The following is a 42,844-nucleotide window of genomic DNA, read 5'->3' on the forward strand; positions in this document are numbered from 1 at the left end:
CCAGGTAGCCGGAGGAGAAAACGGCGCCCGGTCGACGCCGAGCCAGTCGGCCAGGTCGTCCTCCAGCGCGTGGTGGGCGTCGGTGGAGCCGCCACCAGGCGTGACCCGGTGGCGCCCAGCCCGTACGCGGACAGGGCCTCCGCGGCGGCGGCGGTGACCTGCGGGTGGGTGGCCAGGCCGAGGTAGTCGTTGCCGGCCAGGTCGACCACCGCGTCGTCGGCGGCCCGGGGACGCAGCGTACGGGTGAGTCCCGCCCGGGCCCGCAGCTCGGCGCGGCGGTCCAGGGCCGCCAGCCAGTCCGCCACCGTGCCGTCCCCTCCCGCCGACCACCGCCCCGCCGGGCGCTTCCGCGGGGCGAAGTTACCACCCGTCCCGAGGGCTCCGGCGTGGCGCGGTCCCGGCTCGCCGGGGCTGCTGGCGGCGGTTTCCCGGCCCCTCGGTGGCCTGTTAGGTTACGAGCCATGCCAGAGATCCTCGACCAGGCCCGGGAGCGGGTGCTGGGCAACGGTGTCGGCCTCGACGAGGCCGGTGTCCTCGCGGTGCTGAACCTTCCCGACGAACACCTGCCCGCCGCCCTCCAGCTCGCGCACGAGGTCCGGATGCGCTGGTGCGGTCCGGAGGTCGAGGTCGAGGGCATCGTCTCGCTGAAGACCGGCGGCTGCCCGGAGGACTGCCACTTCTGCTCGCAGTCCGGCCTGTTCACCTCGCCGGTCCGGTCGGTCTGGCTGGACATCCCGGCGCTGGTCGAGGCCGCGAAGCAGACCGCCGCGACCGGGGCGACCGAGTTCTGCATCGTGGCCGCCGTGCGCGGTCCGGACGCCCGGCTGATGAAGCAGATGCGTGAGGGCGTCGCGGCCATCCGCGCCGCTGTCGACATCCAGGTCGCCGCGTCGCTCGGCATGCTCACCCAGGAGCAGGTCGACGAGCTGGTCGAGATGGGCGTGCACCGCTACAACCACAACCTGGAGACCTGCCGCTCCTACTTCCCGAACGTGGTCACCACGCACTCGTGGGAGGAGCGCTGGGAGACGCTGCGGATGGTCCGCGAGTCGGGCATGGAGGTCTGCTGCGGCGGCATCCTCGGCCTCGGCGAGACGGTCGAGCAGCGGGCCGAGTTCGCCGCGCAGCTCGCCGAGCTGGACCCGCACGAGGTGCCGCTGAACTTCCTCAACCCGCGGCCGGGCACGCCGCTCGGTGACCGTCCGGTGGTGGAGGGCAAGGACGCGCTGCGCGCATCGCCGCGTTCCGGCTGGTCATGCCGCGCACCATCCTGCGGTACGCGGGGCGGCCGCGAGCTGACCCTCGGTGACCTGGGCACCCGCGACGGTCTGCTGGGCGGCATCAACGCGGTGATCGTCGGCAACTACCTGACCACGCTGGGTCGCCCGGCCAACGCCGACCTGAAGCTGCTGGAAGACCTGAAGATGCCGGTGAAGGCGCTCTCGGCGACCCTGTGAGGCAGCGGTGACCGATCTTTCCCCCGCCCCGGCCGCGCCCGCGGCGCTGTGGTGCGACAGGTGCGGCGAGTCGGTGGCGGCCGGGCGGCATCCGGCGTGCGAGGCGGCCCGGGCGTGGGAGCCGCCGCGCTGGTGCGCGTCCTGCCGTCGGCGGATGAAGGTGCAGGTCGTACCGGCCGGGTGGTCGGCGGTCTGCGTCGAGCACGGCGAGCGGCGGGGCTGAGGCGTGCTGCGCGGGCGGGCGGTGACGTTGCGGCCGGTGACCGACGCCGACGTGCCCGCGCTGGCCGCGATCCGGGCCACCCCTGAGGTGCGCCGCTGGTGGCGCGGCGGGGACGACCTGGCCGAGTCGGTCCGGGCCGACCTGGCCGACGACGCGGTGACGATCTACGCGGTCGAGCACGACGGCCGGCTGGTCGGGGCGATCCAGTGGTACGCCGAGACCGACCCGGACTACCGCCACGCCAGCCTGGATGTCTTCCTCGACCCGGCGGTACGCGGCTCCGGGCTGGGCGGCGACGCGATCCGCACGCTGGTCCGGCACCTGATCGACGAGTACGGCCACCACCGGTTCACGATCGACCCGGCGGCGGCGAACACGGCGGCGATCCGCGCGTACGCGAAGGTGGGGTTCCGTCCGGTGGGCATCATGCGCCGCTACGAGCGCGGGGCGGACGGGCGCTGGCACGACGCGCTGCTGATGGATCTGCTCGCCGAGGATCTGGCGGGCTGAGTCAGCCGGCCCAGAGCAGGTGCCCGCCGGGCAGGCGGCGGGCGCCCTCGGCGGGCCGGTGCGGGCTGAGCCTGCCGTCCGGCATGAGGTGCGACACCGGCACGCCGCGGCCGAGCACGGCGACGTCGGCGATCAGCCGCCGGTGGCAGCGCCACCAGACGCTCTCGCTGCACATCACCGCGGTTCTGCGCAGCGCGGCGTCGGCCAGCACCTCGTCCATCGCGGCGTCGAAGTCGGGCGTGCGGGTGTACGCGGCGTACGCCCGGAAGGCCGCGACCGTCCACCAGGTGTCCGGTTCCGGCTCGCCGGCGCGGACGTGCCGGCGGCCGCCGAGGCGCGGCTCCCAGCGGTAGCCGATGCCCCGTTCGGGCAGCCAGCGTTCCATGGCCTCGCGGCGGACGTCGGGGTTGGTCCGGCTGGCCGGGTAGCGGCGCACGTCCACGACCAGGGTGACCTCCGCGCCGGCCAGCAGGTCTGCGAGCTGGTCGCGGCGGGCGGCCCCGTGTCCGACGGTCAGCAGCTCGCGCTCCACCGCCCCAGCTTGCCCCGGGTCGCCGTCGTCCGCCCGCCGGCCGGGCCGGCCCACCGGAACGGGCGTGCCCGGCACCACGCGGGTGCCGGGCACGTCTTCCGGTGACTGTGTGACGGTCAGCGCTGGAGGGTCAGCACTCCCGGCCGCCACGGCAGCAGGTTGTAGTCGCCTCCCGCACTGGGGTTCTTGCCCTGGTACAGGAACTGCAGGTTGCAGGGGTCGATGGTCTTGGTCTGGTCGGGGTTGTTGCGGACCAGGTCACCGTGGCTGATGTCGTTGGTCCACGTCGCGCCGCTGTTGGCCTTGCCGGCGAACGGGTTGCTCTCGGTGGCGGCCTGCGGGGTCCACGAGCCGCTCAGGCTGTTGGACGTGAACGACCGGAAGTAGCGTCCCTGGCTTCCGATCGCCTCGACGATCATCAGGTACTGGTTCTGGCCCGCCACCTTGTAGACCTCGACGCCCTCGAACAGGTTGTTCGTCGAGTCCGACATGATCGTCGTGTAGCTCGAGCCGAAGCTGCCCGGGAAGTTCCCGAGCGGCATGCTCGACCGGTAGATCTTGCCGTTGTCCCCGGCGAAGAACAGGTACATGTTCTGGTCGTCACCGATCAGGGTCTGGTCGATGACGCCGTACGGGGCGTCCGGCAGGGTGGCGGTGGACAGCGTCTGCGCCGAGGACCAGCCGTTGGCGTTGGTCGGGTCGCTCGACGTCTTGTAGCTGAACGAGGTCGGTCCCCACTGGTACGCCAGCACCCAGATGTTCTTCGGCGCGAAGTACAGCAGCGTGGGCGCCACGGTGCCCTGGCTCATCCCGTTCTGGCCGGCCGAGGCCATGTCGGACCAGTTGGTGAACGGGGTGAAGTTCATCGAGCTGTACTGGCCGCTGCTGTTGACGTACGACCCGTAGACCAGGTGCTTGCCGTTGTGGACGACGTTCGTGAAGTCCTTGAGCGAGACCCAGCCGTTCTGCGGGTTCGCCAGCGCGCCGGTCGACGACCACCGGTAGGTCGACGGGAGCGAGCAGCCGCCCGGCGGGGGCGTCGTGGTCGGCGGCGTCGTGGTCGGGGACGGCGAGGTGCCGCCACCGAAGTCGGTCCGCCACTGCTGGTTGGTCTGTCCGTGGCAGTCGTACAGCTGGATCTGCTGGCCGTTGCCGGTGCCCCAGACGTCCAGGCAGCGACCGGACTGCACGCCGCTGATGGTGCCGTTGGAGTTGATGTTCCACTGCTGGTTGGACTGGCCGTTGCAGTCCCAGATGATGATTCCGGTGCCGTTGGCGGTGGCTGCGCCGTTCGCGTCGAGGCACTTGGTGCCGTAGACCATCAGCTGCTTGCTGGAGGTGTACGTCCACTGCTGGTTCGACTGACCGTTGCAGTCGTAGAGCTGGACCCGGGTGCCGTTCGTCTGGGTGGCGTTCGGCACGTCGATGCACCGGCCCGACTGCACGCCGACGATCCGGCCGGCGCCGCCGCTCGGCGGCGGTGCCGTGGTCGGGGTCGTGGTCGGGGTCGTGGTCGGCCCGGAGGTCGGGGCGGCCGCGTTGAGCGCGTTGAGGACCGAGTTGTACGCGGCCTTCTTGTTGCCTCCGCCGTCGAACAGCAGCGGGCTCTCGTTCGAGCGCCACGAGTCGCTGTCACGCACGCCCCACACGGTGATGCCGATGCAGCGCGGCACGTTGATGCACGCCTGCGTCAGACCGGCGTACTGGCTGGTCGAGGAGTTGGTGACGTCGACCTCGGTCAGCGCCACGTCCACACCCAGCGCGGCGAAGTTCTGCAGCGTGGTCTGGAAGTTGCCCGGCAGCGAGCTGCCGCCGGTGAAGTGGGTCTGCAGACCGACGCAGTCGATCGGCACACCCCGGGACTTGAAGTCCCGGATCATGTTGTAGACGCCCTGCGTCTTGCCGTACGACCAGTTCTCGATGTTGTAGTCGTTGTAGCACAGCTTCGTCGACGGGTCGGCCGCGCGAGCGGTGCGGAACGCGACCTCGATCCAGTCGTTGCCGGTGCCCTGGAGGTTGGAGCTGCGGCGGCTGCCGTCCTCGTTGAACGCCTCGTTCACCACGTCCCACGCGGCCAGCTTGCCCTTGTAGTGGGCCATCACGCCGTTGATGTGGTCGATCATCGCCTGACGCAGGTTGCTGCCGTTCAGGCTCTGCATCCAGCCCGGCTGCTGCGCGTGCCACGCCAGCGTGTGGCCACGGACCTTCAGGCCCCGCTGGGTCGCCCAGTTGTAGATCTGGTCGCCCGAGTTGAAGTTGAACTGGCCGCGCTGGGGCTGCGTCGCGTCCGGCTTCATCTCGTTCTCGGCCGTGATCATGTTGAACTCACGCGCCGCGATCGTGCTGTACGTCGAGTCGCCGAGCCGGCCCGCCGCGATGGCGGTGCCGAAGTAGCGGCCCGACTGCGCGGCGGCCGCGCCCAGCGTGCTCGCGGCGGCGTTCGCCGCCGGCATCATCACCGCGACGGCGGCCACCGTCACGGCGCTGACCGCGCCGGCGAGCAGCGCTCGGACGGCTGGTGATCGCCGTCGCCGACTCCCGCCGCGATGAGCGGATGGGCTCATTGCCATCTTGGCCTCCTTACTGGCCAACACCCAGGCCGTCGGGGCGGGACGACTGGACGTTTCGGTTGGGGTATCGAGCTTTGTCGATGCTTCCACCACGCATCGGTGGGGACAATGGTGTTTCGGAAAAGTTTCGGAACGTTTTTGGCCGCGCGGGGCCGGGTGCGGCGTGGCCGGTCACGCGGGGTGCGGCACCGGCCACGCCACGTCGACGGTCAGGCGACCGTGCAGGCGGTCCCGTTGAGCGTGAAGGTCGCCGGCCTCGGGTTCGAGCCGGTGTGGGTGCCGTTGAAACCGAAGCTCGTCGACGCCCCGGGCGCCAGCGTCCCGTTGTACGACAGGTTCGTCGCGGTCACCGCCGCGCCCGTCTGGGTCACGTTCGCCGACCAGGCCTGCCCGACCTTCTGCCCGGCGTTGCCGAACGTGAACGCCAGCGTCCAGCCGTTGATCGCCGTGGTGCCGGTGTTGGCGACGGTGATGTTCGCGGTGAACCCGGTGTCCCAGGAGTTCGCCGTCCAGGTCACCGCGCAGGTGCCGCCGGCCGGCGGCGCGGTGGTGGTCACCGTGACGCCGGGCGAGGCCGGTGAGACGTTCCCGGCCGCGTCCACCGCCACCACCGTGAAGGTGTACGTGGTGGAGGCGGTCAGCCCGGTCACCGCCAGCGTGGTGCCGGTGGACGAGCCGACCAGGACGTTCCCGCCCCGGTAGACGCGGTAACCGGTGACGCCCACCGCGTCGGTGGACGGACCCCAGGTCAGGGTCAGTCCGGTCGGGCCGATCGCGGAGGCGGTGGGGGTGCCCGGCGCGGTCGGCGCTGTGGTGTCGGGCGCCGGGCCGGCCGGCGTGGTGACGCTGACCGCAGCCGACGACGCGGATCGGTTGCCGGCGCCGTCGAGCGCCCGCACGGTGAACTGGTACGTCCGCTCGGGTGCCAACCCGGTCACGGTGAGGGTGGTGCCGGTCGAGGCGGTGACGACCGGGTCGGCGCCGGCCGAGGTACGGGTCACCTCGTACCCGGCCAGCCCGCTGCCACCGGTGTCGGTGGACGCGGCCCAGGTCAGCGTGAGCCCGCTCGACGTGACGGCGGACGCGACAGGGGTGCCGGGCACTGTGGGCGCGGTGGTGTCCGGGGTGACCGGGCCGGGCTCCTCGCCCCAGACCCGTACGCCGCCGGAGTAGAGCGGCACCTTGCGGTTGGGCCCGGCGGTGGCCTGGTACGACGGGTCGTTGGTCGGGTCCCAGGTGCCGCCCTCCGGCACGCCGATCTTGAACTGCACCTCCATCCGGTGCTGGGACTGCCCGGCGGGCGCGATGGTGTAGCCGGTGCAGTCGACCTCGACGTACCAGATGTCGCCGGAGAACTGCTTCGCCGTCGACGGCGACGGGCAGCCCTGGGTGTAGCCGGGGGTGACGGTGACCGGTCCGGTGCCGTCGGGCCGGAAGAAGTACCGGAACTTTCCGGTGGTCAGCGCCCGGGCCGGGAACGCCGACTTGTTGTAGATGATCGCCTTCAGTCCGGTGGCGCGCGGCTCGGCCTGCATGACTGTGGTCTCCACGGTCATCTCGTCCATGTCGGGCGTCTCGGCGGACGGGAACCCGGCGCGCGGGCTGCCGCCGTACTCGTTGGCGAGCCGGGCCAGCGCGGAGGTGAAGCCGGCGTTGTAGTCGGTGGCCACCTCGTTCATCACGTAGTCGGACCGGCTGTCGGTGTACGCGTCGTTTGCCGATGACGGGCCGCCGACCAGCGCGCCGTAGAGCACGTGCCGGGTCTCGGTGGGCACGGTCTGGCTGTCCCACCAGGAGCCGTGCGCGGTGCGGTGGTGCGGGTTGCGCGGCGAGTTCGTGCCGAAGCCGATCTGGTAGCTGGAGTTGCGCGGGTTGTCGCCGAGCGCGTAGTTGATCTGCCGGACCGCGAAGTCGTGGTAGCGCGCCTTGCGCGTGGTGTCGGTGGTCTTGTCGCTGTAGACCAGCGCGGCGAACGCGGTGTTCGAGGCGTACCGCAGCGCGCCCCAGGAGTCGAGCACCGCCATCCCGCCGGGCGAGTACGGCACCCGCTGCCCGTTGACGCCCACCGTCCAGTAGTCCAGCCACCGGTTGGCGTCGTCGGCGTACTTCTGCTTGCCGGTCAGGTTGGCCAGCAGCACGTACGCGCCGAACTGCTTGTTGTCCCAGGCGATGGTCCACTTGTAGGAGCGGGTGGTGGACTGCGGCTCGGTGCCGAGCTTGTCGTACTCGCTCTCGGCCTTGGCCAGGTAGGTGGCGTCGCCGGTGGCCCGGTACAGCCAGATCGCGCCCCAGACCAGCTCGTCCTGGTAGCCGCTCCACGACTTGTAGAAGCTCGTCGCGTCGGTGATGCACTCGTGGTAGCTCTTCCGCACCGTGTCGGCGAACGTGTAGAGCTGCTTGGCGTGGCCGAGCAGCTTGTCCGCGTAGGTCGCGTCGGTGGGGCGGAACACCATGGACGAGGCGGCCATCGCGGCCGCCGTCTCCCCCGCCAGGTCCGCGCCGCCGCAGCTCGCGTCGATCTTGTACGCGGGCCGCGCCATCGGCATCACCTCGGCCGGGCCCCACCACTTGTGGTCGTCGTCGCCCTTGCCGACCTGTCCGTACAGGACGTTCGGCGCGGGGTGCGCCTTGACGAAGTAGTCGTTGACGAAGCGCAGGTTGTTCAGCAGGTGGGTGAGCTGCCCGGAGGCGACGTAGCCGTCGCGGTACTCGACCGCGCCCCAGGCCAGCATGGTGGCGCTGAACGCCATCGGGAAGCCGAACTTCACGTGGTCACCGGCGTCGTACCAGCCGCCGGTGAGGTCGACGCCGACGTCGGCGCCGTCGGTGAGCGCCGAGTCGCCGCGCCAGGAGACGCGGTTCCACGAGGGCTTGGGGCCGGACTGCTGCGCCTCGTAGAAGAACAGCGACTTCTGCAACGCCTCGGCGTAGTTGAACGTGGCCGCGGCCTGCGCGGCGGGCACCTCGACGGCCGACGCGGGCGGCGCGGCGGCGACGGCCGTGGCCAGGCCGACGGCCAGCGCGGCGCCGGCGGCGAGCAACCGGCGCAGCCGCGACCGGCCTCCGGGCGGCGGTATCGGACGGGGCATGGCGAGCTCCTGTGGCTGGCGCCGCGCGGCAGCCGGAGCGGGGACGGCACTCGGGGCTCCGGCTGCCGCGAGGCAGTGGTGGTGGGGTGACCGCAGGAGCCTCGGGAGCGCTCCCATGGATAAGCGACAATGTAATGCGCGGGCAACATGTTGGGAAGGCCACCGTCGGCGGGGCCCGCTCGCCGTACCGACGGGTAACAAACGGGAGCTGAATCACACCATCGATGCAGCTCGATATCGAGCCGACTCGTTCCCAGCTCAGCGGCATCGCGGTGACGACGAACGCGCCGCGGACGACCCCGTCCGGGCCGCCGCCGTCCTGGCATACGAGCGTACGGTTGCCCGCCCGCTCGGCACCGCGCGACAGTACGCCTCACCTGCGGTGCCATCGACGCCGCCGCTCCCCGGACGACACTGAGGAGATCGCGATGGCTCTACGACTCGCCGAGGGCACCTCCTGGTCCGACACGCTCGCCCGGGCGGTGGCCGCCACCCCCGAGGCCTTCGACACCACCTCCGACGGCGTGCCCACGCTCCACAATCTCGTCCAGGGGCAGTGGCGCGCGCTCGGCACACCGGCGCCGGTCCGTACCCCTGTCGACAACACCGTCCTCATCCACCTGGCCCGGCTCGACGCCGAGGCCGCGCGCGGCGCGGTCGCCCACGCCGCGGCGGCGCACCGGGAGTGGGCGCAGACCCCGCTGGCCGAGCGCGTCGCCCGCGTCACCGACGCGCTGGACGCGCTCACCGGGCACCGCGACCTGCTCGCCCTGCTGCTGGTCTGGGAGATCGGCAAGCCGTGGCGGCTGGCCTGCGCCGACGTGGACCGGGCGCTCGACGGCGTGCGCTGGTACGTGGACGAGATCGAGCGGATGCTCGCCGACGGCCGGGAGCCGCTGCCCGGCCCGGTCAGCAACATCGCCTCCTGGAACTACCCGATGAGCGTGCTGGTGCACGCCGAGCTGGTGCAGTTGCTGGCCGGCAACGCGGTGATCGCCAAGACGCCGTCCCAGGGCGGCGCGGTCTGCCTCACCGTCGCCCACGCGCTGATGCGCCGCGCCGGACTGCCCGCCACCCTGCTGTCCGGCAGCGGCGAGGAACTGTCCGAGGTGCTCGTCCGCGCGCCGGAGATCGGCGCGGTGGCGTTCGTCGGCGGGCGCTCCAACGGCGGCAAGGTCGCCGCCGCGCTGCTCGACTGCGACAAGCGGCACTTCATCGAGCAGGAGGGCCTCAACGCCTGGGGCATCTGGAACTTCTCCCAGTGGGACTCGCTCGCCGCGCACCTGCGCAAGGGCTTCGAGTACGGCAAGCAGCGCTGCACCGCGTACCCCCGGTTCGTGGTCCAGCGCGACCTCGTCGACGAGTTCCTCGACATGTACCTGCCCGTGGTCCGCTCGATCCGCTTCGGCCACCCGCTCGCGGTCGACGAGACGTGGCGGGCCGGCGACCCGCTGCCGGAGCTGGACTTCGGTCCGCTGATCAGCGCCGCCAAGGCCGAGGAGCTGCGCCGCAAGGTCGAGGAGGCGGTACGCGGCGGCGCCGTACCGCTGCACCGGGGCAAGCTCGACGGCGCACCGTTCCTCGACGGGCAGGACACGTCCGCGTACGTCGCGCCCGCCGTGCTGCTGGCCCCGCCCGGCCGGTCCCGGCTGATGCACGCCGAGCCGTTCGGCCCGGTGGACACCATCGTGGTGGTGGACACCACCGACGAGCTGCTGGCCGCGATGAACGCCTCCAACGGCGCGCTCGTGGCGTCGCTGGCCTGCGACGACGAGGAGCTGGCCGGCAAGCTGGCGGTGGACCTGCAGGCGTTCAAGGTGGGCATCAACAAGCCCCGCTCCCGGGGCGACCGGGACGAGCCCTTCGGCGGCCGGGGCGCCTCCTGGAAGGGCGCGTTCGTCGGCGGCGACCTGCTGGTGCAGGCGGTGACGGTGGGCGGAGACGGCCGGCTCTACGGCAACTTCCCCGACTACAGCAGCTACCCCGCCACCTGATCCCCGCGAACACGGACGGGGCCCCCGCATCGGGGGCCCCGCCGTGTCACCGTCCCCCGCATCGGAGGTCGGTCCGGGTGGCGCGCGAACGCGCCGGTTGCGGCCCTCCGGCCGGACCCCTCGGGCGTGCCGCGCCGTTGCGGCTCACCTCCGGGGTCCGGCCGGACGGCCGTCAGCTCATCCCGGCCGCTGCGCCGGCACGACCGCGCCGGCCCGCGCGCCGCTACCGGCCACCGCCGGTGCGCCGGTCACCGCGTCACCGCCGGACGCCGGCTCGCCCGTCGACGGCGCGGGAACCAGCGGAAGCGTCGCGGTCAGCACCGCGCCGTCGCGTTCCAACGCCACCGGCCGGTCCAGGCGGCGCAGCGTCCGCAGCATCGGGGTGTTCTCGGCCTGCACGTGCAGCAGCACCGCGGCGTAACCGGCCCGGTCGGCGTGGCCGAGCAGGCGGCGCAGCAGCGCCGAGCCCAGGCCCCGGCGCTGCCAGTCGTCGCGCACCAACAGCGCCGCCTCGGCCTCGTCGCCCTCACCGAGCAGGTTCGCCATCGCCACGACCGGCTCCGCCGCCCCGCCGGAGCCCGCCGTCGCGAGCAGGGTCACACCCCGGACCGGCTCCAGCAGCCGGCGCAGCCGCGCCGGCGCCGGGTCGGCCGCCCGCTCAGGTAACGCCGCTGCCGGCTGCGCGGCGAGCAGGCCGCGTGCAGCTCGCGTACGCCGGGCACGTCCTCGGCCGTCGCCGCGCGCACCGACACCTCCCCGCCGTCGGGCAGCACCAGCGTGACCCGTTCGGTGTCCCGGCGGGCCAGCATCGCCGCCAGCTCGACCACTGCCTGCGCCCGGGCGTACTCGGCCGGGGTGAAGCTCGGCTCCCGGCGGCACAGCTCGTACGCCCCGCCGGCCGGGTCCGCGAGCGCCATGGTCGTGCCGCCCACCCCGCCCGGCGCGGTGGCCGGCGTCGGACGCCAGGTCACGGTGTCGGCGCCGAGCAGCGTGCGCAGCGCCGCGCCGGTCGCCTCCGGGTCACGGGCCAGCCGTCCGGCGAGCCCGAGCACCCGGGTCGGCTCGTCGGCCAGCCCGCGCGCCTCGCTGCGCGCGACCCAGCAGTCCCGGCCCCGGCCGCGCTCCACGGCGGCCCGCAGCTCCGCCTCGGTGACCTGCTCGGGCGCGTCGACCAGGAAAGTCGTCGACCGCGCCGGCCTCGGTGGTGTGCACCTGCACGCTGAGGATGTTTACCCCGCGCAACGCGAGGCTCGCCGTGAGCACCGACAGGTAACCCGGCCGGTCGTCCACGGTGGCTCGGATCCGCCACAGCGCCATGGTTGTCTCCCTTCCTCGGCACCGACCATGCCGTGCCCCTGTTGCGGGCCCGTTGCCCCGGGGTGACGCGGCCCGTCCGGTCAGGTGACGGTGATCACGGGTGGCGTGCCGACCAGGTCCAGCCGGTCGCCGAGGATCACCGCGCCGGCGCGGACGATCTGGGCGAGCCGGTCCACCTCGGTGGAGTGGAACCCGGCCGCGGCCAGTGGCTCGCTGTGGTCGCGGGCGACCACCAGCACCAGGCCGGCCCGGCCGAACGGCGCGACCGCGTAGTGGTGCCCCTCCGGGCTGGTCATGGCCCGCGCCCGCAGCGGGGTCACCTCCGGCAGCCGGGGCGGCGCCGGGGCCCGCCAGCTCGCGTGCCCGATCGCGGCGACGCCCGCCTCGCCGCTGCGCGAGGCCCAGTCCAGGGGTACGACGGCGGCCACCGCCCAGTCGGCGGCGAGCAGCCCGGGTGCCGCGTCGACGAGCGTGGCCACCCCGTCGGCCGGGTTGGCGGCCACCTGGGCGAGCAGTTCCGCGTCCTGCCCGGTGGTGGTGGGCGCGCCGATCGCCCGCCACACGCCGTCCACCCGCACGCCGGGGATCGCGGCCAGCCCGGCGAGCATCCGCTCCACCCGCGCCGCGCCCGGCCACACCACAGTGAAGTCGTCCACCGCCCGGCCGCCGAGCCGTTCCAGGACCACCACCTGCACGATGTCGGCGCCGGAGACGCCGAGTGTCCGGGCCACCTGGCCGAGCGTGCCCGGACGGTCCGGCAGGGTCACCCGAACTCTCAGCAGCATGTCTGATCCCCTCCGCTCGGCGGGCCGGCCGAGCGGCCGGCAGGCTGGGGCCCAGCCTGCCGGTTGACCATTTCGCCCCTGTTGCAGCGGCATGTCCCGCCGGGAAAACCCCGACCTTGACAACAAAGCTGAGCTGCCATCAACTAATCGGATGACCGATCCGGCCGCCGCTGCCCGGCTCTCGGCCGGCTCGGCACCCCGCGGGCTCGACCTCGACCGGCTCGCCACCTACCTGGCCGCGCACCGGCCGGACCTGACCGGCCCCCTGTCGGCGCGGCTGATCGCCGGCGGCAAGTCCAACCTCACCTACCTGCTGCGCGCCGGTGACCGCGAGGTGGTGCTGCGCCGGCCACCGCTGGGGCACGTGCTGGCCACCGCGCACGACATGGCCCGGGAGCACCGGGTGATCTCGGCGCTCGCGCCGACCGGCGTACCGGTGCCGGAGGCGCTGGCGCTCTGCGCCGACGAGAGCGTCATCGGCGCGCCGTTCTACCTGATGGCGAAGGTCGACGGCGAGGTCTACCGGCGGCGCGAGCAGACCGACACGCTCACCGCCGCCCAGCGACGCGACCTCGCCATGGCGATGATGGACGCGCTCGCCACGCTGCACCGGGTCGAGCCGGCCGAGGTCGGGCTGGCCGACTTCGGCCGTCCGGAGGGCTACCTGGCCCGGCAGGTACGCCGCTGGGCCGGCCAGCTCGACCGGTCCCGCAGCCGGCCGCTGCCCGGCATCGACGAGCTGCGCGACGCGCTGGCCGCCAGCGTGCCCGAGGGCGCGAACGCGGGCCGGATCGTGCACGGCGACTACCGGCTGGACAATCTGCTCGCCACCGTCGACCCGCCGGCGGTGCGGGCGGTGCTCGACTGGGAGATGGCCACGCTCGGCGACCCGCTGGCCGACCTCGGGCTGCTGCTGACGTACTGGGACGTGCTCGGCGACAGCGACCACGGCGAGGGCAACCCGGTGGCCGACGGCATCGGGCCGCGCGCCGGGTTCCCCACCGGGGCCGAGCTGATCGAGCGGTACGCCGGGCGCAGCGACGTCGACGTCGGCCCGCTGCACTGGCACGTGGCACTCGGCTGTTTCAAGCTCGCGGTGATCTGCGAGGGCATCCACTACCGGCACACGCTCGGCCAGACCCTGGGCGAGGGCTTCGACCGGATCGGCGACATGGTGGCGCCGCTCGTGGCACACGGGCTGCACGCGGTGAGGGAGAGCTAGATGGAGTTCGCGTACGACGACCGGACGGTCGAGCTGCGGCAACGGCTGGAGGCGTTCCTCACCGAGTGCGTGTACCCGGCCGAGCCGGTGCACCACGAGCAGGTGCTCGCGGCCGGCGACCCGTGGGCCCGCCCGCCGGTGATGGCGGAACTGAAGGCGCAGGCGCGCGAGCGCGGGCTGTGGAACCTGTTCCTGCCCGACGCCCGCTACGGCGCCGGCCTGACCAACCTGCAGTACGCGCCCCTGGCCGAGCTGACCGGCCACAGCCCGCACCTGGCCCCGGAGGCGCTCAACTGCGCCGCGCCGGACACCGGCAACATGGAGCTGCTCGCCGAGTTCGGCTCCGAGGAGCAGCGCAAGCAGTGGCTCATGCCGCTGCTCGCCGGGGAGATCCGGTCCGCGTTCTGCATGACCGAGCCGGAGGTGGCCTCCTCCGACGCGACGAACATCGGCACCCGGATCACCCGCGACGGCGACCACTACGTGATCAACGGCCGCAAGTGGTGGTCGTCCGGGGCGATGGACCCGCGCTGCGAGATCTTCATCGTGATGGGCAAGACCGACCCGGACGCCGACCGGCACCGCCAGCAGAGCATGATCCTGGTGCCCCGGGACACCCCCGGCGTGACGGTACGCCGCGGCATGCGCGTCTTCGGCTACAGCGACGCCCCGCACGGCGGGCACGCCGAGATCGACTTCTCCGACGTACGGGTGCCGGCGGAAAACCTCGTCGGCGAGGAGGGCACCGGGTTCGCCATCGCCCAGGCCCGGCTCGGCCCCGGCCGGATCCACCACTGCATGCGCCTGATCGGCATGGCCGAGCGGGCCCTGGAGCTGCTCTGCCGGCGCGTGCTCGACCGGGTCGCGTTCGGCCGCCCGCTCGCCGAACAGGGCGTGGTACGCGAGTGGATCGCCGAGTCGCGGGTCCGGATCGAGCAGGCCCGCCTGCTGGTGCTCAAGACCGCGTGGCTGATGGACACCGTCGGCAACAAGGGCGCGCACACCGAGATCCAGGCCATCAAGATCGCCACGCCGCTGATGGCCGAGTGGGTGATCGACAAGGCGATCCAGGCGCACGGCGGAGCCGGGGTCAGCCAGGACACCCCACTGGCCGAGCTGTGGGCGGCGGCCCGCACGCTGCGCCTGGCCGACGGCCCCGACGAGGTGCACCGCGCCTCGCTGGCCCGCCGGGAGCTGCGCCGCTATTCCTGACCGGCTCCCGCCGGGCGTGGTCAGGCGGAGGCGCGGTGGATCAGCTCGGTGTCCAGCAGCACGTGCGGCGAGGGAACCTCCTCGCCGCGGATGCGGGAGACCAGCAGCCGGGCCATCTGCCGGCCCATCTCCTCCACCGGCTGGAACACGGTGGTCAGCGGCGGCTCGGCCTGACGCGCGATCGGGGCGTCGTCGAAGCCGATCACCGCGACGTCCTCCGGCACCCGGCGGCCCGCCTCGCGCAGCGCGCGCAACGCGCCGAACGCCATCAGGTCGGAGGCGACGAACACGGCGTCCAGTTCCGGGCAGACGTCCAGCAGCCGGCGCATCGCGGCGGTGCCGCTGCCCTCGCTGAAGTCCCCGTACGCGATCAGGCCCGGGTCGATCCGGCCGCCGGACGCCCGGACGGCCTCCTGGTAGCCGGAGAGCCGGGCCAGGCCGGCGCCCATGTCCTGCGGGCCGGCGATGGTGGCGACCCGCCGGCGGCCCTGGCGGAACAGGTGCTCCACCGCCTGCCGCGCGCCGCCGACGTTGTCCATGTCGACGAACCACGCCGGCTGGGCGTTCGGGTGCAGCATCCGCGCCGGGCGGCCGCCGAGCACAGTCGGCAGGCCGCGCTCCTCCAGCAGCGTGGGCAGCGGGTCGGCGTCGTGCAGCGAGAGCAGGAGCACGCCGTCGACGTGCTGGTTGGTCAGGTGGTGCTCGACCCGTTCCCGCTCGATCGGCGACTGCACCATGGCCAGCCAGAGCTGCATCGGCGTCTCGACCAGCCCGGAGCTGACGCCCCGCACGATGGCCGCGAAGAACGGCTCGGTGAAGACCCGCTCCCCCGACTCGGAGACGACCAGGGCCACCGAGTCGGTCCGCTGGGTGACCAGCGCACGGGCGGCGCGGTTCGGCACGTACCCCAGTTCGGCGATGGCCTGCTGGACGGCGGCCCGGGCCTCCGGGCTGACCTGCGGCGAGCCGTTGACCACGCGGGAGACAGTGCCGCGCCCGACGCCGGCGCGGGCCGCGACCGCGTCGAGGGTCGGACGCCCGAGCGAGCGGGTGCGCTGCGTTGTCATCGTCTGTTGCTCCTCCGACGGTCGGGCGGGCCCGGCACCGATTGAGGCGTCGGCGCCGGGCCGCCCGTTACTGGCTGGCCCAGCTTATTGTGCGGGCAGTCCGTTGCGTCGGATCACGTCGGCGTACCACCTGGCGCTGGACTTCGCGATCCGGGCCTGGCTGTCGTAGTCGACATAGACCATGCCGAACCGCTTCGTGTAGCCCCAGGCCCACTCGAAGTTGTCCATCAGCGACCAGGCGAAGTAGCCCTTGAGCGGCACGCCGGCCTCGATCGCGGCGTGCGCCGCCCGCAGGTGCGCGGCGAAGTAGGCCAGCCGGTCCGGGTCGTCCACCCGGCCGTCGACCAGCTCGTCGACGAACGCCGAGCCGTTCTCGGTGACGTAGAGCGGCAGGTCGGTGTACTCCCGGTGGACCCGCTCCAGCGTCTCCACCAGGCCCGGGGCGTCGATCTCCCAGTCCATGTCCGTCACCGGGACACCCCGGGTGACGAACCGGACGTCCTCGCTGCCCGGCCAGCAGGACGGCGCCCGCCAGTAGGGCTCCGGTTCCGCGCCCTCGACCGGCGCGGCGACCACGTGCCGGCTGTAGTAGTTGATCCCGACCATGTCCAGCGGCGTGGCGATGGTCGCCAGGTCACCGTCGCGCACGTGCCCCATGTCGGTGATCTGGCGCACGTCGGCGACCAGGTCCGCCGGGTACGCCCCGCGCAGCACCGGGTCGAGGAAGAACCGGTTCGCCAGCGCGTCGATCCGGCGGGCCGCGTCGGCGTCCGCCGCCGAGTCGGTCGCCGGGGTGACCGGGTACAGGTTGACGGTGATCCCGAGCTGCGCGTCCGGGCGGACCGCGCGGACCGCCTGCACGGCCAGGCCGTGACCGAGCATCAGGTGGTGCCCGGCCCGCAGCGCGTCCGCGCCGTCGCGGCGGCCCGGCGCGTGCACGCCGGAGCCGTAGCCGAGGAACGCCGAGCACCACGGCTCGTTCAGCGTGGTGAAGTACTTCACGCGGTCGCCGAGCGCGTCGGCGACCAGATGCGCGTACTCGGCGAACCGGCCGGCGGTGTCCCGTGCCGGCCAGCCGCCCGCGTCCTCCAGCGGCTGCGGCAGGTCCCAGTGGTAGAGCGTCAGCCAGGGCTCGATGCCGTGGCCGAGCAGCTCGTCGATCAGGCGGCGGTAGAAGTCCATGCCCTCCTGGTTGACGCCGCCCGTGCCGCCCGGCTGCACCCGCGGCCAGCTCACCGAGAAGCGGTACGACCGCAGCCCCAGGTCGGCCATCAACCGCACGTCGTCCGGCATCCGGTGGTAGTGGTCGCACGCCACGTCGCCGGTGTGCCCGGCCACCGTCCGCCCCTCGGTGTGGCTGAAGGTGTCCCAGATCGACGGCGCACGGCCACCCTCCGCCGCCGCGCCCTCGATCTGGTACGCGGCGGTGGCCGCGCCCCAGAGGAAGTCCGGCGGGAAGGTCAGGGCCGGACCGGCGTCGAGGAGACCGACGGCGGGCGGGCTTGCTGGATTGCTCACGACTTGACGGCGCCTTCCATGATGCCGCCGATGATCTGGCGGCCGAACAGAACGAACACGACGAACAGGGGCAGGGTCGCGATCAACGTACCGGCGAAGATCTGCGAGTTGTCGGCGAAGTAGGCGGTGTTGAGGCTGCGCAGCGAGATCTGGACGGTCGGGTTGGACGGGTCCGCCAGCACCACGAACGGCCAGAAGAACTGGTTCCACTGCTCCATGAAGGTCAGCAGACCCAGCACCGCGGCGGCCGGACGCAGCGCGGGCGCCACCACGTGCCAGTACACCCGCCAGGTGGAACAGCCGTCCACCCGGGCCGCCTCGATCAACTCGTTCGGTACCGCCTGCTCGGCGTACTGGCGCATCATGAAGATGCCGAAGCCGCCGATCAGGAACGGAACGGTCACCGACGGCATGGTGTTCAGCCAGTCGAGCTTGGCCATCAGGATGTACAGCGGCAGCACGCCGAGCTGGATCGGCACCATCATCGAGGTGAGGATGATCAGCAGCAGCGCGTTCTTGCCCCGGAAGCGCAGCTTGGCGAACGCGAAGCCGGCCAGCGAGCCGAAGAACACCGTCGCGACGGTGATCGTCCCGGCGACCAGGAACGAGTTCATCAGGCCCTTGAGGATGTTGGCGTCGCTGTTGGCGAGCACCCGCTCGATGTTCTCGCCGAGCTTGCCGCCGGGCAGGAACGGCGGCGGCCAGGAGTTGGCCGCGTCGTTCGTCCGGCTGGCGATCACGATCATCCAGTAGAACGGGAACAGGGAGAGCAGCACGCCGAAGATCAGGCCGATCATGGTGAGCGGGCTGGCCTTCCAGAGCCGCTCGGCCCGGTGGGTGGTCTTCACCGGCGCGCTGTGCCGGGTGGGCGGGCGGACCGCGGTGGTCGTCATCTCGTCACCTCACTTGTCGGAGCTGATGCGGCGGGCGAGCAGGTAGTTGATCGCCGACATCAACGCGATGAGCACAAAGAGCACGAGCGCGACCGCTCCGGCGTACCCCCACCGGAAGCGCTGGTTCATCACGTCGAGCAGGTACATCGTGATGGTCTGGAACTGCCCCTCCGAACCACCGGAGAGACCGCCCGAGCCGCTGGTGAACAGCAGGGGCTCGGTGAACAGCTGAAGGCCGCCGATGGTGGAGATGATCAGCGTGAAGATGATCGTGGGGCGCAGCTGCGGGACCGTGATCGACCAGAACTGCCGCCGCCGGGAGGCGCCGTCCAGCGCCGCGGCCTCGTACATGTCCTTGCTGATCGACTGCATGGCGGCGAGGTAGATCAGCGCGTTGTAGCCGACCCACCGCCAGTCGACCATGGTGGAGATGGCGAACCATGAGGCGAAGCGGTTCGCCCGCCAGTCGATCGGGTCCAGGCCGATGCTGTCGAGCAGCCAGTTGACAAGGCCGAAGTCCTTGGCGTAGAGCATCGAGAAGATCAGCGCGACCACGGCGGTCGAGGTGATGATCGGCATCGCGATGGCCATCCGGAAGAACGTCTGCGCGCGCAGCTTCCGGTTCAGCGCGTTGGCGAGCATCAGCGCCAGCAACAACTGGGGCACTGTGGAGAGCGCGAACATGCCGAACGTGTTGACCACCGCGTTCCAGAACTGCGGGTCCTCGGTGATCAGTTCGACGAAGTTGTCCATCCCGACGAAGGAGATCGTCGGGTTCAGCGGCGACCGGTCGGTCAGCGCGATCCAGACCGTGTACGCAATCGGGTACACGCCGAACACGGCGAAGATCACGAAGAACGGCAGGACGTACAGGTAGGGCGAGTACTTCAGGTCCAGCCGGGTCATCGAGGCGGCGCGGCGGCGTGTGTGACGTGCGGAGCGCGGCGCGCCGGGCTCGGGCGGCGCCGCGGCGTGCAGGTCGAGGCTCATGGGGAGTCCTTCTCCTCGGCCGGCGTCACCCGCCACACGGGCGACGCCGGACTCTGCGGGCACCGCGGGTGGCGCCGGCAGCATGGGCTGCCGACGCCACCCGCGGGCGGCTCAACCGGTCACTTACCGGCGGCCGCACCGTTCTTCAGGGCCGCCTGCCACTGCTCGCCGGCCGACTTGCCCTGCTCCACGGCGCGCAGCGTGTTCTCCACGGCGGTGCGGACCGCGTTGTTCTTCGGGCCGAGGTAGACCGGCTTCAGCTCGGTCGCGCCGGCGGCGAAGATCTTGCCGACCGGGGCCTTGCTGAAGTAGTCGTTGGTCGAGTCGGCGACGGCCGGGTCGGTGAGCGCCTGCGGGTTCGACGGCAGGTTGCCGACCGCCTTGTACGCGCCGATCTGCCCCTTGGCGCTGGTCAGGAACTTGGCCAGCTCCGCGGCCTCCTTCTGGTGCTTGCTCGACTTCGGCACGCCCAGGAAGGAACCGCCCCAGTTGCCACCGGCGCCCGGCGCCTTGGCGATGTCCCACTTGCCGGCCGCCGCGTCACCGGCCTGGCCCTTGATGACACCGGTCATCCAGGCGGGGCAGGCGATGGTGGCGAAGGTGCCGTTCTTGAAGCCGGCGTTCCACTCGTTGGAGAACGACTGGAGGTTGTTGGACAGCCCGGCGGCGATCATCTTGGTGGTGAGGTCGTACGCCGTCTTCACGTCCGGGTTCTGGTCGATGACCATCTTGTTGCTCTTGTCGTAGTACGTGTAGCCGCTGCCCTGGCCCGCGACCTGCATCAGCACCACGTTGTAGAAGTTGGTCGCCGAGTCGACGAACTTGTGCTTCTTGTCGGCGGCGGCGAACTTCTGGCCGGTGGCGATGAACTCGTCCCAGGTCGGCCAGAGCGCGCCGACCTGCTCGCGGTCGGTGGGCAGCCCGGCGGCCTTGAACAGGTCGCTGCGGTAGCACAGCGCCATCGAGCCGACGTCGGTGCCGAGGCCCAGCACCTTGCCGTCGGGGGTGGTGCCCTGCTCCCACTTCCACGGCAGGAAGTTGCCCTTGAGGTCGTTCGCGCCGTGGTCGGCGAGGTTCACGAACTTGTCGGCCTGGGCGTAGAACTGGACGATGGTGCCCTCTTCCAGGGCCACCACGTCACCGGCGCCCGAGCCCGCGGTGATCTGCTGGGTCAGACGGGTGTTGTAGTCACCGAGGCCGAGACCCTTGCCCCGCTCCTGGATCTTGACGTTCGTGTGCTCCGCTTCGTACTGCTTGTACAGCTCTTCGTAGCCGAAGCCCTGGTCGCCGAAGACGTCGACGACCAGCGTGATCGGGCCGTCGCCGCTGCCGCTGTCGCCGCTGTCCGAGTCGTCGCCGCAGGCGGCGGTGGTGCCGAGCACGACGACGGACGCGAGCGCGATGGCCGCGAACCGCCGACGACGGATTGGGACGCTCATCCGAGACCCCTCTTTCGGTGGTGAGGCGATATCTGCTGTGTGGTGGGGGGTGCGTTGCGCGCGGGCCGGAGCGGGGCAGGAGGGAGATCCGCACCACTCTCGGGAGCGCTCCCATGAGGTTGCCGGGAGGTGACAGGGGTGTCAATAGACCGTTGGGAGCGTTCCCATTTCGTTACCGCGCCGCTGGCGACCCCTCCTCGGAGCCCGCGATCAGCGGCGCGCGGACGGCGCGATCAGCAGCAGCGGCGCAGCAGGACGGTGGCCCGGCCGGCGTCGAACGCGGCCGGATCGAACGCCGGGCCGGCCCACTCGCGCATCGTCACGTGTTCCGGGTGCGCCGGGTCGGCGAGCGCCGCGAGCAGGACCGCGTACCCGGCCGGGCCGCCCACGTCCTCCGGCGGGCAGGCCCGCTCCCCGTCCAGGCAGACCGGGTAACGCTCGTCCGGGTCGGCGGCGCAGCAGTCCTCGACCACCAGGTCGTGCTCCCACCAGTCCCCGAAGTCGTAGGTGTAGCGGAACCGGTCGCCCTTGCCCACTACCGTGTCCAGCCGGACGTCCAGCTCGTCGCGCAGCGCCAGCTCGCCGTCCGGGTCGGGTTCGCCGTACTGCCGGCCGTCCACGTCGAACGAGTGCAGGTGGCAGTCGCGCCAGCCCATCGCGTGCTGGATCACCCGGTGCAGCCGGTCCAGCGTGTAGCCGCCGGGCACCAGCACCCGCCGCCACACCCGCGGCCGGACCCCGGCCAGCGACACCATGAGCTGGAAGATCTGACGCGACACGACGTCCCATCCTTCCTCGGCATAGGCTGCCTGCATGATCTGCCGAGCCTGCCGGGAACGGCGGCACGACGACTGTCCTGGCCGGAAGTGGTGCGACTGCCAGCACCGTACCCCCGAACCCACCCCTCCGGTCACCGGTCCGGCCGGCGAATGAGCGTCGGAACCCCGATCGAACGGATCTGGCCCGCACCCGTCACCGGCGCGCTGACCGATCCGGAACTCACCGCGCTCTACGGCCGGTCGGCCCGCCCGCACCTGCGGGTCAACTTCGTCGCCAGCGCCGACGGGGCGGTCACTCTGGACGGCTACTCGGCCGGGCTCTCCGGCGAGCCGGACAAGCGGGTCTTCGGGCTGCTGCGGATGCTCTGCGACGCTCTCGTGGTGGCCGCCGGCACGCTGCGCCACGAGGGCTACCGGGCGGTCCGGCTGAGCCCGGAACGCCGGGCCTGGCGCCGCGAACGCGGGCTGGCCGAGTTCCCGACGCTCGTGGTCGTCTCCGGCTCACTCGACCTCGACCCGGCCCAGGCTGCATTCGCCGACGCCCCGGTCCGGCCGATCGTGCTCACCCACGCCGACGCCGTACCGCCGCCCGGCCTCACCGACGTCGCCGACCTGGTCCGCTGTGGCACCGGCCCGGTCACCAGCACCGACCGGGTCGACGGCAGCGGCCGGGTCGACTTGGCCGTGGGCCTGGCGGAGCTGCGCCGCCGAGGGCTGGACCAACTGCTCTGCGAGGGCGGCCCGCACCTGTTCGGCGCGCTCACCGCCGCCGACCTGGTCGACGAGCTGTGCCTGACCGTGGCGCCGCTGCTCGCCGGCGCCGGCCCGGGCCGGATCACCGCCGGGGACGCCAGCCCGCCCCGGCACCTGCCGCTGCGCCACGTGCTGGCCGCCGCCGACGGGGTGCTCATGTTGCGCTACGCCCGCGACCCCGCCGACCCCACACCCGCCGGATCCGCCCCCGCCGCCTGACCAGCTCCCGGCTCCCGGCTCCCGGCTCCCGGCTCCCGGCTCCCGGCTCCCGGCTCCCGAGATCTTGGTACCAAACGGCCCCTATGAGGGCGCTCTCGTACCAAGATCTCCGAGCGTCCCGGAGAGCGGGACGTGGGTCTCGACATTGGGGGCGGCTCTCGCGCGCCAAGCAACCCGGGGTTCGCGGGGCGAGTGGAACGTCATGGGTGTCAAAAGCTCGCGGAGACACCCATGGCGTTCCACCGAGCCGGCCGGGCCGGGGGCCGGAGACAGCGCCGGAGCGGGCAGAAACGTACGCACCGTGGCCGGGCGGATCCGGGCGGCTACCGTTCGGCGCACGCTCGGCGTGGCGTCCGCCGCGTCGCGTGGCAACCTGTCGCATCCCTCGGGCAGGATGCACGACGTGCACCGCCAACGGTACGACCAGCCGACCGGAGACCGCCGATGACCGACGACCAGCTCGACGGGCCCGGCGAGGGTGTCGGCCGGGTGCTCGGCACCGCCGACGCCACCCCGCTCACCTTCTGGACGGCTGTCGCGCCGGGCAGCTACCTGCAGCTGGACGACGTGGTGGTGACCCGCCGCGACCTGCCCGACCGGGAGCCGGTGACGATCGCCGGGGTGGTGACCCAGGTGCGTGCCCGGCACGAGGGGGCGCAGTTCGACTCCGACGTCTTCGCCATCGCCGACGGCACGCTGCCGGCGCAGGTGCAGGAGGCGGCCGAGGTGACGACCACGCGGGTCGACCCGGAGTTCTACGTGCCGCCGACGCCGGGCGCCGTGGTGCACCGGGCCGAGGGGGACGCGCGGGCGCGGGCGCTGCACTTCGACCGGATGGAGCGGCGGATCCCGATGGGGATGGGCCGCGACGGGGTGCCGGTCTACCTCAACGCCGACTTCCTCGACGGCACCCGGGGCGCGCACGTGTCGATCTCCGGCATCTCCGGCGTCGCGACCAAGACGAGTTTCGCCACGTTCCTGCTCTACTCGGTGTTCCGCTCCGGCGTGCTGGGCGGCGACGCGGTCAACGCGAAGGCGCTGATCTTCAACGTGAAGGGCGAGGACCTGCTCTTCCTCGACCACCCGAACAGCCGGCTCGACGATCCGACCCGGGCGGCGTACGCGAAGCTGGGCCTTGATGCCGGCGCGTTCCCGGACGTGCGGGTGTACGCCCCGCCGCGGGTCGGCGACTCCTCCGGCACGCCGGATGTGAGCAGCCGGCTCACCGGGGTGGACAGCTTCTACTGGACGCTGTCCGAGTTCTGCGCCGACCGGCTCCTGCCGTACGTGTTCGCCGACGCGGACGACGAGCGCCAGCAGTACACGATGGTGGTCCACTCGGTGGCCGCGCACCTGGCCCGTTACGCCCAGCCGGCCGACGGCGGGGTGAGCATCGACGGGGTGCGGCTCGGCTCGTACGCGGATCTGGTCGACCACGTGGTCGAGCAGCTCAACGACGACGAGACGCGCGGCGAGTGGGCGGGCAGCGCGGTCGGGCTGGGCACCGTGAACGCGTTCGCCCGGCGGCTGATCGGCAGCAAGAAGGACCTGGGCCGGTTGATCCGTGGTGACCTGGCGACCCGCCGCCCGCACTCGATCAACACGGCGGAGAGCGCGCAGGTGACAGTGGTCGACCTGCACAACCTGCCCGACCGCGCGCAGCGGTTCGTGGTCGGTGTGACGCTCAAGAGCGAGTTCGAGCGCAAGGAGAAGGCGGGCACCGCCAAGCCGCTGCTGTTCGTCGTGCTGGACGAGCTGAACAAGTACGCGCCGCGGGAGGGCTCGTCGCCGATCAAGGAGGTGCTGCTCGACATCGCCGAGCGGGGCCGCTCGCTGGGCGTGATCCTGGTCGGCGCGCAGCAGACCGCCAGCGAGGTGGAACGGCGGATCGTCACCAACTCGGCGATCCGGGTGGTGGGCCGGCTCGACCCGGCCGAGGCGTCCCGCCCGGAGTACGGCTTCCTGCCGCCCGCCCAACGGCAGCGGGCGCTGCTGGCCAAGCCGGGCACGATGTTCGTCAACCAGCCGGACATCCCGGTGCCGCTCTGCCTGGAGTTCCCGTTCCCGGCGTGGGCCACCCGGGTCTCGGAGGCGGGCCGCGCGCCCTCGGAGACGCTACGGTCGATCACGCAGGCCGCCGATCCGTTCGCGGTGGTCGGCTCCGGCTCCTCCGACGACGACATCCCGTTCTAGGCGGCACCCAGATGAAGATCCTGCACACCTCCGACTGGCACGTCGGCAAGGTCCTCAAGGGGCAGTCCCGGGCCGAGGAGCACAAGCAGGTCCTCGCCCAGGTCATCGAGATCGCCCAGCGTGAGCGGCCGGACCTGGTCATCGTCGCCGGTGACCTGTACGACACCGCCGCGCCCACCCCGGAGGCGACGCGGCTGGTGACCCGGGCGCTCACCGCGTTGCGGCGAACCGGCGCGGACGTGGTGGCGATCGGCGGCAACCACGACAACGGCGCGGCGCTGGACGCGCTGCGCCCGTGGGCCGAGGCGGCCGGGATCACGCTGCGCGGCAGCGTCCGGGAGAACCCGGACGAGCACGTCGTCGACGGGGTCACCGCCGGTGGGGAACGCTGGCGGCTGGCCGCGCTGCCGTTCCTGTCCCAGCGGTACGCGGTGCGCGCGGTGGAGATGTACACGCTCACCCCGGCCGAGGCGAACCAGACGTACGCCGACCACCTGGGCCGGGTGCTGGACCGGCTCGCCGAGGGGTTCACCGAGCCGGACCGCGTGCACCTGGTGACCGCGCACCTGACAGTGGTCGGGGCGAGCACCGGCGGCGGCGAGCGGGACGCGCACACGGTGCTCGGATACGCGGTCCCGGCCACCGTCTTCCCCGGCAACGCGCACTACGTGGCGCTGGGTCACCTGCACCGCTCGCAGCGGGTCATCGGCCCGTGCCCGATCCGCTACAGCGGCAGCCCGCTCGCCGTCGACTTCGGCGAGCAGGAGAACGTCAGCTCGGTGACGATCGTGGAGGTCACCGCCACCACGGCCGCCCGCATCCGGGAGGTGCCGGTGCCGGGCGCGGTGCCGCTGCGCACGGTACGCGGCACGCTCGCGCAGCTCGCCGAGATCGAGGCGCCGGAGGGCTGGCTGCGCGTCTACGTCCGGGAGCAGCCCCGGGCCGGGCTGCGCGAGGAGGTGCAGGAGCTGCTGCCCCGGGCGCTGGAGATCCGGATCGACCCGGAGCTGGTGCCCGCGCCGGGCAGCGGGACCCGGACCGCCCAGCGGGCCGGGCGGTCGCCGGGCGAGTTGTTCGGCGACTACCTGGACAGCCGCGGGCACGCCGACGAGGGTGTCCGGGAACTCTTCGACGAGCTGCTCGAGGAGGTGGAGCACTGATGCGGCCGATGCGGCTGGACATGGCCGGGTTCACGGTGTTCCGCGACGAGACCACTGTCGACTTCACCGACGCGGACTTCTTCGCGCTGGTCGGGCCGACCGGTTCGGGCAAGTCGACGGTGCTCGACGCGATCTGTTTCGCGCTCTACGGCACGGTGCCGCGCTGGGGCGGCGCCCGGGGGCTGGCGAACGCGCTGGCGCCGTCGGCCACCGAGGCGCGGGTCCGGCTGGTGTTCGAGTCCGCCGGGGACCGCTACGTGGCGACCCGGGTGGTGCGCCGCGACGGCCGGGGCACCGTGAAGACGGCCAACGCCGGGCTGCAGCTCATGCCGCCGGGCTTCGACGTCACCAAGCTCGACACCGGGCTCAGCCCGGAGGATCTGGGCGAGGTGGTGGCGGGCACCCCGGCCGAGATGGAACAGGCGGTGCTGGACGCGGTCGGGCTGCCGTACGAGCAGTTCACCTCCTGCGTGGTGCTGCCGCAGGGGCAGTTCGCCGACTTCCTGCACGCCAAGCCGGCCACCCGGCAGCAGATCCTGGTGAACCTGCTCGGGCTGGGCGTCTACGAGAACGTGCAGAAGAAGGCGGTCGAGCGGGCCGGGCAGGCCGAGGCGAAGCTGGAAACCGTCGACAAGCTGCTCGGCGGGCTCACCGACGTCGACGACGAGAGTCTGGCCGCCGCCCGGGAGCGGGTGGACGCGATGCGGGAGCTGGCCGCAGCGGTCGCTGCCGCCGTACCCGAATGGGAGCGGGCCCGGGCGACGGCGGGTGAGCGGGCCGCGGCGCTGGCCGCCCTCGACGCGGAGCTGGGTGTGCTGGCCGGGGTGCGGCCGCCGGACGGCACCGCCGAGCTGGCGCGGGCGGTGGCGGCGGCCCGGGTGGCCGCCGACGAGGCGGCGGCCACGGTCGGGCTGGCCGAGGAGCGCGAGGAGAAGCTGCGCGGGGAGCTGACCGCCGCCGGTGACGAGAGCGCGTTGCGGTTGCACCTGAAGGCGTACGCGGACCGGGACCGGCTGACCGCGGAGGCGGCGACTGTGCGCGCGGCGGTGGACGCGGCGCGCGGCGAGCACGACGCGGCGGTGGCGGCGCTGGCGGCGGCGCGGGCGGACGCGCAGCGGGCCGAGACGGAGCTGGAGTCGGCGTTCCGCGCGCACGAGGAGGCGAAGGCCGCCGACCAGGCGGTGGCGCTGCGGGCGCACCTGGTCGGCGGTGCGCCCTGCCCGGTGTGCGAGCAGATGGTCACCACCGTGCCGGCGGTGCCGAAGGTTGTGGCGTGAACCGGGGGTCGAGGCGGCAAGGCGGCCGGGCGGCGAACGAAGCGGCGAGGCGGGTGGTGCAGGAACGCGACGCCGCGGCCCGCGAGCTGGACCGGGTGCTGCTGCGCGCCCGGACCCAGCACGACCAGCTCGGCGCGCGCCTGGCCGAGCTGGACGAGCAGCTCACTGACGCGCCCGCGCCGGAGCGGCTGCGGGAGTCGCTGGCCGAGCACGCGCGGCTGCGGACCGCGCTGGAGGAGGCGGCGGGCGCGGTGCGGGCCGGGCGGGAGGCGGCCCGGCGGGCGCGGGGCGCGCTGGACGCCGCGCAGGATCGGCTGCGCCGGGCCTGGCGTGACTTCGACGCGGTACGCGACGGGCTGGCCCGGTTCGGGCCGCCGGCCGCCGACCGGGACGACGTGGCGGCGGCGTGGACGGCGCTGGCCGACTGGGCGGGCGAGCAGGCGCGGGCGCGGCGCGCGGACCGCGACGGGATGGCCGAGTCGGTGGAGGCGGCGCAGCGGGCCGCGGCCGAGGTCGCCGACGGGATCGCCGCGTTGTTCACCGCGGCCGGGCTGGACGCCCCGCAGGACGCGTCGCGCGACGTGGCGGTGGCGGTGGAGCGGGCCGAGGCGGAGTTGCGCCGCCTGGACGAGCGCCGCGAGCAGGCCGCCGGGCTGCGGGAGCAGCGGGCCGGGCACGAGCACGAGGCGCGGGTGGCGCGGGCGCTCGCCTCGCACCTGCGGGCGAACAACTTCGAACGCTGGCTGCTCACCGAGGCGCTGGACCTGCTGGTCGACGGCGCGTCGCGGATCCTGCGGGAGCTGTCCGGCGGGCAGTACGACCTGGTGCACGACAAGGGCGAGTTCTTCGTGGTCGACCACCACGACGCGGGGCTGCGGCGCGGGGTGCGCACGCTGTCCGGCGGGGAGACGTTCCAGGCGTCGCTGGCGCTGGCGCTGGCGCTGTCCGAGCAGCTCGCCGGGATGTCCACCACCGCGGCCAGCCTGGAGTCGATCGTCCTGGACGAGGGTTTCGGCACGCTCGACGCGGCGACGCTGGACACGGTCGCGGCGACGCTGGAGAACCTGGCCGCCCGGGGCGACCGGATGGTCGGCGTGGTCACCCACGTGCCGGCGCTGGCCGAGCGGATCCCGGTCCGGTTCGAGGTGCGCAAGGACGCGCGGACGGCCCGCGTGGAACGGACCGGCCTGTGACGTCACAGTCGCCGGCGTTCTTCGTCGATGCCTGGGATCCGGCCTACGGCGCGTCGTTCGAGGCGGCCGGTGGGGCCGGTCCGGCCGCGCCGAGCAGCGCCCAGGTGGACGCCGACGTCGAGCTGCCGGCCGCCGACTGGCGGGCGATCGGCCCCCGCGCGGGCGTGCGGTCGCCGGACGTGGTGCTGCTCGTCGACGGGGTACGCCGGATCGACGCCAGTGTCTGGACGGCCGAGGAGGACGGCGGCTCGTTCCCCGGCATCGCCGCCTCGTACGCGGCCGGTGTGGTCCGCTGCGACCTGGACCGGGGCGCCGCCGAGATGGCCGGCGCCCGGGTGGGCCGGGGGTTGTTCACGGCGAGCCCGTCGGCGCAGGACGTGGTCGCCGGGACTGTGCGTTACCCGGTGCACCGGGTCAGCGGCACCGGTGAGCTGAGCAAGCTGCCCGCGGCGGTGCAGGCGCCGCTGACCGCGCTGGAGGTGGCCGTCTCGGACGCGGTACGCACCGACGGCGACCTGCTGGTGGTGGACGGCCCGCTGCGCAGCCGGCGGAACCTGCCGCGCACGCTCGGGTACATCAAGACGCAGCACAGCCAATACCTGGACGGGCGGCTGACCGCTGTGGTGACCGGGCTGGCGCCGGGTGAGCGGTGCCCGGTGTTCCGGCTGGGCACGGCGTGGGGCGGCTGGTCCTGGTATCTGCGCCTGCCGGTGCGCGCCGGGGCGCCGTGGGCCGGGATCGTGCGGGTGGAGTGCTCGGCCGACCTGACCGTGCCGGAGGCGATCGCGCTGGCCGACCTGTCGCTGGTGACGCTGCCCCGGTTCGCCTCCACCCCGTACAAGGATCCACGTGCCCCGCAGAACCTGGTGCCGATCGCCGGGCTGGAACGCCGGTTACGCGGGATGCTCGGCGACGCGCGGCTGCTGCACCGCGTGCTCACCGCGGCGGCGCGCGGAATGCGGCGCTGATGGGCCGGCGACGCGACGCCGACCGGGTGGTGGCCGACGTCGACACCGGGCGGGCCGAACTGGTGCCGGACCGGGACCGTCCGGGCTCGTGGACGTTGCTGCTGGACGGCGCACCGCAGTCGCATGTCGACCTGACCGACCCGGCTCACCTGGAGTTCGAGTACGTCCGGCGGCTGGCCGCCGCGCTGGACCTGGTGGCGCCGGCCGGGGCGCCGCTGCGGGTGCTGCACCTGGGCGGCGGCGCGCTCACCCTGCCCCGGTACGTGCAGGCCACCCGCCCGGGTTCGACGCAGCGGGTGTCCGAGGTGGACGGCGCGCTGGTGGAGCTGGTCCGCCGCGAGCTGCCGTGGCCTGCCGATCCGCGCCTGCGGGTACGGGTGGCCGACGCGCGGGCGACGCTGACGTCGAGCCGGGACGGCGCGTACGACGTGATCGTGGCTGACGTGTTCGCGGGTGCCCGTACCCCCGCGCACCTGACCTCGGTGGAGTACGCCGCCGAGGTGGCCCGGGTGCTGGCGCCCGGCGGCAGCTATCTGGCGAACGTGGCCGACGGCCCGCCGCTGCGGCACGCGAAGGCGCAGGTCGCCACAGTGCGTACCGTGCTGCCCCGGGCCTGCCTGGTCGGCGACGCGGCGGTGCTGCGCGGCCGCCGGTACGGCAACCTGGTGCTGGTGGCGTCCCGGGTGGAGCCGCCGGTGCCGGAGCTGGCCCGGCGGGCGGCCGGCGACTGGTTCCCCGGCCGGGTGCTGGCCGGCGCGGAGCTGGACCGCTTCACCGGCGGCGCGGCGGTGGTCCACGACGCGGGCGCCGTCGACTCCACTCCCCCGCCGCCCGGAATTTTTTCCGTCAAACGTTGATCCGATCGGCTGGTGGCTGCGTATCACCGGGCGGCCATGCCCGTGGGGGGCCGGCTGATGTCATTGGACAGCGGAGGTCTGCATGCATGCGGTGGCGGCCGGCTGGCACGGCGAAGTGGCGCGGCCCGAGTGGATGTTCGCCCGGGCACAACCACACTCGCGCGCCTCGCGTTCCCGCCGGGGGGTCGACGCCCGGCCCGCCGATCGCCAGAATGACCCGGTGCCGCCGCGACCCGCTCCCGGACGCCACCAGGCGACCTCCGCCGAGGCCAGCCACTCCGACCAGCTGATCCGCCTGCTGTACGCCGAGCACGCCGGCCCGCTGCTGATGTTCGTGATGCGGCTGACCGGCGGGGATCTTTTTGTGGGCCGAGGACATCGTGCAGGAGACGCTGCTGCGGGCCTGGCGCAACGCGCACCGGCTCGGCGTGTTTTGGCCAGGGTTTCGTTGCGTCCCTGGCTGGTCTCTTGTGTGTCCGGCGGATCGCCATCGACGAGCACCGCAGCGAGCAGGCCCGCCCGCCGGAGACGTACGACCGGGATCTGACCGCGTTCGCCGAGGCGGACAGCACCGACCGGGTCCTGCGCACGATGACGGTGGCGGACGCGCTGCGTACGCTGAGCCAGTCGCACCGGGAGATCCTGGTGGCGACGTACTTCCGGGGGCGCACCGTGCCGGAGGCGGCCGAGGAGCTGGGGCTTCCGCTCGGCACCGCCAAGTCGCGGCTCTACTACGCAATAAAACGCGCGCTGCGCACGGCTCTGCAGGAGAGGGGGGTGACCGAATGAGCCGGGCCGATCACATGGACGTCGCCGCGTACGCGCTCGGCGTGTTGGACGCGGAGGACGCGGAGCGGTTCGAGGAGCACCTGGCCACCTGCTGGGCCTGCGCGGCGGAACTGGAGACGATGGTCCCGGTGGTGGGGCTGCTCTCCGGCATCGACGGCGAGGCGATGGCCGCGCTGGAGCAGACGCACACCGATCCGGCGCTGCTGGACCGGACGCTGGTGGCGGTGCGGCGGGACCGCCGTCGTACCCGGGTGCGGCAGTTGCTGGCGACAGCGGCGGCAGTGGTGGTGTTCGGCGGCCTGAGCGGGGTCGCCGCCGGGATGCTCGGCGACGAGCCGGGGCCGACGCCGCAGGCCGGGCCGACGCAGACCGCGCCGACCGCGGCGCCGAGCGGCGAGCCGGGCAACCCGAACGACCCGGGCGTCGGCGGGGAGAAGCCGATCGAGGGCGACCAGCACAACGCCACCGACGCGGGCACCGGCGTGCAGACCACGATGTGGCTGGCGCGCAAGGAGTACGGCACGCAGATCTCGGTGCAGCTGAGCCGCCTGCCCGGGCCGCGTGTCTGCCGGCTGGTGGTGGTGCGCAAGAACGCCACGAGCGAGGTCATCTCCACCTGGTCGGTGCCGGCCGGCGGCTACGGCACGAACCAGAACCAGCTTCCGCTGGAGCTGACCGCGTCCACCTCCGCCCCGGTACGCGACATCGACAAGCTTCAGGTGCAGTCGGTGGATGCGAACGGGGTGGCGAGTCCGCTGGTGACGGTGGACGACATCTGATCCGGTACGACGACGGCGTCGGGCGGCTGGACCGCCCGGCGCCGTCTTGTCGTGTCCGGGCCGGCAGACCCCCTCGTGCTGACGCACGCGCCAGAACGGCTGTCGGTTCAATCAGTCCACTGTGAAATGTGCCACCGTTTCGACTTCAACCTTGACAGTGCCGCGCCCGTACTACTCGGCGAACTGCCAAGAACGAGGAGGGCACGTGGCACACCACAAGCGGACGACCGTCATCGTCGCGAGCGCGATGGTCGCACTTACGGCCTGCGCCCCCGCAGGCTACAACGGGGCGAACTCGGGCGCGGCCGAGCCGGTCGCCGTCGCCGCGGCCGAACCCACCGCGGCGGCCGAACCGGAGGCGTCGGCGGCTCCCGAGGAGGAGCCGGTCGCGGACAAGGCGCCCCCGGCCAACGTGAAGATCACCGACGAGCTGGTCGGCAAGAAGCTGCCCCGGATGGGCCGCGTCGTCACCGACCAGGACGGCTGGGTGCTGTACCGGTTCGACAAGGACTCCGACGACCCGCCGCAGTCCAACTGCGTGGACAAGTGCGCCGAGGTCTGGCCGCCGTCGCTCACCGACGGCAACCCGAAGCTGCGTGGCGTCTCCGACGACAAGGTCGGCACCATCACCCGCCAGGACGGCACCCGGCAGCTCACCATCGGCGGCTGGCCGGTCTACCGCTACATCGGCGACAAGAAGCCGGGCCAGTGGAAGGGCCAGGGCGTCGGCGGCACCTGGTTCGTGGTCGACCCGAACGGCAAGAAGAACCTGACCTGCCTGCCCACCGGCACGCCCAAGCCGGTCGCGCCGCCCGCGGCGGGCAGCTCGAACAGCTCCGGCGGCGGGTCGGACTACTCGTACTGACGCACCAGGTCACGGTGACCGGTCGCCGCCGGGGAGGGCGCGGCCGGTCATCGTCGGGAACCCGGGAGGCGGGGCGCACCGGCATCGCCCCGCCTCCCGGCTCGGCGTGTCCGGCGTCACCGCCGGGACGCGTGGCAGAGTGGCCGGGTGACCTCGCCCGCCGCCCGCCGCACGCTGCGCCCCCCGGCCGGCTACCGGCTGGCCGCGTCGGTGCGGGCGCTCACGTTCAGCCCGTACGACCCGTGCGCGCGGATCGCCGCCGGCACGTTCTGGTGGGCCACCCGCACCCCGGACGGACCGGCCACGCTGACGCTGCGCCTGGAGGCCGGCGAGCTGACCGCCGAGGGGTACGGCCCCGGCGCCGGCTGGGTCGTCGAGCGGGCCGACCGTATCGCCGGACTGTGCGACGACCTGACCGGGTTCGCCGCGCTCGCCGCCGCGCACCCGCTGGTGGCCCGCCTCGCGCACACGCACCACGAAGAAAAAAGATGCCCGCCACCGGCCAGATCTTCTTTTTTTTTTGCTGCGGGCCGTCTTCGAGCAGAAGTCACCGGCAAGGAGGCGTACCGGGCGTACGCCGCCACCGTGCACTTCCGCGAACCCGCCCCGGGTCCGCTGCAACCACTGCTGCTGCCGCCGGAGCCGGCCGCGGTGGCGGCCACGCCGTACTGGGTGTTCCACCCGTTCGGCGTGGAGCAGCGACGCGCCGACACGCTGCGCCGCGCGGCGGCCGTCGCGGACCGGTTGGAACGCTGCGCCGACTCGGCCGAGGCCACCCGGCGGCTCACCGCGATAAAACGAAAAACGGGCCGTGGACCGCCGCCGAGGTGGTGCGCATCGCGTACGGCGACCCGGACGCGGTCAGCGTCGGCGACTACCACGTGCCGAACACGGTGGCCTGGGCGCTGGCCGGTGAGCCGCGCGGCGACGACGCCCGGATGCTGGCGCTAAAAAGAGCCGTTCCGGGGGCACCGGGGCCGGGTGTGCGTGCTGCTGGAGGCGGCCGGGATCCAGGCGCCGAAGTTCGCCCCCGCGCCCCGATCCGCTCCTTCGCCCGCTACTGACCGCTCAGCGCCGCCGGCACAGCCGCCGCAGCGTCCGGCCCAGCCACCAGGCGTACGCCCGCTGGAAGCCCAGCACGACTGGCCCGCCGGCCCGCACGTACCAGTGGGCGGGGCGACTGAACGCGGTCACCTCGAACCAGACGCCGTCGGCGCCCCGCGTGACCAGGAACGCCTCCTCACCGACCTCCGGGTGCCCGGGCAGCGTGCCGTAGCCGAACCCGGCCCGGTCCGGCTCGTCCACCACCCAGACCACCTCGGTCGGGCCCCAAAGCCGCACCGGGCCGACGCCCAGTCCCGGCGTGACACGTACCCCGGGCGCCGCGCGCGGCGCGTCCGCGCGCATCACCACGCCCGCGGCGCGGTGCAGCCGCCAGCCCAGCAGCGCGTCCGCCGCGACCGGGAAGCCGCCGTCCGGCAGCCGGACCCGGTGGCGCAGGTGGTGGTAGCCGGCCGGCAGGCCGCCGTCGCGGGTCGCGCCCACCTCCGGGTACGTCAGCTCGGGCACGCCGGTCACCTCCACGCTGATGGGAACACCCCCGCCAGCGTACGGCCGCTTCTGAGTGAGTGTTTGAGATTTGGGGTGCGGCGGCGTGTCGGGTTGAGGTGAGGGAAGGCCCTCGGTAGGTCCGGTGGTGTCGAGCCAACCGTTTCCATACCGAGGGCCTTCTGATGACGTTGTACCCGATCACTGTCACGCCGTCCGCGTCGCCCCGCCGTTATCCGTCGCAGCGGGTGCGGCGGGAACGGGAACGGGCGGTGCGGCGGCGGTATCCCAGTGATCTGACCGATGCGCAGTGGGCGTTGATCGCGCCGCTGGTCACGCCGGTGTCGGTCGGTCGGCGGGGGCGGCCGCCGTCGCATCCGATGCGGGCAATCGTCACGGCGATCTTGTATGTGGCCTGCACCGGTTGTCCGTGGCGGGCCCTGCCGCGGGAGTTCCCGCCCCCGGGGACGGTGTACTGGTGGTTCGCTCGATGGCGCGATGACCACACGTTGATGCGTCTGCACGACCGGTTGCGGGAGCAGTGCCGTACCGCCGCCGGACGGCACGCGCATCCCAGCGCCGGAGCGATCGATTCTCAGTCGGTGCGCGCCGCGGACACCGTGCCCCGACACAGCCGCGGTTTCGACGTCGCGAAGAAGGTCAACGGCCGTAAACGCCACATCGTCGTGGACACCATGGGCCTACTCCTGGCCGTCATGATCACCGGCGCGCACGTCAACGACCGCACCATCGCCCGTGACCTGCTCTGGCGCACCCGGCTGTTCCACCCCCGCCTACGCCTGCTCTGGGCAGACGGCGGCTACATCGGCACCCTGAGCACCTGGGCCCGCCACGCCCTCGACCTCACCGTGCACCTGGTCCACAAACTCCCCGGACAACACACCTTCGTCGTGCTGCCCCGACGCTGGGTCGTCGAACGCACCTTCGCCTGGATCAGCAAGAAACGCCGCTGCGTCCGCGACTACGAACACCTACCCACAAGCCACGCCGCCTTCGTCACCTGGGCCATGATCCACGTCATGGTCACCCGCCTGGCCCGACACACGAAACCGGCCCAGGCAACCCACACCTGAGCCGGAATCTCAAACACTCACTGAGCGCTGTGGTGAGCTGAGCCGGTGACCGACGTGACCATCGCCCCCGCCGACGTCGCCGACGCCGGTGAGATCCTCACCGTGCAGCGCGCCGCGTACCTGGTGGAGGCGCAGCGCTACCGGGACGTGTTCCTGCCCCCGCTGACCGAGACGCTGGACGAGGTCCGGGCGGCGCTGGCCGGACCGGACGTGGTGCTCGCCGCGCGGCGCGGCCCCCGCCTGGTCGGCTCGGTACGCGCCCGCGTCGACGGCGACACCGCCCACGTGGGCCGCCTCTCGGTCGCGCCGGACCAGCAGGGCCGGGGCGTCGGCGGACGGCTGCTGGACGCCGTCGAGCAGGCCTGCGCGGGCCGGGTGACCCGGTTCGCGCTGTTCACCGGCGCGGACAGCGCGGCGAACCTGGCCCTGTACGCGCGGCGCGGCTACCGGGTGGTGGCGCACCGGCCGGACGAGAACGGCAACCGCCTCGCCGTGCTGGAGAAGACGGTCAGCCCTGCTCGCAGCGGCGCCTGAGTCCGTCCGCCTCCTGCCGCAGGTAGCGGCGCATCATCGACCCGGCGAACAAGCCGATCAGGCCGGCCAGCGGCCCGGTCTGCACCAGGGCCAGCTCGGCCCGGGTGCGCCCGTCGCCGAGCGCGACGAGGCGGTGCTCACCCCGGCTGCGCACGCCGGCGCTCGTGGACTCCCAGACGAACGAGTACGGCGGCTCGATCTCGGTGACCCGCCACACCGCCGGGGGCAGGCGCGGCTGCTCCAGCCGGGCGGTCGAGCCGAGCGCCAGCGGACCGGGTTCCAGCCGGCGGGCGGCGGTGACCGAGGGCGTCCACTCCGGCCAGCGCTCGACGTCGCTCTGCACCGCCCACACCCGGTCGACGTCGGCGGCGATCTCGACGGACTCGACGAACCACATCGGCGTTCCTCCCCCGTGGACGGTCCGCTCAGGCTACGCCCGCACCCCACCCGCCCGCCGTCCCGCGCCCACTCCGCCCTCGCCCCGCCCCCGCTTCGTCGATCTTGGACTTAGGGTGCCCAGGATGCCCGATTGACGAACTTTACGAGGCACCACAACTCCAAGATCGGCGGCTTGCCGGGGCGGAGATGCCGGGGCGGAGGGGCAGCCGGCATTCCGTCGCTCGGCGCCGGCCGGCGGGCAGCGGGTCGCCGGGCGGAGGGTCAGGCCGCTTCGCGCAGGTCGGCCAGGGTGACCGGGGCGTAGCGCTTCAGCAGGCGTTCCAGCTCGGTGATCGAGCCGACCTCGCCGAGGACGTTCGCGCCGCCGCCGTGCTCGGCCGGATAGCGGTGCGCCAGCCGGTAGCGGTAGCGGCCACGGATCAGCTCGACGCTGACCCGCCAGCGCCCGCAGCATCCGCAGCTCCACTCAGGCACGCCGCGAAGGTAGCTCTGACCTGCGGTTTCACCATCCGGGCAGCGGTGACGAACGCACCCTGGGCGGGACACGCCGCCCGGCCACCCCCGGTGATCTGCCTCACCACTGTCGGTGGGGTCTGGTTGACTGGTCGCCGTGGACCTGCCGATCAACCCTCCGGTCGAGCCGATGCTGGCCAAGAGCGTGTCCGAGCTGCCCACCGATCCCGGCCTGACCTACGAGCCGAAGTGGGACGGCTTCCGCTGCATCGTGTTCCGCGACGGTGACGAGGTCGAGCTGGCCAGCCGGGGCGGCAAGTCGATGACGCGCTACTTCCCGGAGGTGGTCGAGCAGGCGCGCCGGCAGCTCCCGCCCCGGTGCGCCGTCGACGGCGAGCTGATCGTGATCCGCCGGGACGGGCCGGGCGGGCACCCCCGGCTCGACTTCGAGCTGCTGGCCCAGCGGATCCATCCGGCCGCCTCCCGGGTGAAGCTGCTGGCCGAGACCACCCCGGCCGACTTCGTCGCGTTCGACCTGCTGGCCATCGACGACGAGCTGCTCACCGGGCAGCCCTATCCGCAGCGCCGCGAGCGGCTGGAGCAGGCGTTGTCCGGGGTGCGCCCGCCGGTGTACGTGACCCAGGTGACCACCGACCCGGAGACGGCCCGCCGCTGGTTCGAGGTGTTCGAGGGCGCCGGCCTGGACGGGCTGATCGTCAAGCCGGCCGACCTGCCGTACGAGCCGGGCAAGCGGCTCATGTTCAAGGTCAAGCACGCGCGCACCATGGACGCGGTGGTGGCGGGCTTCCGCTGGCACAAGTCCGGCCCGGTGGTGGGCTCGCTGCTGCTGGGGCTCTACGACGACCAGGGCGTGCTGCACCACATCGGCGTCAGCTCCTCGTTCACCATGGCCCGCCGCAAGGAGTTGCTGGACGAGCTGGAGCCCTACCGCGAGGTGGGCGGCGAGCACCCGTGGGTGCACGGCGACCACGAGCGCGGCCAGCGCATCCCGGGCGGGGTGAGCCGGTGGACCGGCGGCAAGAACCTGGAGTGGGAGCCGCTGCGTCCCGAGCTGGTGGTCGAGGTGGCGTACGACGCGATGGAGGGCGACCGGCTGCGGCACACCGCCCGGTTCGTGCGCTGGCGCCCCGACCGTGATCCGCGCTCCTGCGACTACGGCCAGCTCGACCGCCCGATCCGCTACGACGTCGACGAGGTGCTGCGCGGCGATCCGGCGGCGACGGTCGGTGACGCGGCCGGCCGGGCGTAGCCTGGCGGTCGACACGATCATGGAAGGCGCCCACGTGACAGGCTTCCCCGACCGGACCCGCCGGTTCCGGCCCGCCCTCGCCGCGTTCGTCGCGGCGGTGGTGCTCACCGCCGGCTGCACGCTGCCGGCGTTCGCGCCGCGCGCCGAGAGCGAGGGCGAGGCCGCCCCGCCGGGCACCGCCCCGGAGTGGCGGGCCTGCCCGGAGGTGCCGAACGAGCTGGTCGGCCGGGGTGCGGCGGACATGCGCTACGACTGCGCCCGGATCGCCGTGCCGCGCAACTGGGGCACCGGGGCAACCACCGGCGCGACCGCCGGGCCGGGCGCGGGAGAGACGTTCGAGATCGCGCTGATCCGGGCCCGTTCGACAAAGCAGCGCGACCGGATCGGGTCGCTGGTGGTCAACCCCGGCGGGCCGGGGGCCTCGGGCGTGGACACCGCCGTCTACCTGTCCTTCGGTCCGGCGTTCGGCGGGCTGCCGACGTCGGTCACCGACCGGTTCGACATCGTCGGCTTCGACCCGCGCGGGGTGGCCCGGTCCAGCCCGGTCAAGTGCATCTCCGACGCCGACCTGGACGCCAGCTTCGGCTACGACCCCGACCCGGAGAGCCAGTCGTCGTTCGACGGCTTCGTCGGCCTCAACCGGCGCATCGGCGAGCGGTGCGGCGCGAAGTACGGCGACCAGCTTCGGCTCTACGGCACCGAGCAGGCGGCCCGCGACATGGACGCGGTCCGGGCGGCGGTCGGCGACGACAAGCTGACGTACCTCGGCTACTCCTACGGCACGCTGCTCGGCGCCACCTACGCCCAGCTCTATCCGCAGCGTGTGCGCGCCCTGGTGCTCGACGGCGCGGTCGACCCGCAGCAGAAGCTGATCGCCGGGTCGGAGAGCCAGGCGAAGGGCTTCGAGCGGGCGTTCGACAACTTCTCCCGCTGGTGCGCGGCGAACGCCGGCCGCTGCCCGATCGCGCCGGACGCCCGGGGTGCGGTCACCGACGCGATCGCCAAGGCGAAGACCTCCCCGGTACGCGGGCAGGACGGCCGGGAGGCGACCTCCGGCTGGGTCTTCTACGCGGTGATCTCCTCGCTCTACACCGAGCAGGGCTGGCAGGAGCTGGCCCGGGCGATCGACGAGTTGCAGGGCGGTGACCCGGCCGGCGTGTTCAAGCTGGCCGACTCGTACGCGGGCCGGGAGCCGGACGGGCACTACTCCAACCTGTTCGACGCGAACCTGGCGGTCAACTGCGCGGACGAGACCGAGAAGCCGACCCGGGAGCAGGTCCGCTCGCTGCAGTCGCAGTGGCGGCAGAAGTACCCGCTGTTCGGTCCCGCCCTCGCGGTGGGGATGCTCGGCTGCGTGGAGTGGCCCGGCGAGCGGGACCCGTATCCGACCGGCCGGGCGAACGGCGCGCCGCCGATCCTGGTGGTCGGCACCACGGGTGACCCGGCCACGCCGTACGAGCAGACGCCCGCGCTGGCCGCGATGCTGGGCGTGGGTCGGGTGCTCACCTGGGAGGGTGAGGGGCACACCGCGTACCCGCAGACGCCGTGCGTGACGTCGGCGGTCGACGCGTACCTGATCTCGCTCACCGTCCCCCGGGAGGGGCTGCGCTGCCCCGCCCGGTGACGGTCCGGCCGGCGGCCGGGAGCCGGACGCCGGCCGGTGGAACGTCGGCGGTCAGCCGGCGGCCGGGGGTGTCCAGTCCTGCGGCACGTGTCCGATCCGGACGCGCTGGGGGTGGTCGCCGACCGGGACGCTCGCGACCTTCTGCCCGGTCGCGAAGTTGATCGCGGTGACCTGGTCCGCGCCGGATTCGGAGATCACGCAGTCCCGGCCGTCCCCGCTGACCGTGGCCCAGTACGGCTTGTTCGCGGGCACGAGCGGCCCCTCGCGCAGCGTGGCCCGGTCGAGCACCGTGGCGTAGTCGTCCATGGTGCCGGCGACGCAGATCCGGGCGCCGTCGGGGCTCATCGACAGGCCGTGGTGCCGGGAGTCGTTGACCCAGGTGGTGCGGTCCTCGCTGGTGGCCGGGTTCTTCGGCAGCGTGGCGACGCGGGTGATCCGGTCGGTTGCCACGTCGTACTCGACCACGCCGTTGAAGAAGGACACCTGGAAGTAGAGCCGGCTGCCGTCGGGGGTGAACACGGCCGGGCGGACCGCGTCGGAGAGGTCGCGGCGGCCGGCGGCGTCGAGGCGGTCCCGCATGTCGATGACCTTGACCACCTGGTACGTGCTGGTGTCGGCGACGGTGATCCGGCGGTCGCCCTTGGTCCAGTCGAGCCAGGGCGCGTCCAGGTCGGTGTTGACCTCGCCGATGGACATGTTCCACAGCCGGGTGCCGCCGTCGGTGTAGATGTTCTCGTGCGGCTTGTCGCCGGCGCCGAACGAGCCGAGCTGCGTTCCGGTGCGGATGTCCAGCACGTGCACGGTGTTGGAGGTGGAGGCGGAGACCGCGACGCGCGTGCCGTCGGGTGACACGGCCATGTGGTCGGAGCGGTAGCCGGAGACCGGGAACCGCCAGCGCAGCGCGCCGGTGGCCAGGTCGATCGAGACGACGTCGGCGAAGCTGGGCCGGGACACCACCACCGCGCTGCCGTCGGGGGTGGTGTACATGTCGTCGACGAACTGGTCGTGGCCCTCCCCCGGGCCCCTGCCCGGATTCCGAGGAAGTACGCCAGTTTGATCGGGTTGAGGTAGATCTCGAACAAGCAGCGCGGCGCGGTCCGGGATGACGTTGATCCGGCCGAGCTTGGCGTAGTCACCACGGGACCGGATGACGTCGGCGGTGCCGTCCCAGTTGTTGCCGACGAACATCACCTCCTGGAGCGGGACCGCGGCGGCGGCCGGCGCGGGCGCCGTCAGCAGCGGGGCCGGGGCGACGAGAGCGAGCGCGGCCAGCACGGCGAGCGCGGCGCGGCGGCGGGGTCGGGGCGGGCGGAGTGGCACGGGGGTCATGGACACCTCCTGGCAGCCGGTACGACATCGACGTTTCTCAGTGGCGCGAACGGTGTTACCTTGCGGTAACAACCAGGAGAGCAACCGGCCGGCCGCCGGGGCTAGGGACCGGACGCCAACGCCCGCGCGACCTGGTTGTGCCGCGACGACAACGGGAGGCGGCGTGACCCGGACCGGGAACGTCCCCACGTTCGGCACGCTGCTGCGCGACCTGTCCGCCGACCCGGCCGCCGTCGACGAGGTGGCGCGCGCGGCCCGCGTGAACTCCCCCGAGGTGGCCCGGCTGCCCGCCGACGAGGTACGCCGCCAGGTCGTCCTGCTGCTGACCAGTGGCCTCGGCGCGCTGGAACGCCACGAGGACCCGGCCGGACGGGACTTCGCCGAGGCCCGGCGGCTGGGCGCGGACCGGGCCGCGCAGGGCGTCACGGTGGCCGGGCTGCTGCGCGGGGTGCAGGCCGGACGGGACCGCGCGGTGGAGCTGGTGGTCCGGCACGGCCGGGCCGCCGGCATCCCGGACGAGGTGCTGCTGGAGGGGCTGCTCACCATCGGCCGCTACGCCGCGGCGGTGGAGCGGGCAGTGGTCGACGGGCACCGGGCCGCCGAACGGGACCTGCTCCGCACCGGCGCGGCGGCCCGGGCGCACCTGCTGCGGCGGCTGCTGCGCGACGGCCCCGAGGGCCTGCCCCCGGCCGAGCTGACCCGGTTCGGGCTGCGGCCGGACGGGCGCTACCACTGCCTGGTCGCCGCGCCACCCGACCCGGTACGCGCGCACGCGCTGCAGCGGCAGCTCATCCGGCACGGCGGGCTGCTCGGCACCGTCGACGAAAGGCTCGCCGGGCTGCTCCCGCGACCGCGAATAAGCCGTTACCGGCCGGACTCTGCTGACGCTGGTGACGCCCGCGCAGCCGCTGGCGCGGACTTCCGGCCATGTACGCGCTCTGCCTGGCGGCGCTGGCCACGGCGGCGCACCGGCGGCTGCGCGGCCTGCGTCAGGTCACCGACCTGGCCGGGGAGACCGCGCTGGCCGCCCAGCCGGTCCTGGCCGAGCTGCTGCGCGGCACGCTGCTCGGCGCGCTCGACCCGGCCGACGACTTCCACCGGGACCTCGCCGGCACCGCGCTCGCCTGGCTGCACCACGGTCAGCGGCTGGACCAGACCGCCGCCGCGCTGCACGTACACCCGAACACGGTGCGCTACCGGCTGCGGCGGCTGCGGGAGCTGACCGGCGGGCCGCCGGTTCGAGGAGGGCGCGCGGTGCACGGTGCCGGGAGACCGTGCACTGGTGGTGGGCGCTGCGCAGCTGGCTGGACGGCGGCTGACCCCGGACGGCGCAACCGGCCCCCGCGTCGGGACGCCGCCCGGGCCCACGCGGGACGCCGCCCGGGTCACGCCGGCGCACGGCACTGTGCCAGGCTGGCCGGATGACCGAGGTGATCTTCCGGGAGGCGGTCCGCGCCGACCTGCCGGCCGTGCTCGCGCTGCTCGCCGACGACGTGCTGTGGCGTACCCGTGACCTGCCCGAGGTGGACGCGGCGTACGAGCGGGCCTTTCGCCGACCTCGACGCCGATCCGCGCAACGAGCTGATCGTCGCCGACGACGGCGGGGAGCTGGTCGGCTGCTTCCAGCTCACGTACATCCCCGGGCTGGGCCGGCACGGCGCCGAGCGGTGCCTAATCGAGTCGGTGCGGGTGCGCTCCGACCGGCGCGGCCGTGGGCTGGGCGGGACGATGATGCGCTGGGCGATCGACCGGGCCCGGGAGCGCGGCTGCGCGCTGGTGCAGCTCACCACCGACAAACAGCGCGCCGACGCGCACCGGTTCTACCGCGACCTGGGCTTCGTGGCCAGCCACGAGGGCATGAAGCTGGCGCTCTGACCAGGCCGCGACCAGGCGCCGGGCCGCCGCGACCCGGCACCCGGCCGCGATCGGGCGCCGGGCCGCCG

At 73.1% G+C, this 42,844-nt stretch carries 33 protein-coding genes and 6 pseudogenes; 23 read left to right on the top strand and 16 right to left on the bottom strand.

What is annotated here, in order from left to right; all coding sequences use genetic code 11:
- A pseudogene (locus MCBG_RS11720) lies at positions 1-305 on the bottom strand (aminotransferase class I/II-fold pyridoxal phosphate-dependent enzyme); the annotation flags it as partial.
- A 156-nt stretch (positions 306-461) separates the two neighbouring features.
- On the opposite strand from MCBG_RS11720, the gene bioB reads away from it, so the two are divergent.
- The 3 genes from bioB to MCBG_RS11730 are packed head-to-tail and all read left to right on the top strand — an operon-like array spanning position 462 to position 2,190.
- Entirely contained in the window at positions 462-1,457 is a 996-nt protein-coding gene (bioB, locus tag MCBG_RS11725; protein ID WP_223201191.1) for a biotin synthase BioB, read from the top strand.
- A gap of 7 nt (positions 1,458-1,464) precedes the next feature.
- On the top strand, positions 1,465-1,680 hold the full coding sequence (locus MCBG_RS31735) for a biotin synthase auxiliary protein BsaP (RefSeq protein WP_084789503.1): 216 nt from the start codon (positions 1,465-1,467) through the stop codon (positions 1,678-1,680).
- Positions 1,681-1,683: 3 nt separating this feature from the next.
- The gene (locus MCBG_RS11730; RefSeq protein WP_043325589.1) at positions 1,684-2,190 is read left to right on the top strand and encodes a GNAT family N-acetyltransferase; all 507 of its coding nucleotides are present in this window, start codon (positions 1,684-1,686) and stop codon (positions 2,188-2,190) included.
- A 1-nt stretch (position 2,191) separates the two neighbouring features.
- Here MCBG_RS11730 and MCBG_RS11735 read toward each other — a convergent pair whose 3' ends face one another.
- The 3 genes from MCBG_RS11735 to MCBG_RS11745 all read right to left on the bottom strand — a co-directional run bounded on the left by MCBG_RS11735 (position 2,192) and on the right by MCBG_RS11745 (position 8,381).
- Positions 2,192-2,815, bottom strand: coding sequence for a DUF488 domain-containing protein (locus tag MCBG_RS11735; RefSeq protein ID WP_084789506.1), 624 nt, complete (start codon positions 2,813-2,815; stop codon positions 2,192-2,194).
- Between the two features lie 23 nt (positions 2,816-2,838).
- The gene (locus MCBG_RS11740) at positions 2,839-5,292 is read right to left on the bottom strand and encodes a non-reducing end alpha-L-arabinofuranosidase family hydrolase (RefSeq protein WP_043325590.1); all 2,454 of its coding nucleotides are present in this window, start codon (positions 5,290-5,292) and stop codon (positions 2,839-2,841) included.
- A 209-nt stretch (positions 5,293-5,501) separates the two neighbouring features.
- Positions 5,502-8,381 carry a glycoside hydrolase family 9 protein gene (locus MCBG_RS11745; RefSeq protein WP_043325592.1) on the bottom strand — a complete coding sequence of 960 codons (2,880 nt, stop codon included), beginning with the start codon at positions 8,379-8,381 and terminating at the stop codon, positions 5,502-5,504.
- A 428-nt stretch (positions 8,382-8,809) separates the two neighbouring features.
- Here MCBG_RS11745 and MCBG_RS11750 point away from each other — a divergent pair, with 428 nt between their 5' ends.
- Positions 8,810-10,375 (top strand): aldehyde dehydrogenase family protein, encoded by a 1,566-nt coding sequence (locus MCBG_RS11750; RefSeq protein WP_043325594.1) that lies wholly within the window; start codon positions 8,810-8,812, stop codon positions 10,373-10,375.
- A 177-nt stretch (positions 10,376-10,552) separates the two neighbouring features.
- On the opposite strand, the pseudogene MCBG_RS35170 reads toward MCBG_RS11750, so the two are convergent.
- Both MCBG_RS35170 and MCBG_RS11760 read right to left on the bottom strand, forming a co-directional pair.
- Positions 10,553-11,184 (bottom strand): annotated as a pseudogene (locus MCBG_RS35170) (N-acetyltransferase family protein).
- A 588-nt stretch (positions 11,185-11,772) separates the two neighbouring features.
- Positions 11,773-12,477 (bottom strand): ACT domain-containing protein, encoded by a 705-nt coding sequence (locus MCBG_RS11760; protein ID WP_043325595.1) that lies wholly within the window; start codon positions 12,475-12,477, stop codon positions 11,773-11,775.
- Positions 12,478-12,628: 151 nt separating this feature from the next.
- Between MCBG_RS11760 and MCBG_RS11765 the strand changes: the two genes are divergently transcribed.
- Positions 12,629-13,699: a phosphotransferase family protein gene (locus tag MCBG_RS11765; protein ID WP_043325597.1), complete on the top strand. Its 1,071-nt coding sequence runs from the start codon at positions 12,629-12,631 to the stop codon at positions 13,697-13,699.
- A complete protein-coding gene (locus MCBG_RS11770) occupies positions 13,700-14,911 on the top strand; it encodes an acyl-CoA dehydrogenase family protein (protein ID WP_043325599.1) in 1,212 nt (403 codons plus the stop codon). It abuts the gene before it with no gap.
- Between the two features lie 20 nt (positions 14,912-14,931).
- Here MCBG_RS11770 and MCBG_RS11775 read toward each other — a convergent pair whose 3' ends face one another.
- From MCBG_RS11775 to MCBG_RS11800, 6 genes are all read right to left on the bottom strand, one after another.
- Positions 14,932-15,978: a LacI family DNA-binding transcriptional regulator gene (locus MCBG_RS11775; RefSeq protein WP_043325601.1), complete on the bottom strand. Its 1,047-nt coding sequence runs from the start codon at positions 15,976-15,978 to the stop codon at positions 14,932-14,934.
- An 84-nt stretch (positions 15,979-16,062) separates the two neighbouring features.
- Entirely contained in the window at positions 16,063-17,496 is a 1,434-nt protein-coding gene (locus tag MCBG_RS11780; protein WP_043325603.1) for a GH1 family beta-glucosidase, read from the bottom strand.
- On the bottom strand, positions 17,493-18,293 hold the full coding sequence (locus MCBG_RS11785; protein ID WP_197494916.1) for a carbohydrate ABC transporter permease: 801 nt from the start codon (positions 18,291-18,293) through the stop codon (positions 17,493-17,495). Before MCBG_RS11785 ends, MCBG_RS11780 begins: the two co-directional genes overlap by 4 nt.
- Before the next feature lie 105 nt (positions 18,294-18,398).
- Positions 18,399-19,379, bottom strand: coding sequence for a carbohydrate ABC transporter permease (locus MCBG_RS11790; protein ID WP_043325606.1), 981 nt, complete (start codon positions 19,377-19,379; stop codon positions 18,399-18,401).
- A 119-nt stretch (positions 19,380-19,498) separates the two neighbouring features.
- On the bottom strand, positions 19,499-20,818 hold the full coding sequence (locus MCBG_RS11795; RefSeq protein WP_043325608.1) for an ABC transporter substrate-binding protein: 1,320 nt from the start codon (positions 20,816-20,818) through the stop codon (positions 19,499-19,501).
- A 233-nt stretch (positions 20,819-21,051) separates the two neighbouring features.
- A complete protein-coding gene (locus MCBG_RS11800) occupies positions 21,052-21,597 on the bottom strand; it encodes a plasmid pRiA4b ORF-3 family protein (RefSeq protein ID WP_043325609.1) in 546 nt (181 codons plus the stop codon).
- Positions 21,598-21,747: 150 nt separating this feature from the next.
- Here MCBG_RS11800 and MCBG_RS11805 point away from each other — a divergent pair, with 150 nt between their 5' ends.
- The 10 genes and pseudogenes from MCBG_RS11805 (at position 21,748) to MCBG_RS11850 (ending at position 33,714) form a co-directional block, all read left to right on the top strand.
- Entirely contained in the window at positions 21,748-22,569 is an 822-nt protein-coding gene (locus tag MCBG_RS11805) for a pyrimidine reductase family protein (protein WP_043325612.1), read from the top strand.
- Between the two features lie 444 nt (positions 22,570-23,013).
- On the top strand, positions 23,014-24,762 hold the full coding sequence (locus MCBG_RS11810) for an ATP-binding protein (protein ID WP_043325613.1): 1,749 nt from the start codon (positions 23,014-23,016) through the stop codon (positions 24,760-24,762).
- Between the two features lie 11 nt (positions 24,763-24,773).
- Positions 24,774-25,922, top strand: a complete 1,149-nt coding sequence (locus MCBG_RS11815; RefSeq protein WP_043325615.1) for an exonuclease SbcCD subunit D — start codon at positions 24,774-24,776, stop codon at positions 25,920-25,922.
- Positions 25,922-28,392, top strand: a pseudogene (locus tag MCBG_RS11820) (AAA family ATPase). The gene MCBG_RS11815 and the pseudogene MCBG_RS11820 overlap by 1 nt, the downstream one beginning before the upstream one ends.
- Positions 28,389-29,360 carry a hypothetical protein gene (locus MCBG_RS11825; protein WP_043325618.1) on the top strand — a complete coding sequence of 324 codons (972 nt, stop codon included), beginning with the start codon at positions 28,389-28,391 and terminating at the stop codon, positions 29,358-29,360. The pseudogene MCBG_RS11820 and the gene MCBG_RS11825 overlap by 4 nt, the downstream one beginning before the upstream one ends.
- Complete coding sequence (locus MCBG_RS11830) at positions 29,360-30,217, top strand: spermidine synthase (protein WP_043325620.1); 858 nt, start codon at positions 29,360-29,362, stop codon at positions 30,215-30,217. Before MCBG_RS11825 ends, MCBG_RS11830 begins: the two co-directional genes overlap by 1 nt.
- Positions 30,218-30,685: 468 nt before the next feature.
- Complete coding sequence (locus MCBG_RS33980; protein WP_223201192.1) at positions 30,686-31,006, top strand: sigma factor-like helix-turn-helix DNA-binding protein; 321 nt, start codon at positions 30,686-30,688, stop codon at positions 31,004-31,006.
- Positions 31,003-31,785: an anti-sigma factor family protein gene (locus MCBG_RS11840; protein ID WP_030503037.1), complete on the top strand. Its 783-nt coding sequence runs from the start codon at positions 31,003-31,005 to the stop codon at positions 31,783-31,785. Before MCBG_RS33980 ends, MCBG_RS11840 begins: the two co-directional genes overlap by 4 nt.
- Positions 31,786-31,990: 205 nt before the next feature.
- Positions 31,991-32,650: a COG4315 family predicted lipoprotein gene (locus tag MCBG_RS11845; RefSeq protein WP_043325622.1), complete on the top strand. Its 660-nt coding sequence runs from the start codon at positions 31,991-31,993 to the stop codon at positions 32,648-32,650.
- Positions 32,651-32,797: 147 nt separating this feature from the next.
- Positions 32,798-33,714: pseudogene (locus tag MCBG_RS11850) on the top strand (DNA-3-methyladenine glycosylase).
- Between the two features lie 4 nt (positions 33,715-33,718).
- On the opposite strand, the gene MCBG_RS11855 reads toward MCBG_RS11850, so the two are convergent.
- Positions 33,719-34,240: a DUF1990 family protein gene (locus tag MCBG_RS11855; protein ID WP_043325624.1), complete on the bottom strand. Its 522-nt coding sequence runs from the start codon at positions 34,238-34,240 to the stop codon at positions 33,719-33,721.
- Positions 34,241-34,383: 143 nt separating this feature from the next.
- Between MCBG_RS11855 and MCBG_RS11860 the strand changes: the two genes are divergently transcribed.
- Both MCBG_RS11860 and MCBG_RS11865 read left to right on the top strand, forming a co-directional pair.
- The gene (locus MCBG_RS11860; protein ID WP_198033294.1) at positions 34,384-35,292 is read left to right on the top strand and encodes an IS5 family transposase; all 909 of its coding nucleotides are present in this window, start codon (positions 34,384-34,386) and stop codon (positions 35,290-35,292) included.
- 45 nt (positions 35,293-35,337) lie between these two features.
- Entirely contained in the window at positions 35,338-35,826 is a 489-nt protein-coding gene (locus tag MCBG_RS11865) for a GNAT family N-acetyltransferase (RefSeq protein WP_043325626.1), read from the top strand.
- Here the strand turns inward: MCBG_RS11865 and MCBG_RS11870 are convergent.
- Together MCBG_RS11870 and MCBG_RS11875 are read right to left on the bottom strand one after the other, a co-directional pair.
- On the bottom strand, positions 35,801-36,223 hold the full coding sequence (locus tag MCBG_RS11870) for an SRPBCC family protein (protein WP_043325627.1): 423 nt from the start codon (positions 36,221-36,223) through the stop codon (positions 35,801-35,803). The two genes, MCBG_RS11865 and MCBG_RS11870, sit on opposite strands and share 26 nt — an antisense overlap.
- Positions 36,224-36,486: 263 nt before the next feature.
- The gene (locus MCBG_RS11875; protein ID WP_043325629.1) at positions 36,487-36,699 is read right to left on the bottom strand and encodes a hypothetical protein; all 213 of its coding nucleotides are present in this window, start codon (positions 36,697-36,699) and stop codon (positions 36,487-36,489) included.
- 136 nt (positions 36,700-36,835) lie between these two features.
- Between MCBG_RS11875 and MCBG_RS11880 the strand changes: the two genes are divergently transcribed.
- A complete protein-coding gene (locus MCBG_RS11880) occupies positions 36,836-37,948 on the top strand; it encodes an ATP-dependent DNA ligase (RefSeq protein WP_043325630.1) in 1,113 nt (370 codons plus the stop codon).
- Positions 37,949-37,967: 19 nt separating this feature from the next.
- A complete protein-coding gene (locus MCBG_RS11885; protein WP_043330518.1) occupies positions 37,968-39,572 on the top strand; it encodes an alpha/beta hydrolase in 1,605 nt (534 codons plus the stop codon).
- 51 nt (positions 39,573-39,623) lie between these two features.
- Here MCBG_RS11885 and MCBG_RS11890 read toward each other — a convergent pair.
- Positions 39,624-40,901 (bottom strand): annotated as a pseudogene (locus tag MCBG_RS11890) (YncE family protein).
- A 163-nt stretch (positions 40,902-41,064) separates the two neighbouring features.
- On the opposite strand from MCBG_RS11890, the gene MCBG_RS11895 reads away from it, so the two are divergent.
- The 3 genes and pseudogenes from MCBG_RS11895 (at position 41,065) to MCBG_RS11900 (ending at position 42,776) form a co-directional block, all read left to right on the top strand.
- Positions 41,065-42,123, top strand: a complete 1,059-nt coding sequence (locus MCBG_RS11895) for a hypothetical protein (protein ID WP_223201474.1) — start codon at positions 41,065-41,067, stop codon at positions 42,121-42,123.
- Entirely contained in the window at positions 42,069-42,326 is a 258-nt protein-coding gene (locus tag MCBG_RS33985) for a helix-turn-helix domain-containing protein (protein WP_255358663.1), read from the top strand. Before MCBG_RS11895 ends, MCBG_RS33985 begins: the two co-directional genes overlap by 55 nt.
- Positions 42,323-42,776: pseudogene (locus MCBG_RS11900) on the top strand (N-acetyltransferase family protein). Before MCBG_RS33985 ends, MCBG_RS11900 begins: the two are co-directional and overlap by 4 nt.
- The last annotated feature ends 68 nt before the right edge of the window (positions 42,777-42,844 follow it).

It is taken from the genome of Micromonospora sp. M42, assembly GCF_000568915.1.
GTDB classification, from domain to species: Bacteria; Actinomycetota; Actinomycetes; order Mycobacteriales; family Micromonosporaceae; genus Micromonospora; species Micromonospora chalcea.

What these genes read in the sequence shown, in the direction of transcription:
- bioB (WP_223201191.1), top strand. Translation starts at nt 462, where the DNA reads ATGCCAGAGATCCTCGACCAGGCCCGGGAGCGGGTGCTGGGCAACGGT.
- MCBG_RS11740 (WP_043325590.1), bottom strand. Translation starts at nt 5,292, where the DNA reads ATGGCAATGAGCCCATCCGCTCATCGCGGCGGGAGTCGGCGACGGCGA.
- MCBG_RS11745 (WP_043325592.1), bottom strand. Translation starts at nt 8,381, where the DNA reads ATGCCCCGTCCGATACCGCCGCCCGGAGGCCGGTCGCGGCTGCGCCGG.
- MCBG_RS11750 (WP_043325594.1), top strand. Translation starts at nt 8,810, where the DNA reads ATGGCTCTACGACTCGCCGAGGGCACCTCCTGGTCCGACACGCTCGCC.
- MCBG_RS11760 (WP_043325595.1), bottom strand. Translation starts at nt 12,477, where the DNA reads ATGCTGCTGAGAGTTCGGGTGACCCTGCCGGACCGTCCGGGCACGCTC.
- MCBG_RS11765 (WP_043325597.1), top strand. Translation starts at nt 12,629, where the DNA reads ATGACCGATCCGGCCGCCGCTGCCCGGCTCTCGGCCGGCTCGGCACCC.
- MCBG_RS11770 (WP_043325599.1), top strand. Translation starts at nt 13,700, where the DNA reads ATGGAGTTCGCGTACGACGACCGGACGGTCGAGCTGCGGCAACGGCTG.
- MCBG_RS11775 (WP_043325601.1), bottom strand. Translation starts at nt 15,978, where the DNA reads ATGACAACGCAGCGCACCCGCTCGCTCGGGCGTCCGACCCTCGACGCG.
- MCBG_RS11785 (WP_197494916.1), bottom strand. Translation starts at nt 18,293, where the DNA reads ATGATCGGCCTGATCTTCGGCGTGCTGCTCTCCCTGTTCCCGTTCTAC.
- MCBG_RS11790 (WP_043325606.1), bottom strand. Translation starts at nt 19,379, where the DNA reads ATGAGCCTCGACCTGCACGCCGCGGCGCCGCCCGAGCCCGGCGCGCCG.
- MCBG_RS11795 (WP_043325608.1), bottom strand. Translation starts at nt 20,818, where the DNA reads ATGAGCGTCCCAATCCGTCGTCGGCGGTTCGCGGCCATCGCGCTCGCG.
- MCBG_RS11805 (WP_043325612.1), top strand. Translation starts at nt 21,748, where the DNA reads ATGAGCGTCGGAACCCCGATCGAACGGATCTGGCCCGCACCCGTCACC.
- MCBG_RS11810 (WP_043325613.1), top strand. Translation starts at nt 23,014, where the DNA reads ATGACCGACGACCAGCTCGACGGGCCCGGCGAGGGTGTCGGCCGGGTG.
- MCBG_RS11815 (WP_043325615.1), top strand. Translation starts at nt 24,774, where the DNA reads ATGAAGATCCTGCACACCTCCGACTGGCACGTCGGCAAGGTCCTCAAG.
- MCBG_RS11830 (WP_043325620.1), top strand. Translation starts at nt 29,360, where the DNA reads ATGGGCCGGCGACGCGACGCCGACCGGGTGGTGGCCGACGTCGACACC.
- MCBG_RS11840 (WP_030503037.1), top strand. Translation starts at nt 31,003, where the DNA reads ATGAGCCGGGCCGATCACATGGACGTCGCCGCGTACGCGCTCGGCGTG.
- MCBG_RS11860 (WP_198033294.1), top strand. Translation starts at nt 34,384, where the DNA reads ATGACGTTGTACCCGATCACTGTCACGCCGTCCGCGTCGCCCCGCCGT.
- MCBG_RS11870 (WP_043325627.1), bottom strand. Translation starts at nt 36,223, where the DNA reads ATGTGGTTCGTCGAGTCCGTCGAGATCGCCGCCGACGTCGACCGGGTG.
- MCBG_RS11885 (WP_043330518.1), top strand. Translation starts at nt 37,968, where the DNA reads ATGGAAGGCGCCCACGTGACAGGCTTCCCCGACCGGACCCGCCGGTTC.